This is a genomic window from Bifidobacterium mongoliense DSM 21395 (assembly GCF_000741285.1).
GTDB lineage: Bacteria > Actinomycetota > Actinomycetes > Actinomycetales > Bifidobacteriaceae > Bifidobacterium > Bifidobacterium mongoliense.
This window is the reverse complement of the sequence record NZ_JGZE01000009.1, coordinates 1-57,671: the sequence shown is the minus strand read 5'-3', so window position 1 is coordinate 57,671 and position 57,671 is coordinate 1. Positions and strand designations below refer to the sequence as shown.

At 59.8% G+C, this 57,671-nt stretch carries 44 protein-coding genes and 7 pseudogenes; 30 read left to right on the top strand and 21 right to left on the bottom strand.

The features are described 5' to 3' along the window. Positions 1–518: 518 nt before the first annotated feature. From BMON_RS03950 to rpmH, 7 genes and pseudogenes are all read right to left on the bottom strand, one after another. The gene (locus tag BMON_RS03950) at positions 519–1,463 is read right to left on the bottom strand and encodes a ParA family protein (protein WP_033513313.1); all 945 of its coding nucleotides are present in this window, start codon (positions 1,461–1,463) and stop codon (positions 519–521) included. 558 nt (positions 1,464–2,021) lie between these two features. Next, the gene (gene rsmG / locus BMON_RS03945; RefSeq protein WP_033513311.1) at positions 2,022–2,708 is read right to left on the bottom strand and encodes a 16S rRNA (guanine(527)-N(7))-methyltransferase RsmG; all 687 of its coding nucleotides are present in this window, start codon (positions 2,706–2,708) and stop codon (positions 2,022–2,024) included. Positions 2,709–4,276: 1,568 nt separating this feature from the next. Beyond that, positions 4,277–4,807 (bottom strand): annotated as a pseudogene (locus tag BMON_RS03935) (Jag family protein); the annotation flags it as partial. A 133-nt stretch (positions 4,808–4,940) separates the two neighbouring features. Further along, the gene (gene yidC / locus BMON_RS03930) at positions 4,941–5,945 is read right to left on the bottom strand and encodes a membrane protein insertase YidC (protein ID WP_033513308.1); all 1,005 of its coding nucleotides are present in this window, start codon (positions 5,943–5,945) and stop codon (positions 4,941–4,943) included. Further along, on the bottom strand, positions 5,942–6,238 hold the full coding sequence (gene yidD / locus BMON_RS09565) for a membrane protein insertion efficiency factor YidD (RefSeq protein WP_206538356.1): 297 nt from the start codon (positions 6,236–6,238) through the stop codon (positions 5,942–5,944). Before yidD ends, yidC begins: the two co-directional genes overlap by 4 nt. A gap of 23 nt (positions 6,239–6,261) precedes the next feature. Continuing rightward, positions 6,262–6,720 carry a ribonuclease P protein component gene (gene rnpA / locus BMON_RS09560; protein WP_081882867.1) on the bottom strand — a complete coding sequence of 153 codons (459 nt, stop codon included), beginning with the start codon at positions 6,718–6,720 and terminating at the stop codon, positions 6,262–6,264. A gap of 22 nt (positions 6,721–6,742) precedes the next feature. Continuing rightward, on the bottom strand, positions 6,743–6,877 hold the full coding sequence (gene rpmH, locus BMON_RS03925) for a 50S ribosomal protein L34 (protein WP_033513307.1): 135 nt from the start codon (positions 6,875–6,877) through the stop codon (positions 6,743–6,745). A gap of 399 nt (positions 6,878–7,276) precedes the next feature. Between rpmH and dnaA the strand changes: the two genes are divergently transcribed. The 7 genes and pseudogenes from dnaA (at position 7,277) to BMON_RS03890 (ending at position 18,722) form a co-directional block, all read left to right on the top strand. Next, a complete protein-coding gene (dnaA, locus tag BMON_RS03920) occupies positions 7,277–8,875 on the top strand; it encodes a chromosomal replication initiator protein DnaA (protein WP_420307547.1) in 1,599 nt (532 codons plus the stop codon). 594 nt (positions 8,876–9,469) lie between these two features. Next, complete coding sequence (gene dnaN, locus BMON_RS03915; RefSeq protein WP_033513304.1) at positions 9,470–10,594, top strand: DNA polymerase III subunit beta; 1,125 nt, start codon at positions 9,470–9,472, stop codon at positions 10,592–10,594. Positions 10,595–10,684: 90 nt separating this feature from the next. Next, positions 10,685–11,914 (top strand): annotated as a pseudogene (gene recF, locus BMON_RS03910) (DNA replication/repair protein RecF); the annotation flags it as partial. 161 nt (positions 11,915–12,075) lie between these two features. Continuing rightward, positions 12,076–12,582: a DciA family protein gene (locus BMON_RS03905; protein WP_033513302.1), complete on the top strand. Its 507-nt coding sequence runs from the start codon at positions 12,076–12,078 to the stop codon at positions 12,580–12,582. A 360-nt stretch (positions 12,583–12,942) separates the two neighbouring features. Continuing rightward, positions 12,943–14,958: pseudogene (gene gyrB, locus BMON_RS03900) on the top strand (DNA topoisomerase (ATP-hydrolyzing) subunit B); the annotation flags it as partial. Positions 14,959–15,095: 137 nt separating this feature from the next. Further along, positions 15,096–17,831: a DNA gyrase subunit A gene (gene gyrA / locus BMON_RS03895; RefSeq protein ID WP_033513300.1), complete on the top strand. Its 2,736-nt coding sequence runs from the start codon at positions 15,096–15,098 to the stop codon at positions 17,829–17,831. Positions 17,832–18,119: 288 nt separating this feature from the next. Next, the gene (locus BMON_RS03890) at positions 18,120–18,722 is read left to right on the top strand and encodes a DUF3566 domain-containing protein (RefSeq protein ID WP_033513345.1); all 603 of its coding nucleotides are present in this window, start codon (positions 18,120–18,122) and stop codon (positions 18,720–18,722) included. Positions 18,723–18,880: 158 nt separating this feature from the next. Here the strand turns inward: BMON_RS03890 and gdhA are convergent, their stop codons facing one another. Then, entirely contained in the window at positions 18,881–20,227 is a 1,347-nt protein-coding gene (gene gdhA, locus BMON_RS03885; protein ID WP_033513298.1) for an NADP-specific glutamate dehydrogenase, read from the bottom strand. Positions 20,228–20,436: 209 nt separating this feature from the next. Here gdhA and mscL point away from each other — a divergent pair, with 209 nt between their 5' ends. The 3 genes from mscL to BMON_RS03870 all read left to right on the top strand — a co-directional run bounded on the left by mscL (position 20,437) and on the right by BMON_RS03870 (position 23,212). Further along, the gene (gene mscL, locus BMON_RS03880; protein WP_033513296.1) at positions 20,437–20,907 is read left to right on the top strand and encodes a large conductance mechanosensitive channel protein MscL; all 471 of its coding nucleotides are present in this window, start codon (positions 20,437–20,439) and stop codon (positions 20,905–20,907) included. A 173-nt stretch (positions 20,908–21,080) separates the two neighbouring features. Next, the gene (locus tag BMON_RS03875) at positions 21,081–21,929 is read left to right on the top strand and encodes an NmrA family NAD(P)-binding protein (protein ID WP_033513343.1); all 849 of its coding nucleotides are present in this window, start codon (positions 21,081–21,083) and stop codon (positions 21,927–21,929) included. A gap of 257 nt (positions 21,930–22,186) precedes the next feature. Beyond that, entirely contained in the window at positions 22,187–23,212 is a 1,026-nt protein-coding gene (locus tag BMON_RS03870) for a LacI family DNA-binding transcriptional regulator (RefSeq protein WP_081882865.1), read from the top strand. A gap of 116 nt (positions 23,213–23,328) precedes the next feature. Here the strand turns inward: BMON_RS03870 and BMON_RS03865 are convergent, their stop codons facing one another. The 5 genes from BMON_RS03865 to BMON_RS03845 form a co-directional block, all read right to left on the bottom strand. Further along, the gene (locus BMON_RS03865; protein ID WP_237745322.1) at positions 23,329–25,413 is read right to left on the bottom strand and encodes a hypothetical protein; all 2,085 of its coding nucleotides are present in this window, start codon (positions 25,411–25,413) and stop codon (positions 23,329–23,331) included. Positions 25,414–25,556: 143 nt separating this feature from the next. Further along, a complete protein-coding gene (locus BMON_RS03860; protein ID WP_033513293.1) occupies positions 25,557–26,390 on the bottom strand; it encodes a carbohydrate ABC transporter permease in 834 nt (277 codons plus the stop codon). Further along, entirely contained in the window at positions 26,387–27,307 is a 921-nt protein-coding gene (locus BMON_RS03855; RefSeq protein ID WP_051917870.1) for a carbohydrate ABC transporter permease, read from the bottom strand. The genes BMON_RS03860 and BMON_RS03855 overlap by 4 nt, the downstream gene beginning before the upstream one ends. A 128-nt stretch (positions 27,308–27,435) precedes the next feature. After that, complete coding sequence (locus tag BMON_RS03850; RefSeq protein WP_033513292.1) at positions 27,436–28,677, bottom strand: ABC transporter substrate-binding protein; 1,242 nt, start codon at positions 28,675–28,677, stop codon at positions 27,436–27,438. 203 nt (positions 28,678–28,880) lie between these two features. Continuing rightward, positions 28,881–29,507, bottom strand: a complete 627-nt coding sequence (locus BMON_RS03845; RefSeq protein ID WP_051917869.1) for a TetR/AcrR family transcriptional regulator C-terminal domain-containing protein — start codon at positions 29,505–29,507, stop codon at positions 28,881–28,883. Between the two features lie 266 nt (positions 29,508–29,773). Here BMON_RS03845 and BMON_RS03840 point away from each other — a divergent pair, with 266 nt between their 5' ends. The 5 genes and pseudogenes from BMON_RS03840 to BMON_RS03825 all read left to right on the top strand — a co-directional run bounded on the left by BMON_RS03840 (position 29,774) and on the right by BMON_RS03825 (position 34,939). Further along, positions 29,774–30,475 carry an ABC transporter ATP-binding protein gene (locus tag BMON_RS03840; protein WP_033513290.1) on the top strand — a complete coding sequence of 234 codons (702 nt, stop codon included), beginning with the start codon at positions 29,774–29,776 and terminating at the stop codon, positions 30,473–30,475. 14 nt (positions 30,476–30,489) lie between these two features. Continuing rightward, the gene (locus tag BMON_RS10375) at positions 30,490–30,945 is read left to right on the top strand and encodes a hypothetical protein (protein WP_051917868.1); all 456 of its coding nucleotides are present in this window, start codon (positions 30,490–30,492) and stop codon (positions 30,943–30,945) included. Positions 30,946–31,418: 473 nt separating this feature from the next. Further along, positions 31,419–33,224, top strand: a pseudogene (locus BMON_RS10650) (ABC transporter permease); the annotation flags it as partial. A 286-nt stretch (positions 33,225–33,510) separates the two neighbouring features. Next, entirely contained in the window at positions 33,511–34,224 is a 714-nt protein-coding gene (locus BMON_RS03830) for a sugar O-acetyltransferase (RefSeq protein WP_272944901.1), read from the top strand. Between the two features lie 175 nt (positions 34,225–34,399). Continuing rightward, entirely contained in the window at positions 34,400–34,939 is a 540-nt protein-coding gene (locus BMON_RS03825; protein WP_202805444.1) for a VIT1/CCC1 transporter family protein, read from the top strand. A gap of 417 nt (positions 34,940–35,356) precedes the next feature. Here the strand turns inward: BMON_RS03825 and BMON_RS10560 are convergent, their stop codons facing one another. Then, complete coding sequence (locus BMON_RS10560) at positions 35,357–35,446, bottom strand: putative holin-like toxin (RefSeq protein WP_124032122.1); 90 nt, start codon at positions 35,444–35,446, stop codon at positions 35,357–35,359. 466 nt (positions 35,447–35,912) lie between these two features. Between BMON_RS10560 and BMON_RS09535 the strand changes: the two genes are divergently transcribed. After that, positions 35,913–37,262, top strand: a complete 1,350-nt coding sequence (locus tag BMON_RS09535) for an FAD-dependent oxidoreductase (protein ID WP_034254647.1) — start codon at positions 35,913–35,915, stop codon at positions 37,260–37,262. A 539-nt stretch (positions 37,263–37,801) separates the two neighbouring features. Here BMON_RS09535 and BMON_RS09530 read toward each other — a convergent pair. Then, positions 37,802–38,257, bottom strand: a pseudogene (locus tag BMON_RS09530) (Cna B-type domain-containing protein); the annotation flags it as partial. Positions 38,258–38,417: 160 nt separating this feature from the next. On the opposite strand from BMON_RS09530, the pseudogene BMON_RS10250 reads away from it, so the two are divergent. The 10 genes and pseudogenes from BMON_RS10250 to BMON_RS09885 all read left to right on the top strand — a co-directional run. Continuing rightward, positions 38,418–38,693: pseudogene (locus tag BMON_RS10250) on the top strand (family 1 glycosylhydrolase); the annotation flags it as partial. A gap of 52 nt (positions 38,694–38,745) precedes the next feature. Continuing rightward, complete coding sequence (locus BMON_RS03820; RefSeq protein ID WP_034885282.1) at positions 38,746–39,045, top strand: transposase; 300 nt, start codon at positions 38,746–38,748, stop codon at positions 39,043–39,045. Further along, the gene (locus tag BMON_RS03815; RefSeq protein ID WP_081882861.1) at positions 39,045–39,986 is read left to right on the top strand and encodes an IS3 family transposase; all 942 of its coding nucleotides are present in this window, start codon (positions 39,045–39,047) and stop codon (positions 39,984–39,986) included. Before BMON_RS03820 ends, BMON_RS03815 begins: the two co-directional genes overlap by 1 nt. A 273-nt stretch (positions 39,987–40,259) precedes the next feature. Beyond that, the gene (locus BMON_RS03810; RefSeq protein ID WP_237745319.1) at positions 40,260–40,922 is read left to right on the top strand and encodes a hypothetical protein; all 663 of its coding nucleotides are present in this window, start codon (positions 40,260–40,262) and stop codon (positions 40,920–40,922) included. A gap of 300 nt (positions 40,923–41,222) precedes the next feature. Next, on the top strand, positions 41,223–41,459 hold the full coding sequence (locus BMON_RS03805; protein ID WP_033513640.1) for a hypothetical protein: 237 nt from the start codon (positions 41,223–41,225) through the stop codon (positions 41,457–41,459). Then, positions 41,450–42,559, top strand: coding sequence for a MobF family relaxase (gene mobF / locus BMON_RS10360; protein ID WP_237745318.1), 1,110 nt, complete (start codon positions 41,450–41,452; stop codon positions 42,557–42,559). The genes BMON_RS03805 and mobF overlap by 10 nt, the downstream gene beginning before the upstream one ends. Further along, complete coding sequence (locus BMON_RS10355) at positions 42,556–44,007, top strand: AAA family ATPase (RefSeq protein WP_237745317.1); 1,452 nt, start codon at positions 42,556–42,558, stop codon at positions 44,005–44,007. Before mobF ends, BMON_RS10355 begins: the two co-directional genes overlap by 4 nt. Before the next feature lie 1,791 nt (positions 44,008–45,798). Then, positions 45,799–46,113, top strand: a complete 315-nt coding sequence (locus BMON_RS03795; RefSeq protein WP_033513639.1) for a hypothetical protein — start codon at positions 45,799–45,801, stop codon at positions 46,111–46,113. A gap of 126 nt (positions 46,114–46,239) precedes the next feature. After that, the gene (locus BMON_RS03790) at positions 46,240–46,590 is read left to right on the top strand and encodes a hypothetical protein (protein WP_033513638.1); all 351 of its coding nucleotides are present in this window, start codon (positions 46,240–46,242) and stop codon (positions 46,588–46,590) included. Between the two features lie 85 nt (positions 46,591–46,675). Further along, a complete protein-coding gene (locus BMON_RS09885) occupies positions 46,676–46,942 on the top strand; it encodes a helix-turn-helix transcriptional regulator (RefSeq protein WP_123645440.1) in 267 nt (88 codons plus the stop codon). A gap of 184 nt (positions 46,943–47,126) precedes the next feature. Here BMON_RS09885 and BMON_RS03785 read toward each other — a convergent pair whose 3' ends face one another. After that, on the bottom strand, positions 47,127–48,650 hold the full coding sequence (locus tag BMON_RS03785) for a glycoside-pentoside-hexuronide (GPH):cation symporter (protein ID WP_033513637.1): 1,524 nt from the start codon (positions 48,648–48,650) through the stop codon (positions 47,127–47,129). Positions 48,651–48,982: 332 nt separating this feature from the next. Here BMON_RS03785 and lacZ point away from each other — a divergent pair, with 332 nt between their 5' ends. Then, positions 48,983–52,054: a beta-galactosidase, LacZ type gene (gene lacZ / locus BMON_RS03780; RefSeq protein ID WP_033513636.1), complete on the top strand. Its 3,072-nt coding sequence runs from the start codon at positions 48,983–48,985 to the stop codon at positions 52,052–52,054. 238 nt (positions 52,055–52,292) lie between these two features. On the opposite strand, the gene BMON_RS03775 is transcribed toward lacZ, so the two are convergent. From BMON_RS03775 to BMON_RS10350, 3 genes are all read right to left on the bottom strand, one after another. After that, on the bottom strand, positions 52,293–53,312 hold the full coding sequence (locus BMON_RS03775) for a LacI family DNA-binding transcriptional regulator (protein WP_033513634.1): 1,020 nt from the start codon (positions 53,310–53,312) through the stop codon (positions 52,293–52,295). Between the two features lie 177 nt (positions 53,313–53,489). After that, positions 53,490–55,391: a glycosyl hydrolase family 95 catalytic domain-containing protein gene (locus BMON_RS09225; RefSeq protein ID WP_237745316.1), complete on the bottom strand. Its 1,902-nt coding sequence runs from the start codon at positions 55,389–55,391 to the stop codon at positions 53,490–53,492. Positions 55,392–55,503: 112 nt separating this feature from the next. Next, positions 55,504–55,839, bottom strand: coding sequence for a glycoside hydrolase N-terminal domain-containing protein (locus tag BMON_RS10350; RefSeq protein ID WP_033513632.1), 336 nt, complete (start codon positions 55,837–55,839; stop codon positions 55,504–55,506). Between the two features lie 281 nt (positions 55,840–56,120). On the opposite strand from BMON_RS10350, the gene BMON_RS03760 reads away from it, so the two are divergent. The 3 genes from BMON_RS03760 to BMON_RS03750 are packed head-to-tail and all read left to right on the top strand — an operon-like array spanning position 56,121 to position 57,266. Further along, positions 56,121–56,366, top strand: coding sequence for a hypothetical protein (locus BMON_RS03760; protein WP_033513631.1), 246 nt, complete (start codon positions 56,121–56,123; stop codon positions 56,364–56,366). Positions 56,367–56,382: 16 nt separating this feature from the next. Then, positions 56,383–56,715 (top strand): hypothetical protein, encoded by a 333-nt coding sequence (locus BMON_RS09220; RefSeq protein WP_152595818.1) that lies wholly within the window; start codon positions 56,383–56,385, stop codon positions 56,713–56,715. Between the two features lie 2 nt (positions 56,716–56,717). Then, positions 56,718–57,266 carry a recombinase family protein gene (locus tag BMON_RS03750; protein WP_034885279.1) on the top strand — a complete coding sequence of 183 codons (549 nt, stop codon included), beginning with the start codon at positions 56,718–56,720 and terminating at the stop codon, positions 57,264–57,266. 53 nt (positions 57,267–57,319) lie between these two features. Here the strand turns inward: BMON_RS03750 and BMON_RS10555 are convergent, their stop codons facing one another. Both BMON_RS10555 and BMON_RS09880 read right to left on the bottom strand, forming a co-directional pair. Beyond that, a complete protein-coding gene (locus tag BMON_RS10555; RefSeq protein WP_152595837.1) occupies positions 57,320–57,466 on the bottom strand; it encodes a type IIL restriction-modification enzyme MmeI in 147 nt (48 codons plus the stop codon). 26 nt (positions 57,467–57,492) lie between these two features. After that, a pseudogene (locus BMON_RS09880) lies at positions 57,493–57,671 on the bottom strand (IS256 family transposase); the annotation flags it as partial.

Here is a 57,671-nt window from a genome sequence, read left to right as displayed (position 1 = left end):
AAGCCAGGCGCGGCTGATCAACGGCCGGACGGTGCCCATTCCCGTGTTCCCCTACCGTTGCCGGTGCTATCTCGTGAAATGTTTCACGTGAAACATCGGAGTCAACCGTCGAATTCCGGTCATGTCGTACCGTACGACCATGCGTCGGCGATGCCGCGGACCGTGGTGTTGTAGTTCGCTTGGTACGCGTGACGCGCCGAGGTTTCTCCTGTGGTTCGTCTTGTGCGTTCGGCAAGGTATCCGAAGAGGCGCCATTGCTTCCCTTAAGACCGCGCTTCCTCGCTGATGAAGTCCGAGGTGAGGCGGATGCCTCATCACGCGGTTTCGCACTACGCCGCGCGGAATGCAGTGAACCGTTCCGTTTCGATGACGTCAACTTCTTCTCGACCGACGTGTCAGACGCTGACTCAGCGTCATCCTGCTCACTTAACGTCGGCTGCTCGGCTGATTCAGGGTCTCCGGGAAGCGGTGGAAACAGTGCACCAAGACCCATACCAAGTCGTGATTTTCGTGCCATCTCAGTGCTTCCTCCGCTTCTGTGCTATTGCCGTCAACACGGATGGTGACCGCCTGGCTATCTCCAACGCGGCCTCGACGTATGCGACCGCTCCGATACCGCGAGGATCATATGCTATGACGCTTTTCCCAAAACTGGGCGCTTCGGAAATCTTGACCGTTCTCGGAATGGTGGTATCAAGAACGATGTTCGGATAATGCTTTTTTACCTCGTCGTAGACCTCCCGGCTCAACAAGGTGCGTCGATCAAACATGGTCACCACCATGGTTGAAACAAGCAAGATGGGATTATAGTGTTCCTGCACCAGTTCAATGGTGTTGATGAGCTGACCAAGGCCTTCAAGCGCATAATATTCGGCTTGAATCGGCACCAATACCTCTGTCACGGCGCACATGGCATTGATCACCAGTAATCCCAAGCTGGGAGGGCAATCAACGAGAACATAATCAAACTGCTCGTTGGTGTCCCGCATGAACGCTTCGACAGCGTTGTGTAACAGTTCCGTTCTTTTCGCCAGATCAGCGACTTCCAATTCGGCACCGCTGAGATTGATGGACGAGGGGACAATTTGCAATGTTTCGAAATCAGGGCACGGCACCTTCGTGTCCTGTATGGTCGAACGTCCCTCGAGCACGTCATAGACCGATGACTGACCTGAATCATGAGGTGCACCCAAAGCCGTCGATGCGTTGCCCTGAGGATCCATATCGATCACCAGGACATGTGCACCGCCCTGTGCCAACGCCGCCGCCAGATTTACCGTGGTGGACGTCTTGCCGACACCGCCCTTTTGGTTCGCCACGGCGATATACCGCGTTGCCGAAGGCTTGGGCACAGGTATCGAGCGGAGCCGTTCGTACCGTGACGAGGTCTCGGCCATCTCCGCACCCAAGGAGTGCTGTGAGTCTCCGAATATTCGTGCAATGGTATCTTGCGCCGATTCCATACCCGGTTCACTCCTTTCCTGGCCTGCTGCCGCCTGTCTGTCGTTCATTGACGTTTCCCTTCACCAACCACGTTGTTCCAGTTTCTCTATGTGTGTGGACATGCCCACCGTCCACATCGTCACATGTGGACAATTGTGGATAACGGTGGATATCCTGGGGACAACCAATGGTGACCACAGTATCGCTTCGTTGACATTGCAACCTTCTCAGCCTTGTACACCGCTACTCGAACAAATGTGGATAACTTTCCAAGCCGCACGAAATGTGGATAAGTCTGGCAATGCTGCTCCTTCACCAAGTCTGGATTTCCTCACCACAGGCACACGAAACGTGTTGTTTCACGTGAAACATCATCGCTGTGAAACCCGAAATTCATATTCTGTTCAATCCGACCCCACGGGCAGGACTCACACCCAAAATCACATGTTGAACCATTGGTGCGCAGGTATTCCAACGTGGTATCGCCAACAGCCTCGACAACACACGAGAAGGCACTACCGAATCCATCGGTTCACTGACCTGTAGCCAGCCCACACGACTTTGCGCCGATGACTCCACTATCGCCGTAGGGCGATCACGACGTGCGTTGGTTCCAAATCACCGCCGACAGGAGCCAGTTGAACGGTGATATGCAGTCCTGAATACCGTTTGATGATGTCCTTGGCCTTATCAAGTTCGTTCTGTACGGAACGTCCTTTCAATGCTATCAACGTTCCACCGTGGGTCAACATCGGTATGGTCCAGGGAATGAGTTTACGCATCGGTGCAACAGCCCGGCATGTGACGACATCAAATGGAGCGGTATCCCCGTGTCGAATGTCCTGGATCACCTCATCTGAGCGTGCCCGCTGTATCGAGACATTGGTCAGATGCATCGCCTCGACACATTCTCCAAGCCACAGACAACGCCTCTCCATAGGCTCGATCAAGGTGAAGTCCACCGATGGAATACAAGCAGCAACAATCAATCCAGGAAAGCCTCCACCACTACCGACATCGGCGACCCTGAGTTGACGTTGCTGAGGGATGCGGTGCATTATAAAGGGCACTATTGCAGCGGAATTCAGAATATGACGTTCCCAGAGGATGCCGGTATCACGCGGTCCGATGATTCCTTTGAGTTCACCCTCATTGCGCAGCTTGGTATGAAACACCTTCAGCTGTGCCAACGCATCGCCTAGCATGTCATACAATAACGGCGATTGCTCGAGAGCATCATCCGTAGTTGTCGTATACTCAGTCATCAATCAAACTCCCCCGCACTCCACACTCCCAATATCATTCTCAAACAATCCTCGTCGTATCAATCATGCCAGACCTGTCCACCGAATGCACTCAATCATTCGATGCAATGAATCTTGCCCAACTCACCATGATCGCATTTCAATGCCCTTTCGGACATGAGTCCCGTAATGGACATCGTTCAATCACGTGCTGAAACTGCATCGGCGACTACACCGTTGCTTCACCATCAATATCCAACGGTGCACTACCACGACAGGGTCAACATGTTTCACGTGAAACATGAGATTCGCCAGGCAATATTCGTAGCTGTTCGTCTGCCTATATTGTACTCGGGCTTGTCGGAGGACACCCCTAACACGATACTATTCATCCGATCGGTAGCCGCTCCACCTCATCAAAGACAGCGTTACTCGAACCACGGCATGGATACCGCGTTGACCATAATCAACGACGCTTCGTTGGACATCGGAGACATCTGCACCACCGATGGCCATACCATGCAGAATAAACCTCGCGTGTACAGATGCATGCAGGCCCGAACAGCCTTCCCCAGAGTTCGCCACTCATCCTGAGGCTCACCTTGGTCGCACATACTTTGGCCGCACATACCAGTGGAGAGCGCATGCCTGATACCGGAATCCTTTTACCCTAGGCGTCTGGTCAGGGATATCGTGTGTTGGGTGCACCTTTCATCAACACATTCGTAGGCAGTGTTTCACGTGAAACACTCAGTAGAAAATGTCTGAGTAGAAAGTGCTTGAGAGGACAGTGACAGAGCGGTACATGACTGAGTAGCGAATAACTGAGCGACAAGTACATGGCACGTCGGCGCGCATGCCCCAAGAGTTACTCATCACGGCATCCCTCAAGTGCCGTGTTTGGCGGATAGAAGATCAGTAGTCACGACGTACACCAAGAAGAGCCCTTTCGTCGCCACTGTATGCTCCGGATACTTGGGGATCCAGCGGCACACACATAAGGTAAGTCTGGTACAGCAACACTGCGCAGTCAATGTGTTGCGATGGACCTCCATGTGATGAACAACGCTGATTCAACTGATCTTGGCCAGGATACCGAGCTCACATAACACGGATGACCATTGATGACGACATCGTTCATTACGCCATTGTACGAACATAAGAATGCAGATATGACACTGTGTCATACTCGTACCTCGGTGTTCTCACCAATTTCCCCGTTGAGCCGATTTGCGTCATCTCGCCAAGCACTCCATGTATGAATCTGCTGTCGAACGGCACTCTTCCACCGGGGGCCGGAATGCCCCATTGCACCCCCGTCCCGGCAGCACTGCATTGATGGAACAGCACCCATGTCACCGCCTCGGATCGCCGTTCCCGGCTGATCCGCGTCGATGACATATCAGCAGGCGACGTACCTACTCGGCACGCTCCGTGTCATCGTCGGCATCGTCAGCAGCAGCATCATCACGATCACTACCAGCAGCACCATCAGCCGCATCGCCATCAACGGCACCGTCGTCGTCCATGCGGTCGTGATCGAGTCGGTCCTCAACGGTACGGTCCTCAACGGCGTCGCCATCGAAAGCGTCATCATCGTCGACGCCATCCTCGTCATCGGACTCTCCGTTTGATTTCGGATAGACCGTCACATACCGGTTCGGCTCCTCGCCGTGCGAACGTGACTTGAATCCCTCTTCGCGGACCATGTCGTGGACGACCTTGCGTTCGAAAGAGTTCATCGCTTCAAGATCAACGGGTTCGCCGTTGTCCTTCACATCGTCGACCGCATCCATAGCGAGATCACGCAGGTGCTGGCGTTTGCGCTTGAGATACCCATCGACGTCGACGATCAGGTGGGAACGTTCGCCGGTCTTCTGCTGCACGGCCAAACGCGTGAGCTGCTGCAGAGCATCGACGACCTCACCGTTATGGCCAATCAGGTTCTTGATGTCTTCGTCATCGTCGGCCACGATCTGCACGGCTGGCCGGTGGTTGCGAATACCCATTTCGATATCACCGTCGTAATCGGCGATATCAAGCAGGCCCTCGAGATAGTCGGCCGCGATATCCGCTTCTTCGTTGAGCTGCTCGACCGTTTTCGGTTCATCCTGAGCCATATGTACTCCTTTATACGACATAACGCCTAGTCTAATGCCCGTTGCCCGCGATCACACACGACATCCAAGTCGTCACATCGACCCGGTCCGGTGCATATCCTATATCCACACACCGGCACGGGTCAATCCGCGGTTACTTCTTCCGGTTCTTGCGGCGAGGCTGCTGCCGCTGATACCCTTCGGTCTCGCGTTGCTCGGCCGCCTCACGAGCCTTGACGAGCTTCTCCTCTTCCAATGAGATCTCGCCGGCAGCCTTGCGCCGTTCGTTCTCGTGATCGTGATCACGGATCTCCTTCTCCTCGGCTGCGGGTGAGCCGGGTGTCGGGAGCGCGTAGACCTGCCACAGGGAACGCAGCATGTTGAGAATATTGTTCGTCAGCCAGTACACGAGTACGGCGAACGGGAACGTGATGCCGGAGAAGATGTACATGATCGGGAAGCCCCAGGTCATGGCCTGCTGAATCTTGTACTGCTGCCCCTGCATCTGAGCGCGCGGCAGGTTCTTGCGCATGTTGTTGAACTGCTGGTACCACATCGCGATGCACATCAACGCGATGAAGACGCTGATGATGATCTTGCCTGTGGTGTCCGCCTCGCTGAAGTTGGTGGTCACCCGCAGGCCGAAGACCGAGGTCGCCGAGAAGTTCTGCGCAGTGGCGCGATCGAACGCACCCAACGCGGCGCGTTCCCCACGGGCGATAAACGGAATGGCCGAAAGCACGTAGAACATGGACATGAACACCGGGCCCTGGATGAGCATGGGCAAGCACGATCCGGCAGGATTCGCGTTGTTGTCCTGGTAGAGCTTGGTCATCTCTCGGCTCATGGCCTCTTTGCTGGCCGGATCCGACTTGCCCTTGTACTTCTGCTGGATGTGCTGCATCTTGGGCTGCAGCGCTTGCATGCGGCGCATCGACTTCATCTGGCGCACGAACATGGGCAGGATCAGGGCATGCACGACCACCACGAGGAAGATGATCGAGAGAATCCAGGACAGACCCACCGGTGACATGCCCAGGAAGACCAGGAACCGGTGGAACAGGTTCATCACCTGCGTCATCACCCATTCAACAGGGGTGAGCAGTTTGTAGATCCAGCCGAACAGACCCCTGTCGAGCATGAATTGATTCTGATTCATTGTGTGGCCGTCTCCTTACTATCCGAGGCCAATGGTGTCAGGCGCGGCTCTTCGTGAGCCTTCGACCACGAAAAACGATAGAACACTGAGTAGCGTTGCGGCACATCATCGATGCCGCCACGGCTCCACGGCCGGCAACGCAGCAATCGCAGCGTCGCCAGCAATCCGCCTCTCAGCGCACCAAACCGTTCGATGGCCTCATAGGCGTAGCGCGAACATGTTGGATAGTAGCGGCAGCGTGGCGGGGTATTGGCCGAGATGCGGCGTTGATACCAGCGAATCGCACGGCCCATACCGCGTGCCACGGGGGAGGAGTTCATGCCCCGATCTCCCGCTTCGACGCGGTATCAGATGTCGTGGTAACCGCACGGTTCACATGAGTCCCGTGTTTCGCGGTAGCTCCATGAGCATCGCGGATTTTACGACTACGACTGATATTGCCGAAACAGCGAACGACCTGCGAGTCAAGCGATTGAAACGAGGCACGAGCCGCCGAGGGCCGCGCACGCATCACGATATCGCACGACCGGGGGAGTAATCCTTCGTGGGTTCTGGCCAGGACGCGGAATCGACGTTTCACGGCATTGCGTGTCACCGCATTGCCTACGGCCTTCGATACGGCCAATCCCATACGCCATTCGGGACGAATCCCCTCGACGTCGGGGGTGTCGAAACCGCCCCGCGGCAAAAAATGGACGACAAGGTCCTTCGAAACCACGGTGTTGCGGCCGCGCAACACGGCGACAAACGCGCCGTGATTCTTCAGCCGCTCCACAGCTCTCCCCGCCGTTCGCGAATCAGGCGGACAGGGACTTGCGGCCCTTGCCACGACGACGGTTGATCAGCGCGCGGCCTGCACGCGTACGCATACGCACGCGGAACCCGTGCTTCATGTGACGACGACGGTTATTCGGTTGGAATGTCCTCTTCATAGGTAACGCTCCCGGTTTTCAGCCATGCCAAAACATGGCTCCTCATGAGTCAAGCTCTATCAAGGTACTCTCACCCCTGACATTTCGTCAAACCAACCGGGCTTCCGATCCTCATCCACACCCGTTATCCACAGGGTTCGAAGAGTGAACCCACACCCGTGCGGCACATGCCGGAATCCGCCCAAACCGTTGGAATGATGGGAAAAGCGCGGGGAAAGTTATCCACAAATTACATGCGTGTTATTCACAATCGAGTGATTACAACACGCTAGGCTGTGGATAACTTCGCGTAATAAGAGTAAACATGACATCTGTACTCATTTGTCGTTGGGCACCATACCGAATAGTCACGAACTGAAAGGGGACGGTTGTATGGCGGAACCACAGACGGCCCCTGCCATACAGGCCGTTCAGATCTGGTCGGATGCGCTGGCGATCCTGCAGCACAGCTCCGCCATCACACCGCGTGCCAAGGGTTGGCTTGAAGGCGTGACGCCCGAGGCGGTGTTCGGCACCACCATCGTGCTGTGCGTCGTGAACGGTTCTACCCAGCAGGCGTTGCAGGGCGAGATGAACGGTCCGTTGCTCACCGCGCTCAAGATGGTCACCGGCGTGGATATGTTCCCCGCCTTCAAAATCGTGCCGCCCAGTGAACCGACTCCGACGGACAGCGTCGAACCGCCATCAGTGCGGCGATCACAGACCACACCGCAACAGGGCACGGGCTCGGCACCTGTTCAAACCTCATCGCCATCACCGGTTCCGCATGACGTCGCCGCGGACCATGCGACCGCCACGCAGGGCGTATTGCCCGCCGGCACCGACCCCATCGCGCCATCCAGCCGACCCGCGGTCGACACCATGACGATGCCCTCGGCCGCGCCTGCGGCCGCCGCGACCGATGAGGCACCCGGAGCCTATCCCGTCAACAGCCACAAGGCCATACTCGACCCGGCCACGCATCTCAACAAGAATGCGACATTCGACACCTTCGTGCCCGGTGACTCGAACCGATTCGCCAGAACCGTGGCCCTGGCCGTCGCCGAAGGCTCGGGACGCGACTTCAACCCCTTGTGCATCTATGGCGGTTCCGGATTGGGCAAAACCCATCTGCTCAACGCCATCGGCAATTACGCCCTCGTCAAGACGCCTTCCGTCAAGGTGCGGTATGTCACCAGCGAGGAATTCACCAACGAATTCATCGAGGCGTTGCAGACACCGAACCAGAGCCAGGGTCAGATCGCCGATTTCAATCGACGGTACCGCGAGGTCGATGTCCTGCTCATCGACGACATCCAGTTCCTGGGCGGCAAAGAGGCCACACTCGAACAGTTCTTCCATACGTTCAATTCGCTGTACCAGGCCAACAAGCGCATCGTGATCGCCTCCGATGTGGCCCCCAAGAACCTCAAAGGGTTCGAGGCGAGGCTGATCTCACGGTTCGAGTCGGGACTGACGGTCGACATCAAGCCGCCGGATCTCGAAACCCGCATCGCCATCCTGCGCATGATGGCCTCGATGAGCCATTCGAACATCCCCTACGATGCCCTCGACCTCATCGCCGAGCGGTTCACCGAGAACATCAGGGAACTCGAGGGCGCGCTCACGCGGGTCACCGCCGTGGCGTCGCTGAGCAATCAACCCGTCTCACGCGCCCTCGCCGAGCAGACCCTGCAGGACTTCTTCACCACCGACGTGGAGGTCAAACCGACGGACATCATCGGCCAGGTCGCCAAATACTTCCACCTGACCTTCGATGATCTCGTGGGCCGCGCCCGTACGAAGAACGTCGCGCTGGCCCGGCAGGTCGCCATGTACCTCGCCCGGGAAATGACGAGCATGAGCCTGGTCGACATCGGCGAGGTGTTTGGCGGTCGCGATCACACCACCGTCATGCACGCCTACACCCGCATCACCGGCGAGATGCAGGAAAAGCAGGAGATCTACAACTACGTCATGGAGCTGACGGTCCGTCTCAAGCAGGGCTCGACCGACTGACGACATTCGCTCAGCCGCTGCGAACGGCATCTCACCTTCGCAGTGGCTGATATTGCCATATCAAGGTCGACTTCATGCTCTTCCCACACCGACCATGCCCGGTCGGTATCCACCCGTCCGTCACAACAACGCTGACAACGCCATATCGGCCATCGCGCGAGATCGTGTCACGAACGCCCGCGACACTCCGATTCGGGTCGTTGCATACGACAAAGATATCCACATCGTTATGCACATATGTGTGTAAACCCTGCGACTAACCGGTGGATGAAGGCCATTTTCCCGTGGATGCATCGTGCATAACACCGCGGATTATGTGGATACCTCAAACCGGCTTCTACGGCGGTGGATAACTCATCGACTTATCCACATCCCGCGCAGAAGTTATCCACATCACCGACTACCCTCGAAAATCAACCGCCGGTAAGTCTGACGATACTTATCCACCGTATCCACCGGGCTTATTATGGCGACTACTTGATATGACTTACGTTCATCGTGGTACCGATAACGCCGCGATGCGCCAACAAAAGTCGGCCGGACGAAAACGGCTAGAATAACCGAGGAAGCGATACCACCGAAACGAGGAAACGCATGAAAGTCGAAATCGATTCAGCAGCATTGGCTGATGCCGTAGCCTGGACCACACGCGTCATCGACGCACGTCCGGCACAGCCCATCCTGGCTGGCATTCGACTCGAAGCCGCCGATGGGGCCCTGCAGCTCAGCGCCTTCAACTATGAGATCTCCGCCCGTCACCACATCGAAGCCGGCGTGGACGAAGCGGGCGGCGCACTGGTCTACGGCAAACTCCTGGCCGACATCACGAAATCATTGCCCGCCGCCACCACGCGGCTCGAGACGGCCGATACCACGATGACCATCACCTCGGGCAAGTCGACGTTCACCCTGCAGCTCATGCCGTTGTCCGAATACCCGGATCTGCCGTCCGTACCCGCCATGCTCGGCCAAGTCGATGCCCAGACCTTCGTACAGGCCGTGTCCCAGGCTTCCGTTGCGGTCTCGCGTGAGGAAAACCGTCCGGTGCTCACCGGCGTACGCATCCAATTCAACGGCGACTCCGTCGTCATGACGTCGACCGATCGGTTCCGTCTGTCCCGTTCGAGTTTCTCCTGGACTCCGGTGGATCCCGATGTCGACACCACGACGCTCGTTCGTGGCTCGTTGCTGCGTGACACCGCGAAGTCGCTGGACGAACACCAGAACGTCAGCATCGACTTCGATACGGAGAACCCCTCGTTGCTGGGATTCGAAAACGCCGGCCGGGTCTCGACGTCGCAGCTCATCGACGGCGAATTCCCGGCCATCGACCGGCTCTTTGGAGATTCCTATCCGATTCAGGCGGTGGTCAACCGTCAGGACCTCATCAACGCCATCAAGCGGGTCTCGCTCGTCGCGGAGCGCAACGCCCCGATCCGCATGACCTGCAGCGGTCAGGAACTGGTGCTGTCCGCCGGATCCGCCGACGAATCCCAGGCCAAGGAAAGCCTGGGCCTCGATATGGATGGTGAGGACATCACCGTCGCGTTCAACCCCATGTACCTCATCGAGGGCCTTTCCGCCATCACGGAACCCTTCGTCCGCATGAAGATGACGACGGCCGTCAAGCCGGTGGAATTCAACGGCCAGCAGGAGGCCGATTCCGACGAATCGATGGATTACCGGTACCTGCTCGTGCCGATGCGCTACAACTCCTGACCCCATGCTCACCAGGCCGGCGATGGCATGGTTCGCGTGTCGCCGGCCCGCTCGCCTTCGGGCGACCACTTTCGAACGGAAAGAATGATCGTGTATATCTCGCGTCTTGTGCTCGACCATTTCCGCTCATGGGATCATTGCGTGGTGGATTTCGACAGCGGCGTCAATATCCTGCAGGGATTCAACGGATTGGGCAAAACGAACATCATCGAGGCCGTCGAAGTGCTCTCGACTGGCGCGAGCCATCGTGCCTCGCATTCCGCGGCGCTCGTGGAGCGTGGACAGGGCAAGGCGACCATACGGGCCAACGTCCACAGCGCGAAAGCCGGTGCGGAGTCGATGGGGGAGCGGTCCGATGGGGAGGACCGGGACGAACAGGATCAGGGCGAGGTCCCGGAGATGGACAACCGCAACCCCGTCACCTACGAGGCCACCATTCATGCGAAGGGCACGAACCGTGCGCGCATCGATTCAGGTCGTTCCCTGTATCTGCGCGACATCGTCGGTCAGGTGCCCAGCGTCATGTTCGCTCCCGAGGATCAGTGGCTGGTGTCCGGGGATCCGGCCCAGCGCAGGACCTTCCTCGATCAGACCGGGGCGTTGCTGGTGCCGGGGTATGCCGAGCATCTGCAGCGGTTCACCAGGATCGCACGGCAGCGGGCGGTGCTGCTCCATTCGCTGGCACAGCGGGAACCCGGTGATGTCGACAACGTGTTGAGCGGCCTGGAGATCTGGACCGGACAGTTCATCGAAGCCGGTGTGGCCCTGACCCGTGACCGCCGCCATATCGTCGACGACCTCCTGCACGGATTCCCCGATATCTACCGATCGCTGGCGGGGGAGCGGCACAGCGATGAGACGGTGGGGCTGGCGTATCGACCCTCGTTCGAGGAGGTCATGGACCTAGACGATCCGCAGACGGCCATCAGCGAACATTTCCAACGCATATACCCCGGTGAGGTGGCCCGTGGCCGGAACCTCATCGGCCCGCACCGCGATGACATGGACCTCGAACTCGATGGCATGCCGGCGCGCGAGTTCGCCTCGAACGGCGAGATGTGGACGTTGGCGTTGGCACTCAAGATGGCGCTGCTCGAACGGCTCGCCCAGGACGGTCGGGAGACGCCCATCGTGCTGCTCGACGATGTCTTCGCCCAGCTCGACGACTCCAGACGCCGTATGATCCTCGATTTCGCGCGTCATCAGGGCCAGGTGCTCATCACCGTGGCCGCGGCGAGCGATATCCCCGATATCCCCGGTGCCCATGTCATCGACGTCGAGGGACTGCGTGCGCCCACCGATGACATCAACGCCTCGCTGGTCGAGCGTATCCACGCCATGCGCATGGGGGATGACCACGGCTCAGCGGTATCGGAGACCGCATCGGCGCCCACGGCGTTGTCCGCGCCGGTTTTGCAACCGGATGCGTCGCAGTCGGCGAAACCGGATGAGCGGCGGTCGGACGCCGGGGGGGACGGGGAATGACACCGCCCATCGTCGTGACGCTTCATCTTGATCAGCGCAAACTGCCGGCGGAGGTGTTCCAGCGCCTTGCCGCACGGTCCGGGGTGTTCCGCGATCACAAGCAACGCGAGCAGGATGCATGGGAGAGCTTCGGCAAACCCGGCCGCGATCCCGATCATCTGGGGTCGGTGCTGGCGGCGATGGCGCTCACAGGCAATTGGGCGCCGAATCTGGAGCTTGCCAAGCTGCGTAACCACTGGGATCAGGTCGTCGGTGGCGCCATAGCCATGCATTCCACGGTCGTGGGCTGCGATGAGGGCGTGCTGACCATACGCGCCGAATCGACGGTCTGGGCCACACAACTGACCTATCTCATTCCTCAGCTGACGCACACCATACGCGAGCGGCTCTCAAGCCTGGATATCCGTGAGATACGGGTTGCGGGACCGGGATCACAGCGCTTCTCGGGAGGCCGGAAACCCCGGAATACCAACGATTCACGCTATCCCGGTTCACAGCGGTAACGTCCCGGCCCACGAGTAGACTCACATGCAGTGTATGTAAGGGCCTCCAGGGGCCCATTATTGACGTTCTAGGGCATATCGATCATAAGATCGCCCTTCATACGGATATCGGAAGGACTGTTTGTGGCAGAACTTGGAGTGGATGGCGCGGCTGCAGAGGCCGGGCATGATCGCCAACCTGATGATCATGAGGATATGCATGGGGATGCGCGCGATATGACGACTGGTATGACGCCTGATATGAACGATGCGCAGCCGAACGCCCAACAAGGGGCACCATCCGACGATGCCGTCGAGCGGGGTGCCGGTCAGGGTGCTGGCCAGGAAGACGACGAGAGCACCGAACTGGGGCATGACGAGTCCCAGCTCGACGACACCTTGTCGCCCGAGCATTACGATGCCAGCGATCTTCGCGTGCTTGAAGGTCTGGAGGCGGTGAGGATTCGACCGGGCATGTACATCGGCTCGACCAGCCCCCGTGGTCTGCACCATCTGGTGTACGAGATCGTCGATAATTCGGTCGATGAGGCTCTGGCCGGGTATGCCACGCATATCGAAGTCACCATCCTGCCCGACAACGGCATCCGCGTGGTGGACGACGGCCGAGGCATCCCCGTCGACGAAGTGCCGGGCGAGGGGGTCTCCGGTGTGGAGACCGTCATGACGAAGCTGCACGCCGGCGGCAAGTTCGGCGGCGGCGGATACGCGGTCTCCGGTGGCCTGCACGGCGTGGGCATCTCGGTCGTCAACGCGCTGTCGACCAGGATCGACGTCGAGGTGCGCCGTCAGGGCTATCACTGGACGCAGAGTTTCGTGGACCAGCATTCGGTCGCCCCACTCAAGCAAGGCGCCCCGATGGCGCCTGATGAGGGCACGGGCACGAGCGTGACGTTCTGGGCCGATCCGGCGATCTTCGAAACCACCGTCTACGACTTCGAGACTTTACGGTCGCGGTTCCAGCAGATGGCCTTCCTCAACAAGGGCCTGCGCATCACCCTGACCGATATGCGCCGTGCGGAAACCGCCGGCGACGAGGTGACCGGCGATGGCGACAACGTCATCGAGGAACTCAACCAGAGCGTCTCCTACCGTTATGAGAACGGCATCAAGGACTACGTCGAATACCTGGTCAAGTCCCGCAAGTCCACCCCGGTCGAAGAGGACATCATCGACTTGGACGCCGAGGACGTGAAGCTCGGCATCTCCGCCGAAGTGGCCATGCAATGGACGACCGCGTATTCCGAGGCCGTGCACACCTTCGCCAACACCATCTCCACCACCGAGGGCGGCACGCACGAGGAGGGCTTCCGCGCCGCGCTGACCTCACTGGTGAACCGGTACGCAAGGGACAAGGGCATCCTCAAGGACAAGGACGAGAACCTGTCGGGCGACGACGTGCGCGAAGGATTGACCGCCGTCATCTCCGTCAAGCTCACCAACCCGCAGTTCGAAGGCCAGACGAAGACGAAGCTCGGCAACTCCGAGGCGAAGACTTTCGTCCAGCGGGTGATGACCGAACGTCTGGGGGACTGGTTCGACGCCCATCCCGGTGAGGCGCGTAACATCATCCAGAAGTCCATGGAGGCTTCCCGGGCCCGTCTCGCCGCGAAGAAAGCGCGTGAGAACACCCGGCGCAAGTCCATCTTCGAGACCGCGGGCATGCCCGACAAGCTCAAGGACTGCCAGTCGAACAATCCCGAGGAATGCGAGCTGTTCATCGTCGAGGGCGATTCGGCAGGCGGCTCCGCAATCCAGGGGCGCAACCCCATCACGCAGGCGATCCTGCCGTTGCGCGGTAAGATCCTCAACACCGAACGCGCCTCGTTCGAACGCATGATGAAATCCGAGACCATCGAGTCCCTCATCACCGCGGTCGGCGGCGGCTACGGCGAGGACTTCGATCTGAACAAGGTGCGCTACCACAAGGTCATCATCATGGCGGATGCCGATGTCGACGGCGCCCACATCGCGACCCTGAACCTCACCCTCTTCTTCCGCTACATGCGGCCGATGGTCACGGCCGGGTACGTCTACGTCGCCATGCCGCCGCTGTACCGGCTCAAGTGGACGAAGGGCGCGCATGACTTCGTGTACACCGACGCCGAACGCGACCGCGTCCTGGCGCAGGGCAAGAAAGCCGGCCGCCAGCTGCCCAAGGGCGAAGGCATCCAGCGGTACAAGGGTCTGGGCGAGATGAGCTATCAGGAGCTCTGGGAGACCACCATGGATCCCGAGCATCGCATCCTCAAGCGCATTCACATCGAGGACGCGGCCCAGGCCGACGAGACCTTCTCCATGCTCATGGGCGATGAGGTCGAGCCCCGTCGTCTCTTCATCCAACGCAACGCGCATGATGCGAGGTTCATCGACGCCTGACCCACCATCCCGTGATCCCGGCGGCGCAGCGCCTCGCGGATCACAGGGGTGCAGCGGTGGTCGCGCAGCGGCGACGGCACCACGAACGAGAACGTATCAGGAAAGCACAAGCATAAGGAACGACAGTGGCAGACGATATGCACACCCCCGGTGACGCCGGGACGAACGATTCGGAACCCCAGGACGGTTCGCTCGAACCCCTGAGCCCGCAGGAGGCCGACAACACCGATTACGGTCTGTTGCAGGGCGAACGCGTCAAGCACATGGACCTGCAGCAGGAGATGCGCGAGTCCTATCTGGCCTACGCGCTTTCGGTCATCGTCGAGCGCGCCCTGCCGGACGTGCGCGACGGCATGAAGCCCGTGCACCGTCGCGTGATCTACGCGATGTACGACGGCGGATACCGGCCCGACCGCGGATACAACAAGTGCTCCCGCGTCGTGGGCGACGTGATGGGCAAGTACCATCCGCACGGCGATTCGGCCATCTACGAGACCTTGGTGCGTATGGCCCAGTCGTGGTCGATGCGGTACATGCTCGTCGATGGTCAAGGCAACTTCGGCTCTCCCGGAGACGACCCCGCTGCCGCCATGAGGTACACCGAATGCCGTATGGCGCCGCTCGCCATGGAGATGGTGCGCGACATCGACAAGGACACCGTCGATTTCGTCCCGAACTACGACGGCAAGACCATGGAGCCGACCGTGCTGCCGGCCCGTTTCCCCAATTTGCTCGTCAACGGTTCGGCAGGCATCGCCGTGGGCATGGCCACCAACATTCCTCCGCACAACATGCGCGAGGTCTCCGACGGCGTGCACTGGGCGCTCGATCACCCCGACGCCAGCCGCGAGGAGCTGCTCGAGGCGCTGATCCAGCGCATCAAGGGACCCGATTTCCCCACGGGTGCCACCATCCTGGGCCATAAGGGCATCGAACAGGCCTACCGCACCGGCCGCGGTCTCATCACCATGCGCGCCGTGGTCAACACCGAGGAGATCAACGGGCGCATGTGCCTGGTGGTCACCGAGCTGCCCTACCAGGTCAACCCGGACCGGCTCGTGGTATCGATCCGCGAGGCCGTGCGCGACGGCAAGATCCAGAGCATCGCCGACATGCGCGACGAGACCTCCGGCCGCACCGGCCAGCGCCTCGTGCTCGTGCTCAAGCGCGACGCCGTGCCGAAGGTCGTGCTCAACAATCTGTACAAGCACTCCCAGCTGCAGCAGACCTTCGGCGCGAACATGCTCGCTTTGGTCGACGGCGTGCCGCGCACCCTGTCGCTCGACGCCTTCGTGCGCCATTGGGTCAACCACGAGATGGACGTCATCGAACGCCGTACGCGCTATCTCAAGCGCGAGGCCGAGGAGCGCGACCACATCCTGCAGGGGTACCTGAAAGCCCTCGATCTCATCGAAGAGGTCATCGCCCTCATCCGCGCCTCCAAGGACGTCGACACCGCCCGCACCGGACTCATGGAGCTGCTCGACGTCGACCAGGTGCAGGCCGAGGCCATCCTCACCATGCAGCTGCGCCGTCTGGCAGCCCTCGAGCGCCAGAAGATCCTGGACGAGCATGAGGAGCTCATGCGTCGCATCGCCGATTACGACGACATCCTGGACCACCCCGAACGCCAGCGCAAGATCGTCGGCGACGAGCTGGACGACATCGTCGCCAAGTACGGTGACGACCGCCGGACGAAGATCCTGCCGTATTCGGGCGAAATGAACGTCGAGGACCTGATCGCCGAGGAGAACGTCGTCGTGACGTTGACCCACTCCGGGTTCGTCAAGCGCACCAAGTCCGACGAATACCGCGCCCAGCACCGCGGCGGCAAGGGCATCAAGGGAGCCCGCCTGCGCGAGGACGATGTGGTTGACCACTTCTTCCTCACCTCCACGCACAACTGGCTGCTGTTCTTCACCAACAAGGGCCGTGTGTACCGGCTCAAGGCCTACGAGCTGCCCGAGGGGTCGCGCGACTCCAAGGGTCAGCATGTGGCGAACCTGCTGCAGCTCGGCCCGGACGAGAACATCCAGACCGTCCTGTCGATACCCGATTATCAGGTCTCGCAGTATCTGGTGCTCGCCACCCGCTCCGGCAAGGTCAAGAAGACCGCGTTGGCCGAATACGATTCACCGCGTCAGGGCGGGCTCATCGCCGTGCGGCTCATGGCCGACGACGAGGGCAACCCCACCGACGAACTGGTCGGTGCGGCCCTGTGTGACGCGAAGGACGACATCATCCTCGTATCGAAGTTCGGCATGAGCCTGAAGTTCCGCGCCGACGACCAGCAGCTGCGCCCCATGGGCCGCCAGACCGCCGGTGTGCAGGGCATGAAGTTCCGAGACGGCGACGAGCTGCTGGCCATGGATGTGGTGCCCGAGGATTCCGAACAGGATCTGCTGGTCGTCACCAATCAGGGCTTCGCCAAGCGCACCGCGATCGGTGAATACCGCCTGCAGGGACGCAACGGGTACGGTGTCAAAGCCGTGCACCTGACCGAGGAGCGAGGCGCGCTCATCGGTGCCCTGATCGTGTCCGACAGCGATCAGGTCATGGCCATCATGAAGTCCGGCAAGGTGATCCGCTCCGACGTCGACGAGGTCAAGCGCACGGGTCGCAACACCCAGGGCGTGACGTTGGCCAAGCCCGACAAGCACGACGAGATCCTCTCCATCGCCCGCAACGAGGACGACGAGGACTCCGACGACGGAGATGCCAACGACGGAGACGGAAACCACGAGGATTCCGACAAGAGCGTCGATGGCGCAGCGGCCGCCGAGAAGACCACGGCGGATGCTGCCGATGACGCCGCTGCCGGCGACATTGCAACCGGAGACACTGCGACCGGCTCCGACGACAAGGCGGAGTAACTGTCCTCGACCCATTCACCTCGGTGCGGTTGTCCGAGGTGCATGACCAACGGGCGGTGTGCGTGCATCGCCCGGCCATAGCGGGAGCAGAGCTCCGGGACGAGGGTGTGCGGACCTTGCACCCCGTACGGGTCCTCGTCCCAGAACGCTGGTAGCCTCAGCGTAGGAATAGGGTTGAGTCAGCACCATCAAGGAGAACCGATGAGCGACAACTTCGAATACGGCGAATCGGATGACGACGCCATGCCGCGTGAGACGCAGGCCATGCATGATCACTCCGTCGAGCCGATGGGCGAACCCATGGGCGAGCCGGTGATCGGGGCCGCGGGTGAGCCCGGCATGACGGCCACCGCCGAATCCGAGCCGGAATCCATGTCGGAGCATGCGCCGCGCGTGGCACGATCCGCGAGCAGCCAGTTCGGCATGGCGGCCGAGCGGCCGTCGAATCCCGAGTCCGTCGCTTCCCCGGCTGCCGGGGTGAGTGGTATGGGGACGACCCCGCGTCGCCCCGTGCGTCGTGGCGCGCCCCGTGCACGGCGTATGAATCTGTCCCTGACGCACTGCGACGCATGGTCCGTGGCCAAGGTGACGTTCCTCCTGGGCGTCGCAGGCGCGATCATCCAGATCGTCGCCGCCGCGTTGATCTGGATCCTGCTCAACGTCGTCGGTGTGTTCGACCAGGTCACCCAGATCGTGTCCTCCACTGGTCTCGATGCCGGCGGATTCAATCTGGCCGACGTCTTCTCGCTGAGTACGGTGCTCAGCGCCGTCACGATCTTCTCGATCGTCGAGGTCGTGCTCATCACCCTGCTGGCCATCATTCTGGCGTGGCTCTACAACGTCATCAGTTCGCTGGTCGGCGGCGTGCACATCACGCTCGGCGATGACTGAGTCGGTGGTATTCGGCCACTGATATCGCATATCGGCGATATCCTCCCCACGTTTCGGCGTCCTGCGCAATACTCCGCAGGACGCCGTTTCCGTAGACCATCGACCCCGGTTTCAGCAGGGTCGTGCGACAATGCGCGTATGGTCCGGTGGCGTCGCGCTCAGCACACGCCCTGCGCGACCATGGCGTCGGCTACCTTGACGAATCCGGCCACGTTGGCGCCGAACATGAGGTCGCCTTCGCGGCCGTAATCCTTGGCCGCGTCCAGGCTATGGGCCACGATGCCCTGCATGATGTCGCGCAGGCGTTGGTCGGTATCCTCGAAGCTCCACGGGAGTCTCATCGAGTTCTGGCTCATCTCGAGACCGGAGACGGCCACGCCCCCGGCATTCGCGGCCTGTCCGGGACCATACAGGATGTCGGATGCCTGGAATACGGCGATGGCCTCGGGGGTCGAGGGCATATTCGCCCCCTCGCACACCACGCGGCACCCGTGCTCGATCAGGGATCGGGCGGCGTCGCCGTCGATCTCGTTCTGGGTCGCGCACGGCAGCGCTATGTCGCACGGCACGGTCCAGATGCCGGCCGAGCCCTCGTGGTAGGTCGAGTCGGGGACGGCGTCCGCGTATTCGCTCATGCGCGCGCGCCTGGTCATCTTGATGTCCCGGACCACGTCGAGGTCGATGCCGTGGGGGTCGACGATGTATCCGCTCGAATCCGAGACCGTGATCACCGTGGCGCCGAGCATGTGGGCCTTTTCGATGGCGTAGAAAGCGACGTTGCCCGATCCCGATACGACCACCGTCTTGTTCTCGAACGTCTCGTTGCGCAGCACCCGAAGCGCCTTGGCGGTGTAGTAGCACAGGCCGTAACCGGTCGCCTCGGGGCGGACCAGTGAGCCGCCGAATTCGAGGTTCTTACCGGTGAGCACCCCGGAGTATTCGTTGCGGATACGTTTGTATTGTCCGAACAGGTATCCGATCTCCCGTGCGCCGACGTTGATGTCGCCCGCGGGGACGTCCGTGAACTGACCGATGTGGCGCTGCAGCTCCGTCATGAAGGACTGGCAGAAACGCATGACTTCGGCGTCCGATCGACCTCGGGGGTCGAAGTCGGAGCCTCCCTTGCCCCCGCCCATGGGCAGGCCGGTGAGCGCGTTCTTGATGACCTGCTCGAAGCCGAGGAACTTCACGACCGATTCCGTGACCGTGGGATGGAACCGCAACCCGCCCTTGTACGGTCCGATGGCCGCGTTGAACTGCACGCGATAGCCGCGGTTGACCTGGACCATGCCGTCATCGTCGACCCAGGGCACGCGGAACTTCACGAGTCGGTCCGGTTCCACGAGGCGCTCCAGCACGGCGTTCGCCGCGTATTCAGGATGTCGTTCGACCACTGGTTCCAGGCACGCGAATATCTCGTGGACGGCCTGAAGGAATTCGGATTGATCCGGATCGCGCCGTTCCACCTGTTCGAGTACTTGATCCGTGTATCGTGCTGTTCGCATATCTCGCCCCATTGTTCTGATGTGTGATGTCCGGTTCATTCTAGAAAAGGGTGCGGTGGGCCGCAAGCATCGTCTTTGCATGTGGAGAACGAGACTTGTGTCACGTTCTTGCGGCAGGTGTGACATTGCATGTGCGAAATGTGCCGGCTGTCCGTTTATCTGCGTTATGGTATGGGAAGTTGGTAATTACATTGACTTAAAGGAGCAGCATGTTAGAAGGATTCAAGAAATTCATCGCCCGGGGCAACATGATCGACATGGCTGTCGGTGTCGTTATGGGCGGCGCGGTGACCGTCGTCGTCAACGCCATCGTGACGAAGGTCATCAACCCGTTGATCGCCATGATCTTCGGCAAGGGCGACATGGACGGACTGCTGGCGTTCAAGGCCAATGGTGCCACGGTGTCCTTCGGTGCCGTGCTTGGCGCCCTGATCAACTTCCTGATCGTCGCCGCCGCCGTGTACTTCTGCATCGTCGTGCCGATCAACAAGTTGCGCGATATGGCCGCCGCCGCGGCCAAGCTCACGGGCCATGGCCCCGCAGAGAAGGAAGAGATCCCGCCGTCACCCGAAGAGCAGACCGTTGCGCTGTTGCAGGAGATCCGCGACGAGATGGCCAAGCGCCCGAGCAGCCCGGATATGCCCGGCATGCTGCAGCATGGTGGTTCTTCGCTGAACTGAGCGCGTGATGCCGGCGACTGTGGTGAGTGATTCACGGTTGTCGGAGTACGCCGTTATACGCCCGACGCCGATTTTGCCGATCATCGTATCGGTGGGATCGGCGTCGTTATTATGCTGTGGTATCCACGTGGTTGATGGAAGCCGAAGGAAGTCGAAGGTAAGGAACAATGACCATGACCTATCTCGTAACAGGTGCCACCGGAGGATTGGGCGGGTACGCCCTGCGTCATCTCATGACGATGGTTCCGGCCAATGACATCGTCGCCCTCGCTCGCAGCGAGGGCAAAGCCGAGGCCTTGTGCGCGCTTGGCGTCGAGGTCCGTATCGCCGATTACGCCGACCGGGAGTCCCTGGGGAAGGCCTTCTCCGGCGTCGACCGGATGCTGTTCATCTCGGGAGCCCCGGGGAACCACCGGACCGAGCACACCAATGTCGTCGAGATGGCCGTGCAGGCGGGCGTATCGTTCATCGCCTACACGAGCTTCGCCCATGCCGATCAGGTCGACAACTTCCTCTCCGCCGACCACCAGTTCACCGAGGGGATCATCGCCGATTCCGGCGTGGCCCACACCTTCCTGCGCAACAACTGGTATCTGGAGAACGAGATGCCGCTGCTCACCGCCGCCATGGCATCGGGTGAGCTCGTTACCGCGGCGGGTGACGCGACGGTGGGATGGGCGCTCAAACGCGAATACGGCGAAGCCGCCGCGCGGGTGCTCGCCGGTGGACGCGACTATCCCGAGGTCGTCGAGCTCTCGGGTCCCGCCACGACGTATGCGCAGCTCGGAGCGGCTCTCGCCGAGGCGACGGGCAAGGACATCGCCGTGCGGCATCTGACCGGTACCAACTTCTCCGAGGCGTTGCAGGCCCAAGGAATGCCCGTGCAGGCCGCGCAGGGGCTTCTGGGCGTCCAGCAGCTCATCGGATCCGGTGACCTCGAGGTGACGTCGGATGATTTCGCGACGGTTCTCGGCAAACCGCTCACCCCGCTGGCGCAGGCCGTGAAGGAAGTGCTGGGCTGACGTCGGAGCGCGCGTGACGTGTGTGGCACCGTTTCGTTGGAGAGAGGCACCGACGGCATGATGCCGTCGTGACGTGCGTGACGTGCTTGACGTCGGGTTGGGTACGGGGCCGTGGTCCAGCCATGGGAAACGCGCCGTTCACATCATGCCGGGTGGTGATTTGACCCCATCAACCCGGCCGGAATATATTGGTAATCGTTGGACTTCCGGACTTCCCCGGGGGTTCGGAACACGACAAGACGGATATCAGAGGCCCCATGGTTACTGCTCAGGATGTGGCGGAGCTGGCGGGCGTCTCCCGGGCCACGGTGTCCTACGTCATGAACGGCAGCGATCTCATTTCGGACGCCACGAAGCGCCACGTGATGCGGGCCGTGGAGAAGCTGGGATACCACCCCAATGGCCCCGCACGTGCGCTCGCAGGCGGCAGAACGGGCTTCATCGGCGTTGCCGTGCGTATCGACGCGAACACCAGCAGCGTCGAGCTGTCCCCGCACCTGACGACCATCATCTCCGAGACGGAGCGACGGGGCAACAACGTACTGCTCATTCCCGGCCAGGAGGGGCTGCCGGGCATCCGCAGAATCGAGAAGCAGTCGATGGTCGACGGACTGCTCGTCTACGACATCGAATTGCATGAGGATCGTCTGGCGGGGCTGGCCAAGCTCAATCTTCCGTGCGTATTGGTTGGCACCACACAGGACGCCACCGCGTTGCCGAGCGTGGATGTGGACTATGCGCGAATAGGCGAGCTGCAGGTCGACGAATTGCTTCGGGTCGGATGCGAGGAGATCCTGTTCCTTGACAGCAAGGCGGAGGACGCCGATCATTTCAACTTTTCGCGCGCCTTCACCATCGAAGGCCCGGCGTATGCCCGATCGAAGGGCGTCAAGGCCTCGGCCAGCTTCCTGGAAGGGCGGCATTGGAAGGGCATCGCCGAGGTCGCGCAGGACATCGACACATGGCACGGCAGGAAGGTGGGCATCGCGGTGAGAACGCCCGCGATCCTCGATCTGCTGGTGGCCACGGTGCGTGCCCATGGGCTCGTGCCGGGACGGGGCCTGCCCATTGTGGCCGTCTGCCCGAATGCCTTCGCACAGCAGCATCCGGTCAGCATCACGAACATCGACCCGTTGGCCGAACAGTGCTCGACCGTGGCCGTCAATAAGCTCTATGCCCTGCTTGACGGGAAGGCTTCCGGCCCGGTACGTGACGTCATCGAACCCGAACTGCAGCGGCGTGAGAGCACCGCACACCCATATACGGCTACGTTGCGGGCGTAAGGGGCTACGCCGCTCATCGGGTACGAGATACACCGGTGAGATACGCTGACGGGCCGGCACGACGTATATCGCACCGGCCCGTCAGAGATAATACGCAGTGACATTACATGGTGGAATCAATCCACGGAGGCGCCCTCTTCCTCGATCATCCGCATCCAGATGTTGAGATGCTCGTCCTGGTCGTTGGCCAAAGGATCGGCGCGGTTCATCGCCCTGCCGTCCACGCTTGAGGGGAAGACGAACGCGCATGTGGCGGTGCCGTCGGGCGCATAGTTCGCCATGTTCTCGCGCAGGATCTGCGAGGCCATGAGATCGGTCTCCTCGGTCCGTACCTCCTTGGGCAGGCGCAGCAGCACCTCGGTCGTCAGCGCGGACCAATAGTGGGGGAACGTGTCGCCGAACGAGCGCATGATGCCGAACCAGTGGCCGTCCCAATGCCGTATCGCGATGCCGTTGAGCCGGCAGTCGGGCTGGAACCCGCTGAAGGACAGGAGCCAGGGGAGGCGCTCGCGGATCCCGTTGAGGTACGTGGCCTCGCCGGTCTGGCGGTAGGCCTCGATGAGCAGGCTGAGCAGCGGCGCCACCACCGACTGCTCGTAGGCGACCTCGTGGGGCGGGATGTTCCGGCCCAGCGAAAGGAAGTACTGCGCGCTCGAGACTACCGAGTCGAGTATGGTCCGGGCCTCGTCGGCGCGGCCGTGCTCGCGCAGCAGTGACGCCGCGCAGGCGCTCGTCTCGGCGAATTCGATGCTGAGGAAGTGCTTGCCGCCCAGTTCCGAGAGCCGGTGCAGGATGCGCACCAGCATGTCCAGATCGTGCTCGTCCTTCGTCGCACGGAAGTGCTCGCAGTAGAACTGCGCGACCCACGGCATGTCATACAGACGCTTGCCGAAGGATTCGGTCGGCTGGGTCGAACCGCGGCGTGAGGCGCCCGTCTCGTCGAGCAGATGCTCCTCGACGAAGTCGCGCCAGCCATCGCATTCACGCTGCGTGGCCTCGGCGTCCTCCGCGTTCGTCCAGCCGTGGTTCACGGCCTTCTGCAGCAGCACGGCCATGCAGATGCGTTCCGATCCGTCGGTCCAGTCGTTCCAGAACGGGTCGATCACCTGCAGCCCGGTCCGGGTGTCCACGGAGACCAGGGAGGCGGCCAGCGTGCCGGGACGTGCGCTCGCCACCTGGTGCTCGAGGATGTAGTGCACGCGCTTGGCCACGGTGGTCGGCAGCGATTCATGGAACAGCACTTCGGTCTTCGCCTCGTAGCCGTGACCGCTGAGATGGACGTAGTAGGTGCCGGCCTGTTCGCTGGTCAGCCGATACCCGGAGGCCGTGCGTTCCATGGTCAGGCCTTGGTCCGGGCGTGCGTCGAGCGTGGTGGTGAGGTCGATGCTCCCACCCACCTTGCTCGCGTAGGAGGAGAAATGCGCCGGCGCGTTCGTGCGCGCCTCGAATGCCGGCCGGGAATCGTACCAGCCGAGCTCGGTCTCGAGCACGTATTGCTCGCCCGCCGCAAGATGGATGACGGGCTGGCCGCCGAAGGAATCGGGGGCGATGGCATGGTCGGTGACGTTGAGCACGATGTGGCCACGCACGTTCGAGAAGACCGATTCGTTCTGGGTCTGCAGCGAATACGAGTGGATGGCGCCGCGCGTGACGATGAGGCCGAGTGACGGGGCCGATCCGTCCATGGGCTCGGCGTAGGCCCAGGCCCAGTTGCCGCCGGCGAAGACGTGGGCATGCACGCATTCGGCGAGGGCCTTCTCGGCGGAGGGATAGTAGTTGTTGAACGGCGCTTCGATCGACAGCTGCGTGATGTCGAGATCGGTGTCGCCGGTGTTGCGCCACGCATAGCGTTCGGTGAGGTGCTCGCCGCCGGTCCTGGTCACGCTCAGCGTGAGGCCGGCCTGGTGCAGATCGAACTCGAGGCGTTCGCTGTTCTCGCCGCCCACGCGACGGGTCGGGGTGTTCCACGTCCGTGCGCCGACGCTGGTGACCACGGCACCGGTGCCCCAGTAGAAGTCGGGCGAATGCCACGGAATCTCGGGGTCGATGAGGTACTCGCGACGCTGGTCGACGTCGCAGGAGAAGCCTTGGGGGGCACCCGTCCGCGCGTCGAGCACGGCCGATCCCTGACCGAATCTGAGGATGTTCTCCGATGTGGTTTCGGAGAGGGTGTCGCGGGTATCCGCCGTAGTGCTGTTCATACGAATGGGTTCCTTTCGGGATGAGAATCTGATGGCGACGGTGCCGTCGCATGAGAACGCGCTCCGCTCACACTGGATCGCCGTCGTCGCCTGTGGCATGTCGTGGCGGCGACCCGGCGCGAACGAAGCGCGGATGGTTGGGTCTAGCCCTTGACGGATCCGGCGACCAGGCCGGAGACGATCCACTTCTGGCAGAAGAAGAAGAAGATGAAGACCGGGATGAGCGTGATGACCGTGATGGTCATGAACAGCGGCCAGTTCGTCGAGAACTTCTGCACGGCGTTGTACACCTGCAGGACCACGGTCTGCTTGTCGGTCGAGGACAGGAAGACGCTGGGCAGCAGGAAGTCGTTCCACGTCGACATCGTCTGGAAGACGACGACCGTGGTGAGGATGGGCTTGATCAGCGGCAGGACGATGCGCACGTAGATGCGCCCGGCGCCGGCGCCATCGATCTTCGCGGCTTCGAACAACTCACTCGGCAACGAGGACATGTAGCCGACGATCAGGAAGTAGCAGAACACGCTCGACCCGGTGTACAGCACGACCAGACCTAGCAGCGAGTTGACCAGGCCGACCGCGGCGGCCATCTTGAACTGCGGCAGCAGGGTGGCCTGCAGCGGGATGGAGAAGGCCACCATGAGCACGCCGCCGACGATCTTGGTGAAGGTCGACCGCTTGTAGACGATGCCGAAGGCAGCCATCGAGCCGATGAGCACCTGCAGGAACACGCCCGCGACGGTCAGGATGATCGTGTTGGCGAAGGACCGCAGCATGGTGCCGTCGGAGAAGGCATCGCCAAAGTTCGAGAACACCCAATGCTTCGGCAGCCCCATCGGGTTGGTGATCATGTCGATCGAGCTTTTGAACGAATTGATGAGCACATACCACAGCGGCAGTGCGCAGAGCAGTGCGAGAGCGAGAACGATGACGGTCCTGGCCGCCTTGCCGAGCAGGAAGCGTTGCGAGCGATTCATGCGAACCTCTTTTCAAGCGAATTCGTGGCCTTCATCTGCAGGACGATCACGAGGATGCAGGCTATGGTGAACAGCGTGGCGAGTGCGGAGCCGAGACCGTACTTGGATTGGGCGATGCCGCGCAGGATGATCGCCTGGGTGATGGTGTTGGTCGAGGTGCCGGGGCCGCCGGAGGTCAAGGTGTAGGGCAGGTCGTAGATCTTGAGACCGCCCGTCATGAGCAGGAACATCGAGACGGCGATGCCGGGCACGAGCTGCGGCAGCGTGATGTGCATGAAGCGCTCCATGCCGTTCGCGCCGTCGACCATGGACTGTTCGTAGAGGTCGGCGGGAATGATCTGCAGATAGGCGAGGTACAGGGTGGCGTGCCAGCCGACCTGCATCCACACCGCGACGATGATGACGCACATCTTGGCCGTGTTGTCCTGGGCGAGCCACTGCACGGAAGGCAGTCCGATGCCGGCGAGGAACTTGTTGAGCACGCCGGTATCGAGCGGGGAGAAGATGAACTTCCACACCAGGCCGATGATCGCCTGGGAGGGCACGCCGAGGAAGAAGAACAGCGAGCGGGCGAAGCCGCGGCCCCACATCGCGCTGTTGAGCGTGATGGCCAGCGGAATGGCCAGCATGGTGATGATCAGCGTCGTGGAGACGGCGTACAGCAGCGTGAATCCGAGCGCCTGCAACAGTGAGGGATCCTGGAAGATCGTCACGTAGTTCTGCAGGCCGATGAAGTTGAGGTTCGGCGAATATCCGTCATAGTCGGTGAGTGAATAGAAGAACGTCTGGATGAGTGGGATCAGGGTGAGCACCCCGAACACGATGATGATGGGGAGGAGGAACCACAAGGCTGACAAGTTGTCGGGCAGGTTCGCCGCCCTCGTATGGTGCCTGTGCGGCATGAGTTGTGCTTTCATATTCGACCTATCGACCTCTAGCGTGGTGGATGATGTATGCGATGGGGGCATGGCCGTGGCTGGGGATGTGGCTCCCCGGGGCCGCGGCGATGCCCGTTGCGCCCTTCAGTGGGCGGCGGTCAGTGCCCTTAGAGGGTCTTCCACTTGTCGTCCAGCGCCTTGAGGAACTGGCTGGTGGTGATCTTGCCCTGCACGAGCTGCTGCTGCTCGGCGATCATGGTCGTCGACATGGCGGTCGGGGACTTGCCCCAGTTGATCCAGTAGGCGTGATTCTTCTTCAGGTAGTCATTGACCAGCGAGGCGATTTCCTTGGCGGGAGTGGAGGAGTACTTGCTCGACAGCGAGACGGTGCCGGCCGCGGACGTGAAGTCCTTGAGGCCCTGCTTGCTGTTGAGGAACGTCAGGAACTTCTTGCCTGCCGCCTGCTCCTTGGCGCTTGCCTTGGCGGCAATCGCGAAGCCCTGATCCGGGCCGCCCGTGATCCAGGGCTTCGCACCCTTGACCGCAGGCATGGGGGCCACACCGTAGTCGATGCCGCTCTGAGCTAGATCGCTGATGTCCCACGGGCCGGAACGGTAGACCGCGAGGTTGCCGCTGACGAACTCGTTCTTGATCTGGTCGCCGGAGACACCGATCGACTTCTGCGGGATCGCGCCTTCCTTGATGCCCTGATCCCACTCATTGACGGCTTCCTTCCAGTTCTCTGAGAAGGTCGCCTTGCCGGTCCAGATGTCGTTGTCCGGGTTGGTGTCGTTCTTCTTGCCGTAGGAGGATCCGAGCAGGCCGGCCAGCGACGGGGACGGCTGCGAGTTGAAGTCCTCGAGGTAGGCGGTCTTGCCGCTCGCGTCGATCTTCTTGGACATGGCGATGAATTCGTCCCAGGAGGCCGGCAGGGTCTTGTAACCGGCGGCCGCGAGGATCTTCTTGTTGTAGAACATGCCGCTGAACCACGCCGTGACGGGCATGCCGTAGGTCTTGCCGTCCTGCTGGAAGAGCTGGAAGTTCGCCGGGTCGATGCCCTTGGTGAAGCTCTCGTTCTTGAGGTCCATGGCCGCGCCGGAGTTCATGACGTCCGTGCGGTTATCCATGGTCAGGTTGAAAACGGTCGGCGGCTTGCCGCCGGCGAGCCGGGTCTGCAGCGTCTGGACGTACTGCGAGGGGTTCTGCCCATATGAGACGTCGAGCTTGATGTCGGGATTCGCCTTTTCAAAGTCATCGACAACGGTACCGATCTGGTTCTTGGCGAAGTAGGAATAAAAAGAGATCGTGGTGGTGTTGGCACTTGACGACCCGCAGGCCGCGAAGGGGAGCACTACTGCGGCAGCCGCACCTAAGGCCAGGAGTCCGCGCATCTTCGATCGAACGTTCATATGTCCTCTTTCCTCATTTACACGCGTCAATATTGAAGCGCGTAAACTAATGTAGCACAGAATCTTGCTAGCTACAAAACAGGCTTCGGTGAATGTGCGGTTCGACCTGCTGCGGCGGTGTTCGGGAGGTGTTGACGGGCGTGTCCGGGGGTGTCCAGACGGGGCGCGGACGGGCGATGATCCGCCGAGTTGGCGCTCGGGATTCAGCGTGTGCGGGAGGGGTCCCGGGGGAGCGCGGGGGCGAGCGACGGCACCGACATCGTGTAGATCGTCGAGGCCACGCTCGCCGAGGATGCCGCGAGGTCGGTGCTCAGCCAGTACTGGATGAGCCCGATGCTGCCCGACACGGCGAAGTGGAAGCGCATCGAGGCGTCCTCGTCCGCGTCATCCTCGTCGACTTGGCCGACGCCGCGAAAGCCGCTGAAGCCGTAGATCAGCCCGATGAGATCCTGCTGGAACCCCAGGTCGGCCTGCGGGCTCATGAGGACCTGGAGGTGGTTGTGATTGCTGCGGATGTAGGCGCAGACCTGTTCCAGGACCTGCCGGATCGCCTCCTGGTCGTCGGCCATGGTCGCCCGATTGACCGTCGCGAGGGTCTCGCCCACCCAGTCCAGCGTCGAACGCTCGATATCGCCGAGCAGGTCCTCGGTGTTGGCGTAGTGCGCGTAGAACGTCGAGCGGTTGACGTCAGCCCGGGCGCACAGTTCCTTGACCGATATCTTCGCCAGCGGCTTGCGGGCGAGCAGCTCCATGAGCGCGTCCTGCAGCGTGGCGCGCGTGTACCGCGTCTTGCGGCTTTCGGTGAGGGGCGGTGTGTGATGTGGTGGCATCTGCGGTGGTGTGGTCACGGTCAGCTCCTTGGTGCTCTCGTGGTCGGCGTGTCGTGGCCTCCGTGGCGATTGCGACGGCGGGTCCGGGGCGGGGGAATTCCCGACGGTCGGGGCCCGCGTTGTTTCTGAACCGACAGGTCGGAGGCGTCGTGTCGGATAGGCGTCTCCGTGAACCCAACTGTTGGTTGTCAAAGCAACACCATGTTGTTTTAATTGAGTGTACGGGACAACCACACCATCTTCAACTCGCGACGACAGGGGCGATCATGGCCTATATCGAATTCAATCATGTGATCAAGGAATACCCCGCCGGGGATTCGACGATCCGCGCACTCGACGACGCCGACTTCCATATCGAGGAGGGCCGGCTCGCCATCGTGCTGGGGCAGTCGGGAGCCGGGAAGACCACGGCGCTCAACATCCTGGGCGGCATGGACACGGCCACGCAGGGCTCGGTGCTGGTGAACGGCCGCGATATCACGCGGCTGTCGCACAAGGAGCTCGTCATGTACCGGCGCACCGACATCGGCTTCGTCTTCCAGTTCTACAACCTCATACCCAGCCTTACGGCGCTGGAGAACGTCGAACTCGCCTCGCAGATATCCGACGATCATCTCGACCCCGCGCAGACCTTGGGCAAGGTGGGGTTGGGCAAGCGGCTCAACAACTTCTCCAGTCAGCTCTCCGGCGGCGAGCAACAGCGGGTCTCGATCGCCCGCGCCATCGCGAAGAAGCCCAAGCTGCTCCTGTGCGACGAGCCCACGGGGGCCCTGGATTACGCCACGGGCAAGCAGATCCTGCAACTGCTTCAGGACGTCAATCGCAACGAGGGGATCACGGTCATCATCATCACGCACAACAACGCGATCGCCCCCATGGCCGACCAGGTGATCCATTTCCGCAGCGGCAAGGTGATGGGCAGCACCCTGAACCCCTCACCGACGCCCGTCGCCGACATCGAGTGGTAAAGGAGCGCGGAATCATGCGGTACGGCGCATATGCCAAGGACGCCTGGCGCACCTCGCTGGGCAATTCGAAACGGTTCGCATCGATAGCGATCATCACCATGCTCGGCGTCGCGGTGCTGACGGGCATCTACGCCGGGTGCCGTGACGCCTTCGTATCGGCGGGACGGTTCTACGAGCGGCAACGGCTCTACGACATCCAGGTCACCTCGGCGACGGGATTGAGCGATGACGACGTCAAGGCGCTGGCCGGCGTGGAGGGTGTGGAAACCGTGCAACCCGAGCGGTCGGCCATGGCGACGACCACGGTGAAGGACGTGGACAAGAACTTCGCGGTGACCCGCATCGGCACGAAGCGGCTGAACCAGCCGTATCTGCAGCGGGCCGCATGCCCGCCACGACCGACGAGGTCGCCGTCACCGAACGGTATATGCTGGACAGCGGCGCGAAACTCGGCGACAAGCTGGCGTTGACGACGGCGGCCGTATCCGGTGTGGACTCCGACGGAGCGGCTGCCGATACGGGATCCGCGGACGGATCGTCTCATGTCTCAACCCATGGCGCGACCACGTCGCGGCCCGTCATCACGGGCGTGGTGCTCGATCCGCAGGACCTCGACAATCCTGCGGGGTATCGCGACGGCACCTTCCGTCGCGCCTCCACCGTCGACTACACCGTGTTCGTCACCGATCTTCCCGCGCCCGCAGACGAGCTCGCCGCCGCATCCGCGCAAGGTTCTGCGCAAGGCTCGGCAGAAGACTCTGCGCAAGGTGCTACCGAAGGTTCCACGCAAGGCTCGGCGCAGGACCTCGGGCAGCAGCGTGCGGCCCTGCCGGCGTATGCGGCGATCTCCCTGCGGGTGAGCGGTGCGAACGAGCTCGACACCTTCTCCTCGTCGTATCGGGACCACGTCGGCCGTGTGGTCGATCGCATCGAATCCCTACCTGAGGCGACCACGGGCGGGTGGTACGTCAACGATCGCACCGAGCATCAGAACTTCTCCGGACTGACCAACGACCTGCGGTCCATAGAATCGATCGGCCGTGCCTTCCCCGTGGTGTTCCTGGCCGTGGCGGTCCTCATGAGCCTGACCGCCATGACCCGCATGGTCGAGGAGCATCGCGGCCTGATCGGCACCTATCTGGCGCTGGGGTACGGCAAGGGCGTCATCGTGCTGCGCTACCTCCTGTTCTCCGGCGTCGCCTGCCTGGTGGGCGGTGGTTTGGGTGAGCTGGTCGGATTCATCGGCATCCCCGTGTTCCTCATGCGCGTGATCGGCGGGTTGTATGTGATTCCGCACATGACCCTGACCTATGACCTCCTCTATGGCCTGGGCGGCCTGGCCCTGTTCCTCGTGGCCGTGTGCGGCGCAACCGTCATGGCCGTCATGGGCGAGGCGCGCAGGATGCCGGCGTCGCTCATGCGGCCCAAGGCACCGAAGGCCGGCGCCCGCATGCTTCTGGAACGTATCGGATGGCTGTGGCGACGGATGAGCTTCCTCAACAAGGTGACGGCTCGCAACCTCTTCCGGTTCAAGGGCCGGCTCATCATGACCGTCGGAGGGGTGGCGGGATGCACCGCCCTCATCCTGTGCGGGCTGGCCATCAACGACACCGTCGCGTCGCTCGGCCAACGGCAGTACGGCGGCATCTACCGTTACGACCTCATGGCCGTGGCTCAGGACGGGCGCGCGACCGAGGTGCTCGACCGACTCCAGAACGACAAGAAGGTCACCGCCATGGTTCGGGTGCGGGTGGAGGCCGCCGAGCTTTCCCTGGTTGATAAGGGCAGCGGATAGGGCAGCGAGTCCGTTCAGGTCGTGGTCGTGCCGGACGGCGAGGATCTGAGCCGCATGGTCGACCTGCGTGAGGCCCGGGGCGGTCTCGTGTCGTCGTTGGGCCTGGGGTGGACGCAGAGCGCCGGGCCGCGGCTGAAGCTTGGCGACGACGGCATGCTGGTCACGCAGAGTGCGGCTAATTCGCTGGGTATCAAGCAAGGTTCCACCGTGGACCTGCGCATCGGCAGCGTGACGCGTACCGAGGCCAGGGTGGATGCGGTGTTCCGCAGTCTCATCGGTGCCGATGTGTATATGTCGCGCAGCGTGTACGAGGCGATGATTGATGCCGCGGGGCAGTCCGGTGGTTCGGGGGAGTCTGGTGGTCAGGCGCAAACGGATGGCTCTGGGCAGTCCGGTGCCGAGACGAAGCCTTTCGTTGCCAACGCGGCGCTCGCGACCCTGTCGGGTGATCGGGAGTCGCATAAGGCCTTCGCCACAACGCTCGGCCGTGAGGATGGTGTGGTGTCGTCGCTGAGTTCGGCGGCCCTGGCGGATGGGTTCAGTTTCGACCTGATGAGCGCCGTCATGGCCCTCATCGCCGTGTTGGCGGGCGGATTGGCGTTGGTGGTCTTGTTCACGCTGGCGAATACGAACGTCTCCGAACGGTTGCGCGAGATGGCCACGATCAAGGTGCTCGGCTTCACCGATCGCGAGGTGCACCGGTACGTGAACAAGGAGATGGTCATCCTCACCGCCATCGGCACGCTGCTCGGACTGCCGCTCGGCCGGCTCATCGGCGGACTGCTCGCCGTCGCGCTCAACATGCCGTCGCTGTATTTCGAGGTCAGGGTGCAATGGACGAGCTACCTCATCGCCGCCGGTGTCACGCTGGCCTTCGCCGGTGTGGTGCAGCTGTTCACCAACCCGGTGCTCGACCGGATCGATCCCGTAAGCTCGCTCAAAAGCGTGGAATGAGTGGTTGTGGCGAGTCGGTGTGCCGTGCGGGACGGTGCTGTAGATTAGTGCCACCTGCGGTCGGATCGTGAGCATTGACTCCGATCCGGCACGTGGGGGTACGCGATGTCGAGTGGGTTCGAGTGGTGTCGAATGGGCTCGAGTGGTGTCGATCGGTCGCAATCGGTGTCGATCGGTGGCGACGGTCGGCATGGTCGCGTGGATCATGGATTGGCGTTCGCCACACGCTCCAACCCCCCTTCATACCCCGATGCGGCCCTCGGCGCCGCGGAAAGCGAGATCCATCGTGACGGATCATGTGACGAACAACCTGACGGACAATCAGACGGACCACTTTGAACGGGATCAGACCGCACATGAGCGGACCGCCGGCGGCCATGCCGAACGCGACCATATGCTGGCCGGCGAACTCTACAACGCCGCCGATCCGGAGCTCGCCCGGCTGCGAGAACACGCTCACCGGCTGTGCGTGGATTTCAACCGTACCCACGAATCCGACACCGTGCAGCGCGCCGCAATCCTGACCGAACTACTGCCGCACTGCGGCGAGGGCAGCGACGTCGCGGGTCTGATCTTCTTCGATTACGGGGAGTTCACGACGTTCGGCGACCATGTGTACGCCAATTTCAACCTGACCGTGCTGGACGTGTGCCCGGTGACCGTCGGTAACCACGTGATGTTCGGTCCCAACGTCACACTCGCCACGCCGATACACCCGATGCGCTGGCAGGATCGGAACGTGAGGAAAGCCGCCGATGGCTCCACTTTCGACTATGAATACGGCGCGCCGATCACCATCGGCGACAACTGCTGGCTGGCGTCGGGCGTGACCGTCGCCGGAGGTGTGACGATCGGTGCGGGGTCCGTCATCGGTGCCGGATCGGTGGTCACCAGGGACATTCCGCCGAATTCCTTCGCCGCCGGGGTGCCCTGCCGGGTGATCCGCGGCATCGACGAGGGCGACGCGATGGACATGCCCACCAGGGTGCCGGAGGTCTGAGGGTTGGGGTTTGAGGATTTGGGCCTCCAGAGTCACCGGACTGAACTTCTAATTGCGTTGCGAGTTCCGGCAGTGTTCCGTTCGCGGTTGCTCGCGGCATCTTAATACCTCAAACGAATCGCTGTTTGAACTTGCTTCTTATTTAAAACTACTTAAGATAGTAGGCGAAGGAGCAATGATGACGATAGATACAGATCTGGAAGCAACTGATATTCCGGCGACACGGGGGATGCGCCTGTTGCGCGTCCGCAACCATGACGATTTCCTCCTGCGATACGTGCAGCCGGGACTCGTGGGGCTGATCGATGGCACGGTCAGCACCCTGGCGCCGGTCTTCGCGGCCGCCATATTCTCCGGTCCGCACGCCGCATTCATCGTGGGTATGGCCACGGCGCTCGGCGCCGGCGTGAGCATGGGGTGGTCCGAAGCGTTGTCCGACAACGGCAAGACGACCGGTCGTGGGTCCGCCATCGTGCGTGGTGCGGTCACGGGTCTGATGACCACCATCGGCGGAACGTTCCATACGTTGCCGTTCCTCATCCCCAGTCTGCACTGGTCGCTGATCGCGGCCTTCATCGTGGTCGCCATCGAACTCGTGGTGATCGCCTGGGTCAGGTACCGCTTCCTGCACGTGCCGATGAAGAACTCGCTTATGGTCGTCACCTTGGGCGGAGCAATCGTTCTGGGTATCGGCGTGGCGCTCGGCGCGAGCTGATCTGGCCCGGATGGCCTAGTGATGTGCGCGCGTTAGGCCCGGATGTGTGCGCGAAGTCCAGATGCGCGCAAATATCAAAGCTTGCAACAACAAGTTCAGCAAGCAAGGAACCCACAACAAAAATCAGAACTAAAAAATAAACTAAATGATATACACCATGAAATCAGTAATCGAACACAAAAACAGCTGCAAGCATTTACTGAAGAAAATTCATCAATCAAACAACCCAAATCCGAATTTGATCAAAGTTTAAAGCGTTAGCCAGTTTTTAAAGGTCATGCTATAATATAAACAGAAAAAGGAAGTCCCGCCGAAAACAGGACTTCCCACGCAAGCCGCTTCAAAGGCGGTGGCATTAGTTAACTAAACGATAATGTCGTCCCGTAACTCGCCAAAGTGATGATCGGTGCGGCTTTTTTATTTGTGGTGCTTGTCGATATAGCTGAGTAGCGCGATTAAAAACGTGCCAAACAGCAATATCAACGAGAGTGTCTGGAAGACGCTCATTGACTGTGAAACCTTCCTGAAGATTATTCCATGTTCCCATGGGCCTCACCTCGCAAGGGAAAAGACAGCCACCGCCCTTAAAACTTCTTGCTCAATCCATTATACAGGGGAATTAAAAATCAACCAAGAGCAATAAAACCGCTCTTGACAGCAAAGGAAAGCTACAACACTAGCAAGGTCAGCAAGCAAGGCTAATAATACTGCTGCAATGGGAAATAACAAGCGTCCAGGAGGGCGGTCCAAGAGCGGGCGCAAACCCTACCAGACAGTACGATTATAAAAGTAAAGAAGGTCATAAAATCAGCTACTAGAGGGAAAACTGTGGTAAAAGACAAATAAGATGGTGAAATGATGACTATAAAGTCAAATCATATAAATAGGTAGTTGAGCATATAACTTGCTTTTGACGCTTCGCTTACTTATAATAAGTGCAGTAACAAATGACTAGTAAAAGGCGGGTAAAACAATGGATAAATTTAAAAATATTATTATTGGATTTGGTAAGGCGGGTAAGACATTAGCTAAGTACTTGGCGCAGCATGATGAGACCGTGCTTCTGATTGAACGGTCTAAACAAATGTACGGAGGAACTTGCATCAATGTTGGCTGCCTACCATCTAAAAATTTAATTTTTAATGGCCAACGTGGCGTGGACTTCACTACAGCAGTTAATAAGCGTGGTGAGATGACTAGACAGTTGCGAAACAAAAACTATCACATGGTGGCTGATGAGCCACTAGCAACGGTTTGGGATGGGTCAGCCCGTTTTATCGACAATTATGTTTTGGCAGTCGTAATGAGTGATGGAACGACTAAGAAGGTGAGAGGTGAACGTATCTTTATTAATACTGGAGCAGTTCCAAATTGGCCATCAATCCCAGGGTTAGAATTTAGTCAGCGGATTTTTACGTCTAAAGAAGCTATGGAATTGGAGAAACAACCGAAACGACTAGCAATTATTGGTGGCGGTTATATTGGCCTTGAATTTGCTGGAATGTTTAATTCCTTTGGTACGCATGTAACGATTTTCGACCAACATACCAGATTGTTAGAGCGCGAAGATCCTGATATTGCGACCGAGGTCGTAGCAGATCTGACTGATGCCGGGATCGAGATTAAACCGGCGACTCAACTAACTCAAGTAAAAGATAATGGTGAGAAGGTTACATTATATTATCAACAAGGTGATCAAACCAACACTGCGAAATTTGATGCGGTATTGGTTGCAGTCGGTCGACGGCCTAATATAAATAGTTTAGGGCTAGAAAATACCGATATTGCTTTAACCAGTCGTGGTGCTATTCAGGTCGATGATCATTTAAGGACCACAGTACAAAACGTTTGGGCTTTGGGCGACGTTAATGGCGGTCCTATGTTCACTTATGTCTCATTGGATGATTTTCGTATTATTGTAGATCAATTGTTTGATAAGGGAGATCGCTCAACGGCCGATCGAATGGTGATACCGACTGCTTCGTTCCTAAATCCACCACTGGCTAACGTCGGCTTAAATGAACGTCAAGCTAAGAGTGCAGGTTATGTTTTACAAACCTTCAAGCTATCAGTCAAGGCGATTCCAAAGGCCCGTGTCTTGGAGGATCAACGCGGGCTTTATAAGGTAATCGTTGATCAAAAAACACACCTTATTTTAGGGGCAACATTGTATGCCGCTGAGGCTCATGAAACCATCAATCTAATTGCATTGGCAATGAAGGCCAAATTACCTTACGAAAGATTACGCGACATGATCTATACTCATCCAACAATGTCTGAAGCCTTGAATGATCTTTTTAAGACCCCGGTTGTGAAAAGCTAACGCCCTAGAAACACAAAGCCGACTAGTTAATCGAGGAAACAATCAAGAAATCACCGTTAAAATTATTTCGCAATGTGATTAACAATGCCCTTAATCTAAAGGACCGGGTTTACCAGATCTTTGAGCATTGTGATCCACCTTTACACAATAACCACGATGAGCAACTGATCTACTCTACCACGCTGGTGCGAAAGAATAAGTCTGTTCACAAAACCAACGGCAGGCGCAAAGGCTAATACGATCTGGTTTGGTATTGTACAAATGGAAAAATTAAATAAACTGGACGTCTTTAAGTATTTTTAACCATTACTAACGGTTTACACGCAACGTAACACGCCAGATATTGAGGCTTATTCACCGGGGGCTCCAGAAATTCAGGACACGTGTCGTGTTTAATAGAGAAACCAAAGCGGGCGACCAACGCAGAAAACTGCGTTGGTCGCCCGCTATTTTTGTTTGAACCCAGGGATCTGAGATACCATCAATGGTTAAGATTCAACCCGGTTCGTTGTGGAGTGCTTACGATCATTCAATCATGATCAAATAGTAAATCTACTTATAACTACTAAACCTAAGCTTAGCAATAACGTCACTATTCCAATTAACATCATACCCATTGATGATCCATCACCTGTTTGAGGTAATCTACTTGTTTTATCGTGCATTTTACCTTGAGTGAAATCCTTTGGTGTTACCTTATTCCCATTATTAGGAACTTGAGGTTCCTTAGACGTTGTCGGATTATGGGTATTAGTAATATTGTAACCATCAACAGTACTGGTGTACCCCGCAACTGCATCTTCCGTAACTGTGTAGGTAATCTTCTGACCATTAGCATAAGCAGCTAAGTTGTCGAAACTGTACTGCCAGTTATCACTGGCACTAACTTTCTTGCTTGCAACTTGTTGACCATTGGCCAATAAGTTTACCGTGATTGAACTTGGACGGACTCCATCTTGATTGTTGTTATCCCTCCAAGTCTTCGTCCCTGAAACTGAGGTTTTCTCAATCTTATCGATAATTTTAATAACGGCCCCTTTTGAATCAAAATTTGTAGAAGTTACGATTACCGTATCTGCTAATTGATATCCCTTAGGTGAACTGACCTCTTTCAATTGGTAACTATCACGTAACAACCCATAGATAGTGCAAGGTGGTCGTGGCTTATCGATTGCGGATGCGTTACCAGGTGGCAAAGACCGATTTAAAATCGTTAGTCAATCAGATTTTGACTGGACGATCGATACAGATAAGTACACCTATCCAAACCATGAAGGTATTGATTTCTATCATCATTACAAAGAAGATATTGCACTGTTTGCCGAAATGGGTTTCAAGTGTTACCGTTTCTCAATTGCATGGTCACGAATTTTTCCAAATGGTGATAAATCGCAACCTAACGAAGCCGGATTAAAGTTTTATGATGATGTGATGTGGACTGGGTTTTGTTCCTGATTTCCCCCAGATAAGGAATGATGGAATTATGCGTACGAGATATGCCAAGGAGTTCAGGGACCGGGCCGTCAGGCTGTTGGCCGAGTCCCGGGGGAATTACGCGTCGGAGACGAAGGCGTTGCAGGGCGTGGCGAAGGATCCGGGTGTGGCGGCGGAATCATTGCGCCGCTGGCAGGCCAAGGCTGATACGGCAGGCACGGCGGGTCCCGAGGGGTCCGGCGAGCTCAGGCGGCTGCGTCGGGAGAATGCGCAGCTGCGTCGGGCGAACGGGATCCCGTCGAGCGCGTCGGCTTTTTTCGCCTCACGGCCCGACCCGACACGACGTTGATGGTCGAGTACATCGACACTCATCGCCACCGGTTCGGGGTCGGGCCGATCCGCACGGTCCCGCGGGCTGCGCTGGCTGGCGGTTGCTCACCGCCAGAGCATACCGGCAGGTCAAAGCCCGTGCCGCCAGCAGGATGCGTGCTCGCCCATGAGACGCTGGCCCGTGACATCATGGTGATCCACGCGCACCGGTTCATGGCGGTGTACGGGTATCGGAAGGTCCATCGTCGGCTGATCCGCCGGGGATGGCGTGGGATCGGGCGTGACCAGGTGCTGCACGTGATGCGCTCCCTCAGGATCCAGGGGGTGCGTCGGGGACGGAACCCGATCACCACGCGACCCGCCAGAAGCACGGGCGGCAGGCCGGACCTGGTGAACAGGCAGTTCACCACCGAGGCTCCTGGACGCTTGCACGTGGCCGACATCACCATCGTCACGACTCGCGTCCGGCTCGTTCGCGTATGTGGCGTTCGTCACCGACGCGTACGCCACAAGGATCGTGGGATGGCCGTCGCCGCGAGCCGGCACACCAGGACGTTGCCCCTGGTCGCGTTGGACCGGTCCATCAGCTGGACGGCCCGGCACGGGCGGACCACAGGCCCGATCCACCACAGTGATCATGGCACCCAATACATCAGTGCCCTGTACGGCACGCACCTGACACCAGCAGGCATCCTCGCATCCACCGGCAGCGTGGGCGACTCCTACGACAACGCGCTGGCCGAAACCGTCAACGGCGCGTACAAGGGCGAACTGATCCGCCGATCCAAGCCATTCGGGTCCGTGCACGCGTTGGAACAGGCCACGTTCCCATGGGTCTCCTGGTGGAACAGCCAACGTCTCCATGAAAGCCTCGGCTACCGGACACCATGCGAAGTCGAAACCCTGTATCATCAACGCCAGGCGATATCAATCGCCCCAAAAACCAACAAAACAGCGTGAACAAAAACCAGTCCACTTCACAGACCAAGCAGAAAGAACCAGAAAAACAAGCACCCACACCACAACCAAGCCAGAAAACCCAGAAGACCAGAAAAAGACCCCAAAACCAACAAACCAGAAAACCCAACATCACCAAACGACAACCATGCGTGTCTTGCACCCACCCCGTTGGGGGACGCCGGGAACGGCGTCGTTCGTAGGTCGTGTGACGTGTTTAGATGGGTTTTCGCCCGATATCGCGACAAACCGTATGGGAATCCGCGTGGGATGGGCATGGATGACAGTGAAAAACCGCCCGTGTGCGAGGCCTGCGGCAGGCCCGTGACGGAGCGCAGCAAGGTGAACGGGGCATGGCTGAAGAGCCATCGAGGGTGCAAGGACCGGATCCGGACCATCAGGCGCAGGCGTGCGGCCGAGGAGAACGAGGAGCGTGTCGAGGCCATGTTCCTCGAAGCGTTGGAGGACCGCAAACGGGCCGCGAACCAGTGGCGGTGGCAGATCGAGAACCGCAACGAGCTCGCGGACGAGCACGACCGGGTCCTGGCCGCCACGCTGCTCGTGTCGTACCGGTGCATGATCGCCGCCATGAACGTCATGCCGTCCGCGCTCATCCAATATCGGGAGCCATGGGCCGTGGACCTGACCCGGATGCTGGGCCGACGGACAGTGGCGCTCATCGCCCGACGTGACGGCTGGACCCACACCGCATTCTGGGAGCATGATCCCGAATGCAGTGAGGACGGCACGCTGACCCGCGTGGGCGCCGGGGAATGGGCCCTGCCGATGGAGGGCATGGAGGACGAGTACCGCGACGATCTGGATCATGAGGACGGTCGGGGCCGGCGGACGTTCTCGGACGTCAAGGCGCTGCAGCGGCTATGGGCCGAGGACCATGTCGGCGGCCAATGGGATCCGGGCCCGTGGCGGTTCAAGTGACGACACGGCAAGGATCCGGATTCGAAGGGAGGACAGATGGCGGTACATCGGATAGACGGGATCTGCAGGCATTGCGGGAAGCATACGCAGGTATGGGAGGACGGATACTGTTCGGGCAAATGCCGTCGCGGCGCGTGGCGTGCCGGCGACAGGACCATCGCGGGCGTATGCGAGGTGTGCGGCAGGCCCGTGTGCAAGCCCAGGAGGGGACCCGTGCCGCGATACTGCAGCCGCCGATGCCGGCAGCGACGGTACCGTGAGAGAAGGAACGTGCGGGAGGCCGGCCGGCAGCGGGCCGGCATGGAGCATCTCCAACGGCTGAAGAAGGAGACGAAGGACCTCAGGACACGCATCAGGGCATGCAAGGAACACGAAAGAACCCTGGGCGAACAGGCCGGCAGGCTCAAACAGACGTTCCGCGACAATGCGGACCTCCTGCTCAGACTGGCCGCAACGTCGGACAGGGATCTGATCGACGACGCGCCCAAGGGAGGCTACATCGACGAACTGCGCAAAGAGGAAACGACATGGCAATGAACCTCACCAAACTCGCGAACGCGGAATACACGCTGCACGACATCATGGAGGCACTCGACGCGGACGGGGCTACGGTCGGCACGGGACCAAGCGGATACTACACCGCGAAGGGCAACCCGCCCGGACGGTGGATAGGTTCCGGCGCCGAACTCCTGGGAGGCTCCGTCGGACGGACGGCATCGTCGAAAACGGTCCGCAGCCTCATCAACAACAGTCGTGACCCGTCAACGGGAAGATTCCTGGGCGACGTGAAACTCACCAAGGGCGACGACGGCGAACCGCCGGTCGCCGGCTGGGACTACACCACCAGGCAGCCGAAAAGCGTCAGCATCCTATGGGCGTTCGGCGACGCGGAAACACGCAGGGGCATCGACGAATGCCTCCAGAAAGCCACGGACATGACCATCGCCTACCTCAAAGACGAATACGCTTCGACGCGGGAGGGGCAAGGCGGGGTCGCATCCGTGGCATGCGACGGCGTCGCCGGATTCGTGTTCGACCATTTCGACACCCGTGACGGCGACCCGCAACCGCACAAGCACATCACCATATCCAACCGCGTGCGCAGAAGCTCCGACGGGGTATGGACCGCGCTCGACGGCAGGAAACTGTACTCCAGCATGGTCGAGATCTCCGAAATCCACGAGAACCTCCTCCAGGACCTGCTCACCCAACGATTCGGATGGACCTGGACCACCAAGGTCAACGAACAGGGAACCAAATCCGTCATCAACGAGGTGGACGGGGTACCCGCCGAACTCATCGAGGCATTCAGCGGCCGTCACAGTGAGATCGCGAAACAGGTCGAGCAGCGGGTCCAACAGGAAGAGGCCCAGACCGGACGGCCCGTCAGCTTCCAACGACGCGCGCAGATCGACCTGGAAGTATGGCAGGCCACCAGGAAGGCGAAACCGGAAATCCAACCCAGCCTCGCGGAAAAACAACGGCACTGGTGGAAGAAACTCGGGCAGACGGCGCCCGACATCGACATCCGGCACGTGTGGGACACCGTCAACTCCCGCAAGACCAGCATGCTGCACATCGACTCCACCTGCCAGGAGGACATCAGCCGGCTCCGCTCGACCAGATCGCCGACATGAGCCGGACGGGCAAGAACGGCCTCCAACTCGAACGGGAACTCGTCGACCTGTCCTACCGCAACGTATCCAAAGGCCGGACCACATGGAAGAAGACCAACGTGAGGGCCGAAGCCGAACGACTCCTCAGAAGCGTCCGCATCGACCCCGAACAGCGGATCATCGTCGCCAACCGGATCGCGGACCTCGCCCTCGCACGATGCGTCAAATTCACACCCGGCAGATACCGGATCCCGCAGGACGCCAAGGACAGTCCCACCCTCACCAACGGCAACGGCGTAAGCGTGTTCGACGACGACAAGCTCGACCTATACACCAGCCAGGAGATCCTCGACGCCGAACATTATATGATCGGACAGGCCGGGAAGCCGGCCGTCACCGGATTCACCGCGGACGAGGCCCGCATATGGCTGCAAGGATGGAACGAGCAGGCCAGGCGGAACGGAGGATACCCGCTGGCCGCCGACCAGTTCGAAGCCGCTGTCTACGCATTGTCCAATCCCAGGATGGTCGGCGCGGTCATCGGACCGGCAGGCACGGGAAAGACGACCACCATGCGAGCGGTGGCGGACGCATGGCGCGCCAAATACGGTCCCGACAGCGTCCTGGGACTGGCGACCAGCCGCAGGGCCGTCGGCGAACTGAGGAACAGCATCGGATGCAACAGCATCACCATCGCCAAACTCCTCTACCACAACGACATCGACCAGATCGAGCGACACCGACGCGACATCGCCGTGCTCGACCAGCAGATCCGGTCGACGCCCGACCCGGTCCAAAGACTCGCCTGCCGCATGCGGCTGAGCCGGATCCTCGCCGAGGAAAGCACCTACTCCATCCGGCCGAACCAGCTCGTGATCATCGACGAGGCCGGCATGGTCGACACCAGGCACATGGCCCAGATATCAAGAATGGCCGAACTCATGGGAGCCAAGGTCACCCTGACCGGAGACCCGCTCCAACTCGACAGCGTCTCCGGAGTCGGCGGCATGCTCGGCTGGATGGAACGGCACGGCATGTATCAGATGCTCTCAAGCCTGTGGCGGTTCACCTCCAAGGCCGACAAATGGGACGGGGACCCCACGGCGGAAGGGACTCCATCCGCAGATGGGAAGGCGAGGGACGGGCGACGCTCGAACTCAGGAAAGGCGGCGACCGCGCCGATCCCGAAAGCGTCGCCTCATGCGAACGGCTCGTGCAACGGTACGTGGACCACGACCGGCTCCACTGGGGAGAGGACGTGCAATTGGAGGAGGAGTCCTACGTCCAGTGCATCGAATGGCAGGACCAGGGCAAAAGCACCCTGCTCATCGCCGGCACCAGGGATCAGGTCAGGGACATCAACAGACGGTTCATCCTCGAACGACGTTCCAAAGGGCAAAGCGAAGCCGACCCCGCCAAAACCTTCGCGCTCCGCGACGGCCTGGACGTCGGCCGAGGAGACCAGATAGTGTGCAGGAAGAACGAAGACGACGTCACATCCCATGACGGCCGGACGATAGAAAACGGCATGACGTTCCGCATCGAAAACGTCGGACGGCGGGACGTCTCATGCGTAAGCCTGGCCGACGGCAGCCGTTGGGAGATCCCGCGGGAATTCCTCGAAACGGGATGCGAAGCCGGATACGCCTGCACCGTACACCGCTGCCAGGGCATGACCGTGGACCGTTGCGCGGTACTGTTCCCGTCCGACGCGAACACCCCATGCAACCTGCAATACGTCGCAGGCAGCAGAGGCAAGGAGGAGAACCACTTCTACTACGCCTGCCCGGACGAGGAGCAACGCAAGATCAGACACCAACTCTCCGGCGTCGAGACGGACCCCAAGGCCATCGCCATGTCGCGTATGAAAGCAAGCCTGCTCAACCATCCCGACGCTGCGACCGCCACCGAAACCCTGGAACGTGAACGGACGGACCGCATGAACCTCAAACGGCTCATGTGCGAACACGACTACGCCGCCGGCCTCATCTCCGGCCCTCACCTCAACGCCATGCTCGCCAGACGCCACGATCCCAAAACCGTCGACAAAATCACCCGCAGCCCAAGCTACGAATGGCTCCGCGGCGTCTGGTCACGCGCCTACATGACCGACGCGAAACGCGCCTTCGCGATCATCGGCCAGCCGCTCGACCCCGACCGTCTCAAAGGCCGTCGGCTTGACCGCGACCAGCTCGTCGGGAAGATAGCGCGAATCGCCAGGGTTCTGCATCCCGACCGGATGGACGATACCACATACCGTATCGACATGGACGTCAGCAGGGACTCCGAACAGGCGCGATACGTCACGGAGATCCTCGAACGCAGCGACATTCCCTACGCTCTCGCCGACACGCTCGACGGCAAGGCGATCACCATCGACGTGGACCATTCCTGCATCCCCGCGGTCAAGACCATACTCGACGGCCTGTGCCAGCCGGTCAAGGGCTTCGACCAGAGCCTGTTCCCCCAATGGCGTGAACTACGCAGGGAAGAGGGAAGGATCCTCAAGGAGAATCCCGGCATGAGAGGGCAAAGCCGGCCCGTGGAACCCGACTGGGCCGCCACCATCGCGGGACGGCTCAACGCCGGACTGCTCGACCGGGTGAACGGCACCGTCCACGAGGAATGGTGTGCCGGCGTCATCCCGCGCATCCGGGCCAGCCGGCACGGCAGCGAACTCGACATCGTAAGACAGAACGAACGACTCATCGAACTGAAAGTGGGCGAACTCGTCCGCGACGCACAAGCCTCAAACCAGCCATGGACCGGACGGATACTCGAAGCATCGGCCGACGACCCGACCCTGTTCCGCGACGTCGTCGTCTACCGGGCCATGTGGCAGGTCGACGAGGAAGATGATCCGCTGGGGGAGCGACCGCCCACGTCAAGCGGACGGCAGGAACAGCATTGGGCCAACCTCGACGGGCGGATCAACCACACCGACGGCGTCGTCAACCCCGGCAGACGGCACCGGCCATCGGCAGGCCGGGACATGTCGGCCATCAATCATGCGGAGGAAACGTCGACGAGACCGGAAGAGACAACGGCATGGCAGCCATCACGGAGGCCTTCCGACAAGCCGCGTAACGGGTTGCGGATATAAGCCCGATGATCCGGGGATGTCCACGTCGTCCATGCCGCAACGTCCAGCCGCCCGTCTCCTTGTTAAGCGGGCCACGTAGACGCGAATCGGCCGGCATCGGCCGTAAAGCATGTGGAAGGGGAGGAAAGGACCTCGGAAACCGGAAAGGACGGCGGACATGGCAACCATCACCGGATTGCTCGGATCACTCACGCATTGGCTCGTCCTGGCAAGCCAATGGTTCCACGATTGGGACATCACACTACTGACATCGGCGCTCATCGTCCTCGTCGTGATCGCCGGCGTGACCGGTCGGGCGGCTATGGGCCCACGACTGTGGATGCAACTTGTATGGGGAACCGTGACCGTCGTCGTCGGCCTGATCGAGGTTGCGATCATCTGGACCATCGTCACCCGCTATCTGCCGGTCTGCGACATGAGCGCCCTGATACGAAACATACTCCGGCACGAACCATCGACGGTGATTGCGTAGGTTCATCTGGCGGGGGGGATGCCGACGATCATAGGGGCGACCTATCGGTCCGGCACATTTTTCGTCTGAGCGAAAGAAAAACGTGCCACGGGTTTCCCCATGTCCTGAAATACCAATGCATGATGATTGAACATCACGGAACAGTATCCGGAATCCAGCAATGGAATTGTCCAGCTCGTCAAATTCGGACTTGACGGGGAACCGAATGATTTTCGCATGTACGTGTCTAGGCTTGTGCGCAAGTACAGGGTCAGCGACGCGCCCTTCCCGAAGGAACTGGAATCTCTGCTCCATTCCGCGACCGCATTCAAGCCGGCTCCGATTCGGGATGCGAATCGTGAGGTACACCTGACCGGGAAGCCGCCGGTCCTTTCCGTGGGTCAACGTCCTGATGCGGAAAAGAAGGAACCACTATTGCCCGAATGGATCGCGAAGCAGATCGAGGAGATGTTCGAAGATCGTCGAATATTCGCCTGATGGATGGAGACTGTATTCCTACCCGGCAATGTCCGGCAAAGGCTTTCCGATTTGATGAAGCGTTGCAATGTTTCCCGGATGGAACTTGCCCAACAAAATCGGCTGCAAGGACAGCCTTCTCAGTCGTTTTCCGAGCGGAAAAACAGACGAACCCTGCGAGGAAAATATCATCCGCATCGCAAAAGCCCTCAACATATCTACTGACTTTCTTTTGGGTGTAATGACTGTGCCGGACAGAAAGAAGTATGAAATCGACGAGTTGGGTTTATCTGCACAGGCGGCGAGAAACCCCTCTATACCGGAAAGGCGAACGAGATCAGCTGCCGGACACGGGAATCCGGCGGAACCGTGAAGTGTTGAAGGCGAGATTCGGCACGGCATGTCTTTGAGGAGCGATGGAAGCTTTCGGATTGTCGGAGTTTTTTGACGAGATCCTCGCGATCGGATAACGAAGAAGGCCCGTCCAAGGTCTTGTTGGACCTTGGACGGGCCTCCTCCTAGTGCGATAGAGGTGGGGTCTCTATCGCACCATTCCGTCATTCCTTGATGGGTTTCGTCTCTCCGTCAATGGCTTCGACGATTTCCGCGGTCTGCGCTTCCTCGTCGACGATCTCGCCGGAGGCGAGCTTGGTCTCGAGTTCCTTGACGATCTTGGCGTGCATCTTCTCATCGATCTTGACCTTGAAGCAGAACACCAGCAGGCTTAGGACGATGAGGGCCAAGGGCACATAGAAGGCGCAAGTCTTGAAGGTGGTGATATTGGAGGAGGTCATGTCGGCCGCGGTGGCGTTCCCGGCCATACCTGCGGCGATGGCGATGAAGCTGACGATGCCGTTGGACATCGCGCCGCCGATCTTGTCTAACATCGGTCGCACGGACAGGGTGACCGCCTCGTTGCGCTTGCCGTTCTTCAGCTGGCCGTATTCGATGGAGTCGGTCAGGGACAGGATGGCGGTCGTCTGAATGAGCGTGCTCGGCACGTAGAAAAGGACGAGCGCGACGAACACCATAATCATGTTATCGTCGAAGATGCCAAGCAGGATGTAACCGATGATCATGGAGGTCATGCCGCCGATGTACAGACAGCGGCGCGGAATGCGCTTGTTCAGAATCGGATACAGCGGGGCCATGATCAGGCCGGCGACCAGTGCGATGATGCCGGTGACCGAGTAGGCCGCCGGATTGTCGAGCACGAACTTGAACAGGAAGACCAGCACGCCGGTAGTGGCCACGTTGGCGATGGCGTACAGCAGGTAGCTCAGGGCGACCCACAGCAGCTGATCGTTCTGGAATAGGGCCTTGAACGCCTTGAGAGGGCCGCCGTTATCCTGGGCCTTGGAGCGCAAGGTGCTCTGGCTCTCCTTGGTGCCGAACGCGACGGTCCACGCGGTCAGGATGCCGAGCAGCGCCACGATGATGCCGAAGGAAGTCCAGCCGCTTTGGTTTTCCGTGTGGGAGCCGCTGAACATCCAGCTGAAATAGGTGACGATCGGAATCACGACGACGGTGATGCCGTTGTAGCCAATGGAGCCGGTGAAAGTGCCGAGCGCGGTATAGGTGGAGCGCTCGTGCGAGTCGGAGGACAGTGCCGGGATCATGCCCCAGTATGAGATGTCGCGCAGCGAGTAGAACACGTCGAGCACGATGAACGTGATGACGAACAGCACGATGAACCAAGTCTGGTCCACGTTGACCAGGCCGAACATGCCGGAGAAGATCACGACAAGCAGCACGGACGAAACCAGGCCTCCGATGAATTGCCATGGGCGGAAACGGCCCCACTTGGTGGTGGTGTTGTCGACGATATTGCCCAACAGCGGATCGATGAAGATCTCCGCGATGCGGATGATCACGACGAGGCTGGTGATGATGCCGATGAGTTTAGCCGCAACGGCCTTGTCGACATCGGAAAACAGGGAGCTGGTCACATACACGATGAAGTATGTGCTGAGCGCGTTGTAGAAGGCGGCCTGGCCGAGGTTGCCGCATGCGTATGCGATGCGTTGGCCGAGCTTTCCGCGACGGACCTCACCGTCCGCTGCGGTGGTTGCATTGCTCATTGCTTTTCTCCTTAGAAGAGTCGGAGTGAAGATCACCCATTGACCTCGAGACTAGAGTATACCTCGAGACTAGAGTATACGATGTTTACGGAAAAAAGTAAAAAACATTAGTAACGTTTGCCTTTCGCGGCGTGTCGAAAGTGTGTTGCGACTGATGTGATATGACGGAAAAGGGAAACTGTCCTGACATGCAATCGTTTGAATATTGTCAGTAAGATAAAGCTAAAACATGATTTGCATTATGAGTAATAATGGTTTATTATCCAAGTAAAAGAGTTTAGCGCTCTTGGATACATTGACAACGACGTAATGTTTAAAGGAAAGCAGGAATCATGACAGAAGAGACCCGCGTGGAGAACGCCTCGGAAGCTTGGCTCACCGACCCCACCATCTTCGCGGTCAACCGCGTGCCGGCACATTCGGAACATCGCTATTACGCGCACATGCCGCAGGGCGATGAACGTTCGGATCTCAGGCAGAGCCTCGACGGCGAATGGCGGGTGGAGGTGGTGCAGGCCTCCGACATCGACTTCCATGAGGAGCCGTTCGTGGCCGAAAACTTCGACGACTCCGCATTCGAACGCATCCAGGTTCCGGGACACCTGCAGACGGCTGGTCTGATGAACCACAAGTACGTGAACATCCAGTACCCGTGGGACGGCCACGAGAACCCGCTCGAACCGAACGTGCCGGAAAGCAACCATGTGGCGCTCTACCGCAGGAAATTCACGGTCTCCGACCGACTGGCCGGCGCCAAGGCCGCAGGCGGCACCGTCTCCATCGTGTTCCATGGCATGGCGACCGCAATCTACGTGTGGGTCAACGGCCTGTTCGCCGGCTATGGCGAGGACGGGTTCACGCCGAACGAATTCGACGTCACTGACCTGTTGCACGACGGCGAGAACGTCGTGGCGGTGGCCTGCTACGAGTATTCAAGTGCCTCCTGGCTGGAGGACCAGGACTTCTGGCGGCTGCACGGCCTGTTCCGTTCCGTGGAACTCGCCGCACAGCCGCACGTGCACATCGACAACATGCAGATCGAGACGGACTACGACGCCAAGACCGGTACGGCCTCCTTCGATGCCGTTCTGTCTGTGCGCAACGCCGCCGACGCGGCCACCATCTCCGCGACCCTGAAGGACGCCGATGGCGACGTGGTCTGGCAGACCGCCCACTGCGTCGACGGACGGACCTCGATTTCTTCCGGCTCCTTGCAGGACGTCACTCCGTGGAGCGCCGAGAATCCGGCTCTCTACGAGCTTGATGTCATCATCATCGACCATGCCGGCAACATCGCCGAAGTGGCAGTGCAGAGAATCGGCTTCCGTCGTTTCCGCATCGAAGACGGCATCATGACCATCAACGGCAGGCGCATCGTCTTCAAGGGCGCCGACCGCCATGAATTCGACGCCAAACGAGGTCGCGCCATCACCAAGCAGGACATGATCGACGACGTGATGTTCTGCAAGCGGCACAACATCAACGCCATCCGCACATCGCACTATCCGAACCAGGATTATTGGTACGAATTGTGCGACGAATACGGCATCTACCTGATTGACGAGACCAATCTCGAGACCCACGGCAGCTGGTGCCTGCCGGGCGATGTACTGACCGAGGAGACCGCCGTTCCGGGCAGCAAACCGCAGTGGGAAGGCGCCTGCGTGGACCGCGTCAACAGCATGATGCGCCGTGACTACAACCATCCGAGCGTCCTGATCTGGTCGCTGGGCAACGAATCGTATGCGGGAGACGTGTTCCGCGCCATGTACCGGCACGCGCACGACATCGATCCGAACCGTCCGGTGCACTACGAAGGCGTGACCCACAACCGTGACTACGATGACGTGAGCGACATCGAAACCCACATGTACGTGCATGCCGACGCGGTCGAGGAATATTTGAAGAACGATCCGAAGAAACCGTACTTGTTGTGCGAATACATGCACGCGATGGGCAACTCCGTGGGCAACATGGACGAATACACCGCACTCGAACGCTACCCGCACTATCAGGGCGGATTCATCTGGGACTTCATCGATCAGGCGATTCTCGCCAGGCAGTCGGACGGCACCGAGCGTCTGTGCTACGGCGGTGACTTCGGCGACAGGCCGAGCGACTACGAGTTCTCCGGTGACGGCCTGGTGTTCGCCGACCGCCGTCCCACGCCGAAAGCGCAGGAAGTCAAGCAGCTGTACGCCAACGTGCACTTGGACGTAACCGAGAGCGGCGTGGTCGTCAGGAACGACAACCTGTTCACTTCGACAGGTGGCTACGTGTTCGCGTTGCGCGTGCTGGCCGATGGCGAACCGGTATGGCAGTCCGACCGCCGTTTCGATGTCCCCGCGAACGAGACAGCATCCTTCGCAATCGACTGGCCTGTAGACCAGTATCGCGCGGATGCCAAGGAGCTGGTGCTTGAGGTCTCGCAACGTCTCGCCGAGCCGACCGATTGGGCCCCGGCGGGCTACGAGCTGTCGTTCGGACAGGCCGTCATCGACGGTATGAGACCGATGGCGGAAGCCAAGAAGCCCATAGACGGCGTCGTGACCGTCGGACGTTGGAACGCCGGCGTGCAGGGTTCCGGTCGCGAAATGCTGTTCTCCCGCACCCAGGGCGGCATGGTCTCCTACGCCTTCGACGGCCGTGAATTCGTGCTTCGCCGTCCGACGATCACCACGTTCCGCGCGCTCACCGACAACGACCGCGGCGCCGGCCACGGCTTCGAACGCGTCCAGTGGCTGGGCGCCGGCCGTTACGCCCGTTGCGTGGGCAACGAGATCGAACAGGTCGACGACGATACGTTGAAGGCGACCTACGTGTACGAGCTGGCCACCCCGCAACGCACCCGGGTGACGGTTGCCTACACCGCCGACACCACCGGCCGTGTGAACCTGCGCGTCAACTATCCGGGCAAAGAAGGCGAACTGCCGACCATGCCGGCCTTCGGCATCGAATGGGCGCTGCCGGTCGAATACTCCAGGCTGCGTTTCTTCGGTGCCGGTCCGGAGGAGACGTACCGGGATCGCAAGCACGCCAAGCTGGGCATCTGGAGCACCGACGCGTTCGCCGACCACGCGCCGTACCTCATGCCGCAGGAGACCGGCAATCATGAAGAGGTACGTTGGGCGGAGATCACCGACGGGCATGGCCATGGCCTGCGCGTAAACCGCGCGGCCGGGGCGGACCCGTTCGCGATGAGCCTGCAGCCGTATTCGAGCTTCATGCTCGAGGAGGCGCAGCATCAGGACGAGCTGCCCGTGCCGAAGCATATGTTCCTGCGCGTGCTCGCCGCCCAGATGGGCGTTGGCGGCGACGATTCCTGGATGTCGCCGGTACACCCGCAATACCAGATTCCCGCCGACCGGCCGATCAGCCTCGACGTTGATCTCGAACTGATCTGACGGCGGTCCGTGCGCGACGGGCCGGACCAACTCTTTCCCGACGCCGCGCATCTCCTTCGCGCGATGTCGGGAAAGACACTGCCACAAGGCGCTGGTGCATGCCTACGGCGGTGTCTTGAAGGGGCATGACGTCATTTCGCATGTTTCCAGCCACCATGCCCCTTCTTCATATCAGGAAGCGAAAGGCCGTGGATCCCCCGGAGCGGGAATCCACGTCCTTTCCCATCATTGCGCCATGTCAGTGCTTGGACGGCACGAAGCTGTCCCTGACGACTAGTTTGGTCGAAATCCTCATATGCCGGTTTACGACGTGCGTCGTCGACAACGCCTCCGAAAGCATGAACACGGCCGCCTTGGCCAGTTCATCCTTGTCGATATCGTACGAGGAAAGCGCCGGTGATGTGTATTTCGCGATTTCCTGGTTGTTGATGCTGATCAACCGAATGTCCCGCGGAACAAGGATTCCGGCTGCGGAGAACGCCTGTAGGACCCCTACTGCGAGTGGATCGGCCGCAACGATTAGAGCGTCGGGAAGATCGTTGGCATGCTCGCTTGCGAGCCTTTCTCCCAGCATGCGGCCGTTATCCATGGTGAATGGCCCCTCGTCCAGGACAAGGCCGTCGATATCAAGACCGAGCCGGACGGCCCAACTGCGGAACGCGAATGCGCGCGGATCCTCGGGGTATTCATGGTCTCCCATGATGTTGCCGAACCCGCCGATGAAGCCGATACGGCGGTTCCCGGCATCCATCAGTGCGTCCAGCGCGTCCAGGATGGTCTGTTCCAGATCCGGCTGGACGGAATCGAACAGGTTCGGTGCCGGATTGATGTCGATGAACACGCAATGGGGGAGAGCCGCATGCAGCCGACGCAGCAGGTCCCCTTCGAACAGGGCGGGACCAATCGAGATGAAGCCCGCGTACTTGGTCCGCTCATCGATCAGATCGCTCACCTCGTGGTATTCGGTCACGCTCATGCGTTCGGCCTCGGCGTATCTGTACAACGACGATCTGAGCTCGTCGAAGTATGCGTCCTGCAATCCCTTGTCCGGAATGACGTTGTTCAGTATGGCGATGCGCTGGGGTATGGTGATGCGCTGGTATTGGGGCACGCTCTCGTAGCCCATTTCCAAGCTGGCACTCAGAATCTTCTGCCGGGTGGTTTCCTTCACCGAGAATGTCGGATCGTCGCTGAGCACTCTCGATACGGTCGCTTGGGACAAGCCCGTCTTTTCCGCGATCTCCCTGATCGTAGCCATGGAAACCTACCTCCTTGCAATCTGATGACTAAACGTGTTTAGTAACAATTTTATCATGTTGTGTCATGCAATATGTGTATCGCGGGGTGGTTTTTCTTTCCGAAAAAATGATGCTGGCCATGTTTCTCAATGACAGGGAATATGGCCAGCTTTTTCGATTCGGGGTGCCATCGGATCCTATCGATGGATGACACCCTCAAACGGTGCATCGGGAGATAATTTGACATGTGCCATGTTGGTTCCCTCGGCGATCAGAGTGATCTCCATCGGTTCCGAGCAGCGTAGCGAATATGCCAACGTCTCTGCCGTCCATGACGCGTTCACTAGTATTCCGCCTCTTGCGCGGAGACCTCGGAAACTGCCTTCCTTCCAATCTTCCGGCAGCGCGGGAAGAAGCCGAATCAATCCGTCATGGCTTTGCAGAAGCATTTCCGACAATGCTGCCGGAAAGCCGAGATTGCCGTCGATCTGGAATGGAGGGTGCGCGCATAGGCCGCTGTCGTACACGCCTCCGCCAAGCAGATCGGTTTCGGCATCAGTGTCGACAGGGCGTAGGAACATGCCGATGATGCGTTCGGCATGTTCCGCGTCCCTCAGGCGGGCCCACATGATCATGCGCCAGACGATGCTCCAGCCAGAACCGTCGTCGCCACGTATTTCAAGGGATTTCCTCGCGGCCTTCTCCAAACGTGGGGTCTTCGATGTGATGCCTACCCCTGGATATAGCTCGTACAGGTGCGATAGGTGACGATGATGGGGATCGGCTTCGACGAATTCATCGTTCCACTCGAGGATTCTGCCATCCGTACCTATCTGCGGTTCAGCCAGCTGCGCGCAGATATGTTTCGCTTCTTGAACCAGATTCCTGTCCTTTTCGCCGAGGGCTTCCACATCCTGTGATGCTCGAATAAGGTCATTGAGCAGATTGCGCACGATGGCCGTGGCGTTCTCGCTGCTTCGGGCGACAGAGGCTGACTTGTCGTTGACCAGGAAGTAGTTTTCTGGAGAAGTAGCGGGAGAGGGGGCAAGCCCATGTTCCGTGTCCGACAGGAAATCCATGCAAAATCGGGCACTTTCCTTCATGATCGGCCAGATGCGGGCCAGATACGAGCTATCTTGATTGAACAGGTACTCGTCGAACAGGTTGCGGCACATCCATGCTTGTCCGAATGGCCAGAATGACCACATTGGATTTCCGTTCGCTGGTAGCGCTCTGCGCCAAATATCCACATTGTGGAAGACGGCGGATCCGCGGCACCCTAGAACATGCTCGGCCACTCCATGGCCAGGGTCCAAAAGTTCCTCATTCATGGTAACAAGTGGTTCGATAAGCTCCTGTAATGCGCAGGGGCCGGTCATCCAGTAGTTCATCTCGACATTAATGTTCGTCGTATACGCGCCATACCAGTTTGGGAAGTCCTTATGGTTCCATAGGCCCTGTAGATTGGCCGGTTGAGTGTGCTGCCTGGACGAGGAGATCAGCAGATACCGTCCGAAGTCGAACATCGCTTCCGATAGCTTTTCCAAGAGGTGTGGCGCATTCCCTGTTCTTGAACGCAGGATTTCAGTGAACGGCACCTCTACGTCATCTTCGTGTGCGGGGCCGAGATGTACGGAGACCCTATCGAAGTACTGCCGGTAGTCAGCGATATGGCGGTCAAGCAACGTTTGTGAATCAGACTGCCATTCGGTGAGGGACTTCTCAAGATGATTAGCGATGACCGTCATATCGCGTTCGGGCTGTTCGTTGCTTCCGCGGAATCCGCTCATGCTGCGGAAACGCAACAGCAGTCCGGTAACGTTCGAACAGTGCAGGACATTGCCGCTCGCTTGGATGTCGCCATCTTCGACGGTGACAGAGAGAGCGCCGGCGTACGCCATTCCGGTCCCGTTCAGTTCATCTTCCCAGGGATTGTCGGAAGGGTGGGGTAGCAGGCCGATGTTAAGGCCGGGCATCCGTCCCATGACGATGAGGGTTGCTTTTCGTGCATCGGAGCCGGACTGCAAAGATGTTTTGGATTGTCTGAGGAATTTGCCGGATACGTCGATGCCCACATTGATGGCCTCGCTCGACGTCATGCTGTAGATCAACGTATCGTCGGGTTTGCTGCACCATGATTCGACTGAGACGTGCCAGAGCTTATCCGGAATGTCTCGGAGGCGATGGCCCTAGCGAGATCCAGACGTCATATTATGCCGTTACGTTTGCCCGAGGGGCCGAATAATGGATTCGAGCCGTTCCGAACGGTTCGAACATCTGCTCGTCCCTTTCCTGCAGGGTGGTTTCCCCGATGATTCGCGTCGCAGCCGCGTAGTCGTCGCGGAACACTGCCTGTCTGTCGGCCGTGACGATCTTCGGTGTCAGTGCCGCGGTCTCCTCATGCGGATAGCCGGACCATAACGTGTCATCATTGAGATATAGCACGTCCGTTTCGGGTTCGGAGCACAGAACCGCTCCCATTCGGCCGTTGCCGAGCGGGATGCCCTCCTCCCAGTGTGATGAGGTTCCATGGAATACAAGCTTCATGACAGCTCCTTTATGCGCGCGGCGGCCACGCGACTGATCATCGGTCGCATCCTTGCGCCATCCAGATAAATCGTTATGGCCGATACTTCAGTGTCCCTGAATCGAACGTTTTCTAGACAATCCCACGGCCTGCCGATCCAGGCCTTTTTTTCATACTGAAACGTGTATAGAAACCCGTGCAAGAATCAGAGTGCAGTAATCGCTTGATTGGGTTGAGTTTCTTCACATAAGAACCTGCACGTAGCACGAAAGTGTGCTATACTTATGTCATGTCTTCAAGAATGGTGTTTGCCCGCTCGGCCGAGCGCCATGGTTACACGGTCGCCGATGTGTTGTTTGCGTATCAGCATCTGATTCGTCGTAAGGTGCTGGTGCGGAGCGGTGAACGCTATCTTAAGTTCACTGGACTGCACCATGGTGACCCGCTGGTGCCGAGCATCGAGGTCATGATGAAGGTCATTCCGGGGCAGGGCATCGTGGTGTTCCATGTGAACGCCGAACAGGGTGGCTTCTGGGACAAGGATTGAAAGGTAGGTGAACCTCATGGCATTGCAGGACGAGACGTGGCAGTGGGATGATTCTCAGGCGGTGGAGAGTACCGGCGCCCAGGCTCAGGTTGAGGCCGATCACGATTTGATGGAGGCGGCCGGCACCGATAATGTTGCGGATGCCGTGGCTGTATTGATGGGCAGGCCTCGCCTGGGGGACAAGCCCAGGGAGAAGAGCGTGCAGATTCATTTCAAGGCTTCCGAGTCGATGGCTGCCTTCGTGGACGAGCAGCGTGAACGTTCGGGATTGCGCAACAAGTCCGAGTATCTGCGCATGCTCATCGAGCAGGAGATGAAGCACCAGAACCACCGGTTGCAGGCCGCCTGACCATGATCGTCGGTTACGCCAGGGTAAGCACTCTGGAACAGAACGAGGCGTTGCAGACCGACGCGCTCGACAAGGCCGGCTGTGAACGGCTGTTCACCGATCATGCGTCGGGCGCGAAGGCGCACCGGCCCGAACTGGATCGCCTGCTCGATGTGATCCGCGACGGGGACACGCTCGTCGTGTGGAAGCTGGATCGGTTGGGGCGTAGCGTGCAGAATCTCGTGGACTTGATGAACCTGCTGCAATCCAGGGGAGTGGGGTTCAGGAGCCTTACGGAGAACATGGACACCACCACGCCCGGCGGCATCCTGGTCTTCAATGTGTTCGCCGCGATGGCGCAGTTCGAGCGCGATCTGATTCGGGAACGCACCAAGCGGGATTGCGGGCGGCCATGGGCACGTGGGCGTAAGGGCGGCCGACCCTCCAAGCTCACCGAGCAACAGCGCACGCGCATCCGCGAACTCTATCAAAGCCGAACCCTCACGGTGCAGGAGATAGCCGACCAGTACCACGTCAGCAGACAGACCATATACAGCGTCATAAAGGCATGAGAGTGCATTTATGAACCGTGCACGGCAATGCAACTAGTTAGTTATATAACTAACTACGCTCTGACGTCCTTGAGCTCCTTGTACCGCGCGAAGAGAATCGCGAGGCGCTCCTCGTCCGTCTGGCATGGTTTCTCTGCCCCGAAGGCTCTATCAACGAGTCGGTCCAGCTGCTCGGGTAGTGCCCGGAATCTTGCGCAAATTGTTTCTGCCTGTCATGGCACGATGTTCAACTCGCTTCCTGTATGGTGTCGTGAAGTCGGGACATGTCCAGGTAGCGTCGGGCCGACCAGTCGTTGGCGGTGACGTATCTGATTCTGGCGCTGATGAGCATCAAGCGCTCCTGCCGTCGGGGAAGCGCCGACCACGCGGGTTCGTCCTGCGGATCTCCCGKTYCAGCCGTTCGAT

Bases quoted from the DNA above. Each gene is read 5' to 3' on its own strand.
- rsmG (WP_033513311.1), bottom strand. From the start codon at position 2,708: ATGACTGAGTATACGACAACTACGGATGATGCTCTCGAGCAATCGCCG.
- BMON_RS10560 (WP_124032122.1), bottom strand. From the start codon at position 35,446: ATGAGCGTCTTCCAGACACTCTCGTTGATATTGCTGTTTGGCACGTTT.
- rpmH (WP_033513307.1), bottom strand. From the start codon at position 6,877: ATGAAGAGGACATTCCAACCGAATAACCGTCGTCGTCACATGAAGCAC.
- BMON_RS03905 (WP_033513302.1), top strand. From the start codon at position 12,076: ATGACACCGCCCATCGTCGTGACGCTTCATCTTGATCAGCGCAAACTG.
- BMON_RS03890 (WP_033513345.1), top strand. From the start codon at position 18,120: ATGGGCGAACCCATGGGCGAGCCGGTGATCGGGGCCGCGGGTGAGCCC.
- BMON_RS03865 (WP_237745322.1), bottom strand. From the start codon at position 25,413: ATGAACAGCACTACGGCGGATACCCGCGACACCCTCTCCGAAACCACA.
- gyrA (WP_033513300.1), top strand. From the start codon at position 15,096: ATGCACACCCCCGGTGACGCCGGGACGAACGATTCGGAACCCCAGGAC.
- BMON_RS09220 (WP_152595818.1), top strand. From the start codon at position 56,383: ATGGCATTGCAGGACGAGACGTGGCAGTGGGATGATTCTCAGGCGGTG.
- BMON_RS03840 (WP_033513290.1), top strand. From the start codon at position 29,774: ATGGCCTATATCGAATTCAATCATGTGATCAAGGAATACCCCGCCGGG.
- BMON_RS03855 (WP_051917870.1), bottom strand. From the start codon at position 27,307: ATGAAAGCACAACTCATGCCGCACAGGCACCATACGAGGGCGGCGAAC.
- lacZ (WP_033513636.1), top strand. From the start codon at position 48,983: ATGACAGAAGAGACCCGCGTGGAGAACGCCTCGGAAGCTTGGCTCACC.
- BMON_RS03815 (WP_081882861.1), top strand. From the start codon at position 39,045: ATGGTCGAGTACATCGACACTCATCGCCACCGGTTCGGGGTCGGGCCG.
- BMON_RS09535 (WP_034254647.1), top strand. From the start codon at position 35,913: ATGGATAAATTTAAAAATATTATTATTGGATTTGGTAAGGCGGGTAAG.
- BMON_RS03810 (WP_237745319.1), top strand. From the start codon at position 40,260: ATGGATGACAGTGAAAAACCGCCCGTGTGCGAGGCCTGCGGCAGGCCC.
- mobF (WP_237745318.1), top strand. From the start codon at position 41,450: ATGGCAATGAACCTCACCAAACTCGCGAACGCGGAATACACGCTGCAC.
- mscL (WP_033513296.1), top strand. From the start codon at position 20,437: ATGTTAGAAGGATTCAAGAAATTCATCGCCCGGGGCAACATGATCGAC.
- BMON_RS03805 (WP_033513640.1), top strand. From the start codon at position 41,223: ATGGAGCATCTCCAACGGCTGAAGAAGGAGACGAAGGACCTCAGGACA.
- BMON_RS03875 (WP_033513343.1), top strand. From the start codon at position 21,081: ATGACCTATCTCGTAACAGGTGCCACCGGAGGATTGGGCGGGTACGCC.
- BMON_RS03795 (WP_033513639.1), top strand. From the start codon at position 45,799: ATGGCAACCATCACCGGATTGCTCGGATCACTCACGCATTGGCTCGTC.
- BMON_RS03870 (WP_081882865.1), top strand. From the start codon at position 22,187: ATGGTTACTGCTCAGGATGTGGCGGAGCTGGCGGGCGTCTCCCGGGCC.
- BMON_RS03820 (WP_034885282.1), top strand. From the start codon at position 38,746: ATGCGTACGAGATATGCCAAGGAGTTCAGGGACCGGGCCGTCAGGCTG.
- BMON_RS03850 (WP_033513292.1), bottom strand. From the start codon at position 28,677: ATGAACGTTCGATCGAAGATGCGCGGACTCCTGGCCTTAGGTGCGGCT.
- BMON_RS03785 (WP_033513637.1), bottom strand. From the start codon at position 48,650: ATGAGCAATGCAACCACCGCAGCGGACGGTGAGGTCCGTCGCGGAAAG.
- dnaN (WP_033513304.1), top strand. From the start codon at position 9,470: ATGAAAGTCGAAATCGATTCAGCAGCATTGGCTGATGCCGTAGCCTGG.
- BMON_RS03760 (WP_033513631.1), top strand. From the start codon at position 56,121: ATGGTGTTTGCCCGCTCGGCCGAGCGCCATGGTTACACGGTCGCCGAT.
- BMON_RS03775 (WP_033513634.1), bottom strand. From the start codon at position 53,312: ATGGCTACGATCAGGGAGATCGCGGAAAAGACGGGCTTGTCCCAAGCG.
- BMON_RS03950 (WP_033513313.1), bottom strand. From the start codon at position 1,463: ATGGAATCGGCGCAAGATACCATTGCACGAATATTCGGAGACTCACAG.
- gdhA (WP_033513298.1), bottom strand. From the start codon at position 20,227: ATGCGAACAGCACGATACACGGATCAAGTACTCGAACAGGTGGAACGG.
- BMON_RS10375 (WP_051917868.1), top strand. From the start codon at position 30,490: ATGCGGTACGGCGCATATGCCAAGGACGCCTGGCGCACCTCGCTGGGC.
- BMON_RS10355 (WP_237745317.1), top strand. From the start codon at position 42,556: ATGAGCCGGACGGGCAAGAACGGCCTCCAACTCGAACGGGAACTCGTC.
- BMON_RS03825 (WP_202805444.1), top strand. From the start codon at position 34,400: ATGATGACGATAGATACAGATCTGGAAGCAACTGATATTCCGGCGACA.
- BMON_RS03860 (WP_033513293.1), bottom strand. From the start codon at position 26,390: ATGAATCGCTCGCAACGCTTCCTGCTCGGCAAGGCGGCCAGGACCGTC.
- BMON_RS03750 (WP_034885279.1), top strand. From the start codon at position 56,718: ATGATCGTCGGTTACGCCAGGGTAAGCACTCTGGAACAGAACGAGGCG.
- BMON_RS10350 (WP_033513632.1), bottom strand. From the start codon at position 55,839: ATGAAGCTTGTATTCCATGGAACCTCATCACACTGGGAGGAGGGCATC.
- yidC (WP_033513308.1), bottom strand. From the start codon at position 5,945: ATGAATCAGAATCAATTCATGCTCGACAGGGGTCTGTTCGGCTGGATC.
- yidD (WP_206538356.1), bottom strand. From the start codon at position 6,238: ATGGGCCGTGCGATTCGCTGGTATCAACGCCGCATCTCGGCCAATACC.
- BMON_RS09225 (WP_237745316.1), bottom strand. From the start codon at position 55,391: ATGACGTCGAGCGAGGCCATCAATGTGGGCATCGACGTATCCGGCAAA.
- BMON_RS03845 (WP_051917869.1), bottom strand. From the start codon at position 29,507: ATGCCACCACATCACACACCGCCCCTCACCGAAAGCCGCAAGACGCGG.